The sequence below is a fragment of the Pseudomonas sp. GM74 genome, from assembly GCF_000282455.1.
GTDB lineage: Bacteria > Pseudomonadota > Gammaproteobacteria > Pseudomonadales > Pseudomonadaceae > Aquipseudomonas.
Window position 1 is genome coordinate 57,320 of the sequence record NZ_AKJG01000004.1, and the last position, 55,328, is coordinate 112,647.

Here is a 55,328-nt window from a genome sequence, read left to right on the forward strand (position 1 = left end):
GGCCTGCCCCGCCTCATCAAGAATCAACGGCCGCCGCTGGCTTGCCGCCGGCTGGGTGATCACGGCAGTACTCAGCCACACCTGCTCCTGCACCGGATATGCCTCCCAGATCGCCGCAAAGAACAATGACGAGCCCTCCCCCGGTGTCAGCCAGTACGGGCGCTTGCGCGTCGTGCCGCGCCATTCGTAGAAACCGTTGGCCGGCAACAGGCAGCGGCGCAGGCGCAGGGCTTCGCGGAACATCGGTTGTTCGGCAACGGTTTCGGCGCGGGCGTGGGCCGGAGTGCGGGACAGATCGGTCAGCCAGGGCGGCGTCAGGCCCCAGCGGGCGCGGGCCAGCGTGCGCTGACCGTCAGGCCCGGCCCGCAGCATCAACACCGAATCATTCGGAGAAATGTTCCACTGCGCCTGCTGGTCGGCGGGAAAACCGGGCAGCGCCGCGAAGGCGGGGTTCCAGCGAAACAGGGCATAACGTCCACACATGGGGCAACACGGCTCTTGATCAAACGAACGCCAGCCTAACAGACCAACGTGCCGGGAAAGCTATCCGGTTCATCGCCGGACAGCGGCAGCGCGGCATTGTACGCGGTGATCAGCTCGCGGGCGTATGCAGCCTGGTCGTTCTCGACCGACAGCCCGAGCAGGCCATAGATCGGCAACTCGCCGCTGCCCCCGAGCAAATCACGGCCCACCAGATGCGCCTCGATACCCTCGCTGGCGAGCATGCCTTGCAGCAGTTCGCCTTCCATCAGGTTTTCCGGATCGTAGATGCGCTGCATACACGCTCCTCATTCGTTTTCACTGAACACTTCGAGATGCCATTCCTCTTCATGAACCTGCAACACGAAGGTTATCGGCCGGCAGCACACCTGACAGTCCTCGATATAGGTCTGATCGCCACCGGACAAATCCAGCGTCGTCTCTACCTCCTCACCACAATACGGACATTCATACACTGCGTTTTCCAGCATCGCGGTCTCCCAGGTGACTTGTGCGTATAATCGCCGGTCTATTTGCAGGGCTATTTTTGTCTGGCTACTTTTTCAGACCGTGCCCCGCCGGTTTTCGAACAAAACCTTTACTTACCCTAGCCGTTTCTAACAAGAGAGCATGATGGGCGAATTCGATGCCATCCGACCTTACGACGACAGCGAAGTCCCAGCGGTGCTGGACCGGCTGCTCGGCGACAAGGCGTTTCTAGATATCCTCACCCACTTCCGCTTCCCGCGTTTTGCCGGCGCTTTAGGCTGGGCGCTCAAACCTCTTATAGCCCATCGGCTGCGCCGTGAGTTTGCCGGCGTGACCTGTGTGGCCACGTTACAGGACAAAGTCGAGGTTTACGTCGACCACACCATCGAGCGCGCCACCGACGGTGTCACCTATACCGGTGTGGAGCAATTCAAGTCCGGCAGCGCCTACCTGTTCATCGCCAACCACCGCGACATCGTGATGGACCCGGCCTTCGTCAACTACGCCGTGTACCACGCCGGCCTGCCGACCCCGCGCATCGCCATTGGCGACAACCTGCTGCAAAAGCCCTTCGTCAGCGACCTGATGCGCCTGAACAAGAGTTTCATCGTGCACCGCTCGATCAGCGGACGCCGGGAGAAAATGGCGGCCTATCAATTGCTTTCGGCGTACATCAACCATTCGATCCGCAACGATTGCGCCTCGATCTGGATCGCCCAGGCCGAAGGCCGCGCCAAGGACGGTGACGACCGTACCGAATCGGCGATCCTCAAGATGTTCCACATGAGTCGCAAGGACGAGCCGTTCGGCGAAGTCATTCAGTCGCTGAACCTGACCCCGGTGTCGATCAGCTACGAATACGACCCGTGTGACCAGGCCAAGGCCCGCGAGCTTTACATCCGTGCCACCACCGGCACCTACACCAAAGTGCCAGGCGAGGATGACGTGAGCATCGCCAAGGGCATCACCGGCTACAAGGGCCGGGTGCATGTGAACTTTGCCGCGCCGATCACCGAACTGTTCGAAGACACCAAGCAATTGGCGGTCGAGATGGACAGGCAAATCCTCAGCGGATACCGCTTGTTCCCGGTGCACTACCTGGCTTACGCGCAGTGGAAGGACGCCGATCCGCAGTTGCAGGTGCCCAAAGCCGCCGAAATGTTCCCGGCCGAAGAACTGGCCAAGGCTCATGAAGAATGGCAACGCCGCCTGGACGCCTGCCCTGAGGAGCATCGTCCATTCCTGGTGCTGCAATATGCGACGCCGGTGCGCAATCAGTACCGGGTGAAGGCAGGGTTAGCGCTGTAAGCGGTTTCTGCCAGATGTGAAAACGGCGCCCCTGGGGCGCCGCTTTTGTATCTGTTCGCCACAGGTTTTGCGGTTACTCAGACCTGAGTGCTGATCCACGACACCAGCAGCGCCATCCCCATGCAGGCAAAGCCGAAGATGTAGAAAAACCGGTTCATGCGCAAGGTCGCCCAGTCCAGCGTGGGTTCTACGTTGGGGCTGCTCTGGCGCTGCGCCTGCAAACTGGCCATCGCGCGCAGTTCGCGACGACGGGTGGCGTGCAGCAACCAGCCGCCCGGGAAGGCAAAGAGCAAGGCCAGCAGATTGATCAATTTGGCGGGATGGGCGGTAAACAGCGTCATCAAGTGCAGCGACATCACAGACCTCAAGCAAATCAGGTGGCAGGTGCCGGACCGGCGACCGCGGCGCGGATTCTACCGAAAGCCTGCGTACCTGCCTTCTGTTTCCGACAAATAACGAAGCATTTGATCAATGGCTGTCCTGCGTCACGGCTTCGTCATCTGTATCGGCGAACATGCGCGCCTCGAAACCGACAAGGACCACGTCATGCTTCACGCCGAAAACCAGGATCGCCTTTACCTCATCACCCCCAGCGAAGAACAACAAGCCCTCGTCGGCAGCCTCGCCTTCAACGTTCAGGATCGCCACTGGCTGGTGTATTGCGCCTTGGGCGGGTATCACCATGCGGATTTGCCTGAAACGGATTTACTGACCGGTGTGAGTGTGCTGGATTTCTACTCAGAAGCGGCCTGACACAACCATTCCCACACTTGATCAGTGTGAATCTGACTCAACCCAACGCTCATGAAAAAGCCCGGGACCATCGCTGGCACCGGGCTTTTTCACATCCAGCGAAGGTTACTCGCCGAGCACCTGACCCACGGTCGGGTCCTTGAACAGACGGGTTAACGCATCGCTCAGCACATCACTGACCAGCTTGGTGTTGGTTTCCTGGTTCGGCGCCATACCGAAGCGCTGGTCCAGGGACGAACCATAACGGCCGCTGTAGCGACGGTTGGCGTTCTGTACATCGGAGCGGAAGGTCGCGCCGATGGTGGCTTCGGTCACGTACATGCCTTCCTTGGGCGACTGGTACTTCAACTCCGTCAGGGTCACGGTCAGTTGCGGTGCGTTCATGGCGTTGTTCGTCGGGGTAAAGCCCAACAGCCGTACGGCGGCTTCAGCCTGGGCCTGCAACTTCGGCAGGATCTGCGCGCTCTGCACGGTGATTGCGCTGGTTTCCGGATACAGGCCACCACGGGTGCCCAGTGTCGGTGACGGACGACCGTCCACTACACGCACCACGACGGGCTGACCATGGCCGACCGGGGCCAGTTGGGTGGTCAGCTTCGGTTCCGGGCTCAGTTGTTGCGGGCTGTGGGCGCAGCCAACCAGGGTCAAACTGGTCACAGTGATCAAACCGAACAACAGGCGTTGCAACATGCTCTTCTCTCCAGAATCAGGCACAAACAGGCCGGCAGTATAGCGGTGCGCCACTGCGGGTAACCAGCACCTCACAGTGTTTGATGAAATCTCTGACAAGCCCTTGGCAACGCGGTTCCTGTCATACAGATGTCACCCCCCATACACTTGCACGTAATGGCCTGCAGGCAATCTTCTCGGCAGACACCCAAACGGTACCCGCCATGCGCCATCTGATCTCTCTGTTCGCGCCACGTCCACTGCATCGCTGCTTCGCCCTGCTCGACCGCAACGGCCGCTGCCAGGCCTTCAGGCAGTGCAGCCTCCAGCCCATGGGCGATGGCTGGGTTGAAATCGAAGAGATCCGCCTGAACTGGCTGAATCAGCCCCTGCCTGCCGGTGCCCGTGTCGTTTCGCAGCAACACCGGCCACGCTCGCGCGCACAACATCTGATGACGACCTGACCAAACACCTAATAAAAGTCATTAAACACGACCATTTCCCTGCGTTTCTTAGATACAATCTCCCCCCGATTATAAGGACGTCTCCTGATCGGGCCTCGCAGCATCGTCAATGCGCTTGTATTGACACCCCGCACCGCCCACAGAGAGCCGCCCACACAGATCGAGTGAAGCTGGCGCGCTTGCTGTTTTGTTGAGCAAAACCTCCACTTTTCGCGAATCTGCAGAGCTGTCATTACGCTCGGTCACTGAGCTGTTTGCCCGTTTTGCCTGCCCTGTATCCCATGGCGGCAATCCATCCGGGCACGGTGCCAGGCTGGGACAGCCCTTTTTGAGGTTCACGTCTTCAAAAGAGCGTGAAAAAAACGGGTTTTCACAACTTCACAAGAGTGTGGCGAGCAAATGAATAGTTTTGCGTCTGAACATGCACCATTAGCGTCTACAACAGCCCAACGACACAGGACCGAGTATTCCTCGAACACCGGAGCCTGAAGCCTGTCCGCTACGGATTTGGTTGCACAAACGGATGTATCGACCATAAGTCGAATTGCCTCCCGCGCGCCGAAATGAGTTCATATGGCTCATAGGCCCGGCAGGTAGCGTCCGTCGAAGTTGCGATAAATTGCGAAGATTCGGACATGGCGATACTGCCATGAATACCCTGGGGCCACACTGACACGCCCCGGAACGCCTGGCAGCCATGCCGACAATTTGGTGCTGCAGATTTTGGAGACGCGTTAAATGGCGCATAACGAAGCAGTCGACGTAGTACTGGTTGGGGCCGGCATCATGAGTGCCACCCTTGCAGTGCTGCTCAAAGAGCTCGACCCCGCGATCAAGCTGGAAGTCGTCGAGCTGATGGATTCCGGTGCCGCGGAGAGTTCCAACCCGTGGAACAACGCCGGTACCGGTCACGCCGGGCTATGTGAGCTCAACTACACGCCGCAGGCAGCCGATGGCGCCGTCGACATCAAGAAAGCCGTGCACATCAACACCCAGTTCGAGGTGTCGAAGCAGTTCTGGTCGTATTTGACCAAGAAGGGCACGTTCGGCTCGTGCAAATCGTTTATCAGCCCGGTGCCACACCTGAGCTTCGTGCAGGGCGACAGCGGCGTGTCCTTCCTCAAGGAACGCTTCAAGGTGCTGAGCAAGCACCACGCCTTCGCGGACATGGAATACACCGAAGACAAGGCCAGGATGGCCGAGTGGATGCCGCTGATGATGCCTGGCCGCGATCCTGGCGAAACCCTCGCCGCGACCCGCGTGATCAATGGCACCGACGTCAACTTCGGCGCCCTGACCAACCAGTTGCTCAAGCACCTGACCAGCGCACCCGATGCACAGGTCAAGTACTGCAAGCGCGTGACCGGCCTCAAGCGCAGCAACGGTGGCTGGACTGTCAGCATCAAGGACGTCAACAGCGGCAACACCCGTGAAGTCGACGCCAAATTCGTCTTCCTCGGCGCGGGCGGTGCGGCTTTGCCGTTACTGCAGGCTTCGGGCATCGAAGAGAGCAAAGGCTTTGGCGGCTTCCCGATCAGCGGCCAATGGCTGCGTTGCGACAACCCGGAAGTGGTCAAGCACCACCAGGCCAAGGTCTACAGCCAGGCTGCCGTAGGTTCGCCGCCAATGTCCGTGCCGCACCTGGACACCCGCGTAGTCGAAGGCAAGAAGTCCCTGCTGTTCGGACCTTATGCCGGCTTCACCACCAAGTTCCTCAAGCACGGTTCCTTCATGGACCTGCCGATGTCGGTTCGTGCCGGCAACATCGGCCCGATGCTGTCCGTGGCAAAAAACAACATGGACCTGACCAAGTACCTGGTCAGCGAAGTGATGCAGTCGATGGAGCAGCGCCTGGAGTCCCTGCGTCGCTTCTACCCTGAGGCGAAAGCCGAAGACTGGCGCCTGGAAGTGGCCGGCCAACGGGTACAGATCATCAAGAAAGACCCGAAAAAAGGCGGCATCCTGCAATTCGGTACCGAACTGGTCGCGGCCAAGGACGGTTCCCTGGCGGCACTGCTCGGCGCTTCGCCTGGTGCCTCGGTGACCGTTTCGATCATGCTGGAACTGATCGAGAAATGCTTCCCGGGCAAAGCCAAAGGCGAATGGGCTAGCAAACTGGCCGAAATCTTCCCGGCCCGGGAAAAGGTCCTGGAAACCGACGCTGCGCTGTATCGCAAGATCAACACGCAGAACAACGTTGCCCTGGAACTGGTTGAAGCCAGCAGCGAGACCGAAAGCTACGCTTGATTCGGCCTCATGAAAAACGCCCCTCTCTCGTCGAGAACGGGGCGTTTTTTTATGCATTTGAAAGATCGCAGCCTCGCTTCGCTCGACAGCGCCTACAGGAACACGCGGTCCAATGTAGGAGCTGTCGAGCGAAGCGAGGCTGCGATCTCTTGATCTTAACCGCGAACCTTCTCAATCAACTCGATGTAGTCCGACGCATTGCGCTGATCCTTGATCAGGGCAACGAAGTCATTGCCGTGCTCATCCTTGCCATTCACGTCGTATCCCGCTTCGACGAAGAACGTCAGGAAACGCTCGAAATCGTCGATGCGCAGGCCACGGTAGGCCTTGACCAGTTTGTGCAGGGACGGAGAAGTCGCGTCGACCGGTTCGAAATCGAGGAACAACTTGATCTGCTCATCGCCGATCTCGTCACCAATCACTTGTTTTTTATCTTTACGCATTGCCGACTCCAGCTCGCAGACATTTCACGGGGCGGGCAGTTTACCCCTGCGCGGGCACAGGGCTCAACGCGGACGAGTGCTGCCGGTGTGCAGATCGGCCCAGACATGGCCATTGGCGTAGCTGAGAAACTGGCAATACACCGTGTCGTTGCGCAACAAGTCGATCACCATCCGGTATTGCGCCAGCGGGTAATAAAGGGTCAGGGTCTTGCTCGCCTCGTCGTAAACCGGCTTCTTCAGGCTTTTGCTTTCACCATCGAAGTTGACCAGCACCTGACTGATGGTGGCGCCCTTGTTCAGGGATTTGCCCTTGAGCCGAATCATCAGCGGTGAAGTGACCGGAATCGGCTGTTGATTGGATTGACGCTGAGCGCCGACCACCACCGAGTAATCGGTGACCTGCATCAGTTGCTGCTGTTCGGGATCGGCATCGCGCAGAGTGAGGTCGTCCGGTGGCAGGAATTGACTGTGCATGGGGGCCGCGGCCAGGGGCAGGCTGAGGGTCAGCAACAGGGCGGCGCAGCTGCGGATAAAAGGGTTCATGGCAGGCTCCGGAGTCGGGCCGGGCACTCTAGCATGGGCAAGCGGATGCAGGGCTGTGAACACGACACCCTGTGGGAGCGGGCTTGCTCGCGAAGAGGGCGTGTCAGTCGCCTTGACGTTGACTGACACGCCCTCTTCGCGAGCAAGCCCGCTCCCACAGGAAGAAAATCAATCGAATTGCGCGCGCATCCAGGCCTGATACTCGGCAACACCAGGCTCGCCCTCACGCGGCGCCCAATGCGCCAGCTCACCCTCACCGACCGGGCGGTAAGGACCGGCCTTGCATTCGAACATCAGGCTGTCGGCCTCCAGCACCACCAACCCGTGGAACACACCGGTTGGCAGGTCCACGCCAACACAATCGCCACCGGCCTGCAGCACGGTCTTGCTCAGCACCGCACCGGTCTCATCAAAGATCAACACGCCCAGCCGCCCCTTGAGGACCAACAGGGTTTCGGCCTTGTTGTCGCCCAGATGCCGGTGAGGCGGGACATAGGTGGACGGCTGCAACCCCACCGCCATGCGATGGCAAGCGTCTTCCATCTGATGAAAGTTGTGATGCTGGCGTCCACGAGGATTGGCCGCGGCTTTCCCGGCCAGCTCGGCGAACAGGGTCTGATCCAGAAAGCTCGGCACGCTCATGTTCTTACATTCCTTTAACCGCAAAGATCCCGTTAGCATTACGCCAGTAGCCTTTGTAGTCCATGCCGTAACCGAAGATGTAGCGGTCGATGCACGGCAGACCGACGAAATCGGCCTTGAGGTCCGGGCGGGCCTTGCGGTCGTGGTCTTTGTCGATCAGCACGGCGGTGTGCACTTTGCGGGCACCGGCGTGTTTGCAGAAGTCGATGATCGCGCCCAGGGTGTGACCTTCGTCGAGGATGTCGTCGATGATCAGCACGTCACGGTCGATGAAGGAAACTTCAGGCTTGGCCTTCCAGAACAGGTCGCCGCCGCTGGTTTCGTTGCGATAGCGGGTGGCGTGCAGGTAGGACGCTTCCAACGGGAAGTGCAGGTAGGTCAGCAGCTTGCCGGAGAAAATCAGCCCGCCGTTCATCACACAGAACACCACCGGGTTGCTGTCCGCCAGTTGATCGTTGATTTGTGCACCGACGCGGGCGATGGCCGCCTCGACTTCAGCTTCGGTGTACAGGCAGTCAGCCTCTCGCATGATTTGACGGATATGCTCGAGATCAGCGGACATGGCGCTCTCCAAGGGGGGACGGATTCGGAAAAGCGGGCAAAGGTACGCATCCCGAACGGCCAGATCAAGCGTTTGTGGACTAACGTACTCTATGTCTATAGGACAACACCCTCGGATAGATTAATCTAGGCCGGTTTTTTTGCCCGCCGCCGGAGCCTTTCCCATGCCCATCCTCGAGATCCGCCACCCGCTGATCCGTCATAAACTTGGCCTGATGCGCCGCGCAGACATCAGCACCAAGAATTTCCGTGAGCTCGCTCAGGAAGTCGGCGCCCTGCTGACCTATGAAGCCACCAAAGACCTGCCGCTGGAATCCTACGATATCGAAGGTTGGTGCGGCACCGTATCGGTCGAGAAAATCGCCGGCAAGAAAATCACCGTGGTGCCGATCCTGCGTGCCGGCATAGGCATGCTCGAAGGTGTGCTCAGCCTGATCCCGGGCGCCAAAGTCAGCGCCGTGGGCGTGGCCCGCAACGAGGAAACCCTCGAAGCCCACACCTACCTGGAAAAACTGGTCCCGGAGATCGACGAACGCCTGGCCATGATCATCGACCCGATGCTCGCCACCGGCGGCTCGATGGTCGCCACTATCGACCTGCTGAAAAAGGCCGGTTGCAAGGACATCCGCGCCATGGTGCTGGTTGCCGCGCCGGAAGGCATTGCCGTGGTCGAGAAAGCTCACCCGGACGTGACCATCTACACCGCGTCCATTGATCAAAAACTGAACGAACACGGTTACATCATCCCGGGCCTGGGCGATGCTGGCGACAAGATCTTCGGCACCAAGCAGAAGGACGCGTGAGCATGCAGCAAGAGTTCAACGATCCGCTCTGGCGCACGGTGCTGTCCGGCGCACAGATGCTGTTCGTGGCTTTCGGCGCCCTGGTGTTGATGCCGCTGATTACCGGCCTCGACCCGAACGTGGCGCTGTTTACCGCAGGCCTGGGGACGATCCTGTTCCAGATCGTCACCGGGCGTCAGGTGCCGGTGTTCCTGGCATCGAGCTTTGCCTTCATCACCCCGATCATTCTCGCCAAGGGCCAGTTCGGCCTGGCAGCGACCATGGGCGGCGTAATGGCGGCCGGTTTCGTCTACACCTTCCTCGGCCTCGCGGTGAAGATCAAAGGCACTGGCTTCATCGACCGCCTGCTCCCGCCGGTGGTAATCGGCCCGGTGATCATTTCGATCGGCCTGGCCATGGCGCCGATTGCCGCCAACATGGCCATGGGCAAGGCTGGCGACGGTAGCGAGCTGATTCAATACCAGACGGCGATGATGATTTCGATGCCAGCGCTGCTGACCACACTGATCGTCGCGGTATTCGGCAAGGGCATCTTCCGCCTGGTGCCGATCATCTCCGGCGTGCTGGTGGGCTTTGGTATGGCGTTCTACTTCGGCGTCGTCGATACCGCAAAGATTGCGGCCGCACCGTGGTTTGCCATCCCGCACTTCACCGCACCGGAATTCAACTGGCAGGCGATTCTGTTCATCGTTCCGGTGGCCCTGGCCCCGGCCATCGAGCACATCGGCGGCGTGATTGCCGTGGGTAGCGTGACCGGTCGCGATTACCTGAAGAAGCCCGGTCTGCACCGCACCCTGCTCGGCGATGGCATTGCCACCACGGCGGCCGGCCTGTTCGGCGGCCCGCCCAACACCACCTACGCCGAAGTAACCGGCGCGGTGATGCTGACCAAGAACTACAATCCGAAAATCATGACCTGGGCGGCGATCTTCGCCATCAGCCTGGCGTTCATCGGCAAGTTCGGCGCGCTGCTGCAAAGCATTCCGGTGCCGGTGATGGGCGGGATTCTGTGCCTGTTGTTCGGTTCGATTGCGGCGGTGGGGATGAACACGCTGATCCGCCACAAGATCGATCTGGGCGAGGCGCGCAATCTGGTGATTGTGTCGGTGACCCTGGTGTTCGGGATCGGCGGCGTGTTGATCGGCACCGGCACCGGACCGGATGACTTCGGCCTCAAGGGCATCGCGCTGTGCGCGGTGGTGGCGATTGGCTTGAACCTGATCCTGCCGGGCAATGACAGCTGGAAGCACAAGAAGGCGAAGGAGCCGCTGATCTAAGCAGGTTCGGACTCTTCACTGACTGAAAGACCCTCTTCGCGAGCAAGCCCGCTCCCACATTTGGAATGCATTCCAGCTGTGGGAGCGGGCTTGCTCCGGGCGGCGTTCCGACGAAGCTTTTTAAAGCACCAACGGCGCTCGCTCGCACAACGCACTCAACGCCCGCGCCCAATGCGGGTCATCGTTGAGGCACGGCACCAGCACCAGGTCCTCTCCCCCCGCTGCGCGGAATTGCTCCTTGCCGCGATCACCGATCTCTTCCAGGGTCTCGATGCAATCGGCAACGAACGCCGGGCACATCACCAGAACCTTTTTCACGCCGCTTTTGGCCAACTCATCGAGGCGCGCTTCGGTGTAGGGCTCGATCCATTTGGCGCGCCCCAGGCGCGACTGGAACGACACCGACCACTTGCCCTCCGGCAATCCCATGCGCTTGGCAAACTCTGCCGCCGTACGCAGGCACTGGCCGCGATAACAGGTGGCAACCACCTCAGGTGGTGCCCCGGCGCAACAATCACCGCCACCCTCGAAGCTGTGACCGGGGTTGAGCTTCTTCAGATGCCGCTCCGGCAATCCATGAAAACTCATCAGCAAGTGATCGAAGTCCTGCTGCAAATGCGGCCGGGTCGTGGCCACCAGCGCATCGAGGTATTCCGGTTGGTCGTAGAACGGCTGGAGCACCGACAACTGCACGTCGAGGTTTTTCTCGCGCACCACGCGTCCGGCCTCTTCGATGACCGTAGTCGTGGTGCTGTCGGCGAACTGTGGATACAGCGGCGCCAGGGTGATCCGTTTGTGCCCCGCCGCGACCAGGCGCACCAGTGTCGATTCAATCGATGGCTCGCCATAACGCATTGCCAGTTCGACCGGGCCGTGCTGCCATTGACGGGTCATCGCTTGTTGCAGGCGACGGCTTAGCACCACCAGCGGCGAGCCCTCGTCCCACCAGATCGAGGCATAGGCATGGGCCGACTGCTCGGGGCGCTTGATCAGGATCAGCGATACCAACAGCCGTCGAACCGGCCATGGCAGGTCGATCACGTACGGGTCCATCAGAAATTGATTGAGGTAACTGCGCACATCCGCCACCGAAGTGGAGGCAGGTGAGCCCAGGTTGACCAGAAGCAACGCGTGATCGGTCATGCAACGTCCTATTTCAAAGGCGACCGGACAGATCGTCCAGAGCCGCGCGCAAATCCGTGAACTTAAAAGTGAAACCCGCCCGTAACAAACGCACCGGAGTGGCGCGCTGGCCGCCCAGCAACAGCAACGACAACTCGCCCAGCCCCACCTTCAACGCGAAGGCCGGCATCGGCATGAACACCGGGCGATGCAGCACGCCGCCCAATGCCTCGGCAAACTCACGGTTGCGCACCGGCTTGGGCGCGCACGCATTATAGGGACCGCTGGCCTCGTTGCGATGCACAAGAAAATCAATCAGGGCGATTTGATCGTCGATATGAATCCATGGCATCCACTGCCGGCCGTTGCCGATCGGGCCTCCCAGGCCCAGCTTGAACGGCAGTAACAGCCGCGACAAAAAGCCGCCCTCGGCCGATAGAACCAGCCCGGTACGGACAAGGATGACGCGAATGCCCAGCGCTTCAGCCCGCTGGGCGGTCTCTTCCCAGGCGATGCATAACTGACTGGCGAAATCATCGATGACCGGTGGCGACTCTTCGGTCAACTCACGTTCGCCACCATCGCCATACCAACCGACAGCAGAACCGGAGATCAGCACCTGGGGTTTCTGATCGCGGCTTTCCAGCCAGGCCAGCAGGGTTTCAGTCAGCGAGATGCGACTGCTCCACAACAGGGCTTTGCGTTTGTGCGTCCAGGGCCGGGCGGCAATCGGCGCACCGGCAAGATTGATAATTGCATCGACAGGTTCTTGCCCGAGATCCTCCAGACGGGCGATTCCACGCACTTGGGCACCACATATTTTCGCGACATTTCCAGGTTGGCGACTCCAGACTGTCAGGCGATGACCTTGGCCCAACCAGTGCCGGCAGAGCTGACGTCCTATCAAACCAGTACCGCCGGTCAGCAATATGTGCATGACTTCTTCCTCGCGTGGCGTTTTACCTTGTCCATTAGTCTATTTTTATAAGCAGGGATCTTTGGTATCGAGCAGGCTCTATGTTTAACAATAGGCCAAGCTGTCAGAACGAGAACGCTAAAAGTTATACCAAAAAACAACATTGTACAGGTTTGAACCCCGGCGTAGTCTGTACAGAAAGGTAAACGAGGCCCCTATGACTGTACCTATCGCAATCATCGGCACCGGCATTGCCGGACTCTCCGCCGCCCAGGCCCTGACGGACCTCGGGCACGTGGTTCAGCTGTTCGATAAAAGCCGCGGCAGCGGCGGGCGCATGTCGAGCAAGCGCAGCGATGCGGGGGCTCTGGACATGGGCGCGCAATACTTCACCGCCCGCGACCGCCGCTTTGTCACGGAAGTCCAGCGCTGGCAGGCCAAAGGCTGGGTCGCCGAGTGGACGCCGCAGCTGTACACCTTCCATGGCGGCCAACTCAACCTGTCACCGGACGAGCAGACCCGCTGGGTCGGCACGCCCCGCATGAGCGCCATCACCCGTGCCCTGATCGGCGACCTCGAAGTGCATTTCGCCTGCCGGATCACCGAGGTCTATCGCGGCGAAGAACACTGGCATCTGCAGGACGCCGAAGGCTTCACCCACGGTCCGTTCAGCCACGTGGTCATCGCCACGCCAGCCCCACAGGCCACGGCGCTTCTGGCATCAGCACCGAAACTCGCTGGCGCCGCGGCCGGTGTGAAAATGGACCCCACCTGGGCCGTCGCGCTGGCGTTCGAAACGCCGCTGGAAACGCCCATGGAAGGCTGCTTCGTACAGGACAGCCCGCTGGACTGGCTGGCCCGCAACCGCAGCAAACCTGGACGCGACAACACCCTCGACACTTGGGTGCTGCATGCCACCAGCGCCTGGAGTCGCCAGCACATCGACCTGTCCAAGGAGGCGGTGATCGAGCAGTTGCACGGCGCGTTTGCCGAACTGCTGCACGATTCCATGCCCGCGCCGAGCTTCAGCCTCGCCCACCGCTGGCTCTACGCCCGCCCCGCCAGCAGTCACGAATGGGGCACCCTGGCCGATGCCGACCTGGGGCTCTACGCCTGTGGCGACTGGTGCCTGTCCGGACGCGTCGAGGGAGCCTGGCTCAGCGGTCAGGAAGCCGCCCGCCGCTTGCATGAGCACCTGCAGTAAAGAGCATCAATCCGAGCAAATCGCTGCTGTCGCCCCTGACAGCAGCCCGTCAAAAAACCTATACAAAAAAATTGACTTGTATAACTTCGAATCTATGATGAAGTTATCTTGTACAGACCCGAATGTTTGTACAGGTTCAGATTCGAGGTACTCCGATGTTCCACGCCCCCGCCAAACCGAAAATCGCCATCAGCGCCTGCCTGATGGGGCTCGACGTGCGCTATAACGGCGGGCACAAGGCATCGCGACTGTGCAGCCGCACCCTCACCGATTACTTCGACTTCATCCCGGTCTGCCCTGAAGTGGCCATCGGCCTGGGCGTCCCCCGCCAACCGATTCGGCTGGTGGGCAGTGCGGATCAACCCGAAGCCGTGGGCACCCTTGATCCCAACCTTAACGTGACACAACCGCTGACCACCTACGGCCGGGACATGGCAGCGCAGTTGGGGGATATCTGCGGCTACATCTTCATGCAAAATTCCCCGTCCTGTGGCCTGGAGCGAGTCAAGGTCTACCACACCAACGGCGCACGGCCGGACAGTGTCGGACGCGGGATCTACGCCCGGACCTTCTGCCTGCGGCACCCGGACTTGCCGGTGGAGGAGGACGGCCGGCTTAACGATCCGGTACTGCGGGAAAACTTCCTCACCCGGGTGTTCGCCTACAGCGCCTGGCAGCAACTACGCCAGGAGGGCATGACCCGGCGCAGCCTCACGGACTTTCACTCGCGCTACAAATACCTGCTGATGGCCCATAACCCGGTGCAATACAAAACCCTGGGCCAACTGCTGGGCAACATGGGCAAAACCGACCCGCAGGAACTGGGCCCCCGCTATTTCAGCGAACTGATGGCGGCGCTGAAAAAATGCGCCACCCGCCGCACTCACACCAACGTTCTGCAACACCTCTGTGGCTACCTGAAACAGGCCATCAGCGGCGAAGACAAGCAGGAAGTGCAGCACGTGATCAGCCAGTACCGCCTGGGCATCGTGCCGTTGGTGGTGCCGCTGACGCTGCTCAAACATCACTTTCGCCAACACCCCGATCCGTACATCGCACAGCAGGTTTACCTGCAACCGCATCCGGAAAACCTCAGCCTGCGAAACGCCATCTGATGAAAAAAGCACTCGACGCCAGCGCCCACGAAGACCTCGGCGATGACTTTAAAAAGGCGCTGGAGGAAGGCTGGCTGCCGATCCGTGAAGTGGCGCGGCAAACCGGGGTCAATGCCGTGACCTTGCGCGCCTGGGAGCGGCGCTACGGCCTGATCGTGCCGCTGCGCACACCCAAGGGCCATCGGTTGTTCTCGGCCGACCACGTGCAACGCATCCAGGCCATCCTCACCTGGCTCAACCGTGGCGTTGCCGTCAGCCAGGTCAAGCCATTGCTGGACACGCCGCAAGCCTTCAGCGAGTCCGTCGACAACGATTGGCACGCCTTGCTGCAAACGTTACTGCAGGCGGTCAGCCGATTGCAGGAACGCGCCCTGGATGACAGCGTCAATCAGGCGATGGCGCTGTACCCGCCGCGAACCCTGTGCGAGCAATTGCTGATGCCTTTGCTGGCCGCTCTGGAGCAACGCTGGCAAGGCCAGTTCGGGGCGCAGATGGAGCGAGGATTTTTTTGTGCCTGGCTGCGCAGCAAGTTCGGTGCGCGCATCTACCATAACAATCGTCAGTTGCGCACCGCGCCGCTGCTGCTGGTCAACCACTCGGACCTGCCCATGGAGCCGCACCTGTGGCTCACGGCTTGGCTGATCAGCAGTGCGGATTGCCCGGTGGAGGTCTTCGACTGGCCGCTGCCTGTCGGTGAATTGGCATTGGCCGTTGAACTTCTGCAACCCCGCGGGGTTCTGCTGTACTCAAGCAAAGCCCTGAATCCGGCGCAGTTGCCGAAACTTTTCAAAGGTGTCAGTTGCCCAAAAATGATTGCCGGACCAACGGTATGCATCCACCAAACCGAGTTGTCCGTCAGTGCTGCCGAGATCGCTGACTTGTACCTGGCCGAAGATCCGTTGTCGGCACATCAGGCACTCGTTCAGCACGGGCTGATTTAAATGAATCCCGCGGATAGCAGAATGCAATTGATCTGGCTGCGCAGCGACCTGCGCCTACATGACAACACCGCCCTCTCGGCCGCCGCGGCTAACGGCCCCTGCATGGCGGTGTATCTGCTGAGTCCGCAACAATGGCTGGAACACGACGATGCGCCCTGCAAAGTGGACTTCTGGCTGCGTAACCTGCGCCAGCTGAGCCATGAACTGGGGCAACTGAACATTCCTCTGCTGATCCGCCGGGCGCCGCGCTGGGATGATGCACCCAAGATATTGCTGACCCTGTGTCGACAGTGGCAGGTCGACGCGTTACACCTCAACGATGAATACGGCATCCACGAGTCCCGTCGCGATGCAGCAGTCGCCCGGACCCTACAGGCCGAAGGCATCGAAGTTCGCCGCTACCTCGATCAATTGCTGTTCAAGCCCGGGAGCGTGCTGACCCGGACCGGCACTTACTTTCAGGTCTTCAGTCAGTTCCGCAAAATCTGCTACGAACGATTGCACCACTCGCTGCCCAACCTGGTCCGCGCACCGCACAAACAAGCGCCGCTGAACATTGCCAGCGATGCGCTCCCCTTGAGTGTCGACGGTTTTGCAACACCCGATGAGTACCTGCGCAACCTGTGGCCGGCGGGCGAAGCCGAAGCCAGGCATCGCCTCGACAGCTTTAGCGATGCGCAGATCGAGCACTATCAAAGCGAACGGGACTTCCCGGCGAAGTCCGGCACCAGTCAGCTTTCAGCCTATCTGGCCGCCGGGGTGATTTCTGTGCGCCAATGCCTGCACGCGGCCTTGAACAGCAATCAGGGTGAATTCGAAAGCGGCAAGACCGGCGCCGTCACCTGGATCAACGAACTGCTGTGGCGCGAGTTCTACAAACACATACTGGTGGGCTACCCACGGGTTTCCCGGCACCGCGCGTTTCGTCCGGAAACCGAAGCGCTGGCCTGGCGCAATGCCCCCGAAGAACTGGCCGCCTGGCAACAGGCGCGTACCGGCTTGCCAATCATCGACGCCGCCATGCGCCAACTGTTGGCAACCGGCTGGATGCATAACCGCCTGCGCATGGTGGTGGCGATGTTCCTGACCAAAAACCTGCTGATCGACTGGCGCGAAGGCGAACGCTTTTTCATGCGTCACCTGATCGATGGCGACCTGGCGGCAAACAATGGTGGCTGGCAGTGGAGTTCCTCCACCGGCACCGACCCGGCGCCTTACTTCCGGATTTTCAACCCGTTGAGCCAGTCGGAAAAATTCGACCCCGAAGGCGTATTCATCAAGCAATGGCTGCCGGAACTGGCCGGCTTGAATAAAAAAGACGTGCACAACCCCGCCAATCTCGGCGGCCTTTTCGGTGTTGTGGATTACCCCTCAGCGATCGTCGACCTGAGTACTTCTCGTACGCGTGCGTTGACGGCATTCAAAAACCTGCCCTCGCGGCAATACGCCGCCGTTGGGTCATGAATTACCGCCACCGGGATGACTTCGATGCCGGGGCTTTGCATTATGGACAATTACCCGTATTGGGCCGGGCAATTACCCGGGTGAAAAGGAGATTGGGATGAGTCGGACACTCGCACGACGATACTGGCTGACGGGTGCAAGCAGCGGCATCGGTGCCGCCCTTGCCGAAGAAATCCTCAAGACCGGTGCACACCTGGCCGTCAGTTCGCGCACCGTGGCACCACTCAAAGGCTTGTCGCTACGTTACCCGGGGCAGGTACTGGTGGTCGCCGGGGACCTGACCAACAGCCAGACCGTACGTGAGATCGGCGAGCAGATTGCCGAGGACTGGGGCTCGCTGGACACCGTGATACTCAACGCCGGCACCTGCGAGTACGTGGATGCCAAGCAGTTCGATGCGTCGATTGTCGAGCACGTGGTGCGTACCAATCTGTTGGCCAGTAATTATTGCATTGACGCTGCCGTGCCTTTGCTGCGGGCCGGCACCGCACCGCATATGGTAGCCATGGCCAGTACGGTGACCTACCTGCCGCTGCCCAAGGCAGAAGCCTGCGGCACCTCGAAGGCCGGGCTGCGTTACCTGTTCGAATCCCTGCGCGTTGACCTGGCCCCGGAAGGCATAGAACTCACAGTGATCAGCCCCGGGGTTGTCGAGGCGCCTCTGACGGCGAAAAACGACTCCCCCATGGCCTTGAGCTGGTCGGTGGAGAAAGCCGCGCGGCACATCTTCGACAAACTCAAGGACCGCCCGTTGGAGATCGCTTTCCCGGCAGCGTTCATGGCCGCCCTCTGGCCGCTCTCCAGACGGCCGGACCAAGTGAAACTGGAGATCGGCAAACCCATGGTGCGCAGCCAGCCGCCGATCAAGGATCAACCGTAAAAAGCGCCATCTTCGGCAACGGCATCCCGGACGTTCGATCCTTGAGCGTCCGTCAGACCTTCCACACAGCACCCGGCGACTGCCTTACACTGCGCGCCATGAAAACCATCCCCCATACGCAAATCGCGGAACCCGCGGTCACCTGCTCGACCTGCGCAGCCTGCTGCTGCCAGCTCGAAGTCATGCTGATCACCGATACGGGTGTGCCTGAACGGTTCATCGATACCGATGACTGGGGCGGGGAAGTGATGCTGCGCCTGGATGACGGTTGGTGTGCCGCGCTGGATCGCAACACGATGATGTGCACCATCTACGAAAAACGCCCGCTGATCTGCCGGGAGTTCGAAATGGGTGCACCGGAGTGCATCGACGAACGCCAGGGGATTTCGACGGCGTATCGCTAGTCTGAAGTTGTCCCAATACCAATGTGGGAGCGGGCTTGCTCGCGAAAGCGTCAGGTCAGTCGATTACAGTGTCGGCTGATCCACTGCTTTCGCGAGCAAGCCCGCTCCCACATTTAGTGCAGCATCGGTGCTTACAACGGCAACGTGTAATGCAGCGAGTAGCTTTCTACACCATCGTTGGAACTGGCGAGCCCGGCGTTGGAATAGTGCGTCGCGCGGACCCCGACTTCGTGGCCGCCATTGAAGCGCAGGCCAAAACCGAACCGATCTTCAAACTGGAAAGAACTGCCCAGGTTGTTGTCTTCGATTCGCGTATTGGAGAACGCCGCCACGCCAATGCCTGCTTCAACGTAGGGCTTGACGTTCTGGCCGGCAAACTCGTAAACGAACACCGGGGAGAACGACAGGCTGTTATTGCTCGACGTCTTGTCGCCTTCCCAATAGGTGTAGGCGCCGCTCCAGTAACCGGTCACGCGACCAATATCACTCTGGCACCAGCTCTGATCCCAATCGAATTGCATGCCCAGCCGATACGTCATGGTCGAATCGCTGGTCTGACCAACCGCGAACTCCACACCTGCCGCCTGCGCGGTAAAAGTGTGCCCCATCAGTGCGGCCGCAATCGCGGCCAAGCAGAATAGTCGCTTCACTTGAAACTTCCTTTTGTGAACGATTTCGTATGGTTTTTTTGTTGCCAAACCCTGAAAAACTATAGAAGTCAGCGATTTATCAGAAGTTCACCCGACTCTTCGTATTCCCCCCGGACAGCCTTCTACCTGTTGAAGCTTCGCACAACACCAGAGGTATTCCACAGTATCGGCAAGATATTTCTGAAATGTAGCGGATCAGCGCTGGTCCAGAACTGCGCCTCACGGACCGGACCCTCGGCGAGCAGCTCGCTTTCGGCCAGCAGACGTTGAAGTTGCCGTGCGACGGCGGCGCCGGTGTCGATCAGGCTGATGTCATCGGGGATCATCTGCCGCAGCAACGGCTTGAGAAAGGGGTAATGGGTACAGCCGAGAATCAGGGTGTCCGCTCCGGCGGCCAGCAGTGGCCGAACATACCCGGCCAACAGCTGGCGCAACTCGGGGCTGCGCAGGTCGCCGCTTTCAATCAGCTCTACAAGCCCGGGACAGGGCTGGGTGATCACCTTCACGTCCGTGGCGAAACGGTCGAGCAATGCGGCGAACTTGGCGCTCTGCAAGGTACCGGTAGTGGCCAGCACCCCCACCACACCGGAGCGGGTTGCGGCGGCGGCCGGCTTGACCGCCGGCTCCATGCCGACGATGGGCCATTGCGGATAGTCGCGACGCAAGTCGGCGACACCGGCAACCGTCGCCGTGTTGCACGCCAGCACCAGGGCCTTGGCGCCCTGTTGCCGAAAGAAGTCGGCCATCACGCTGCAACGTTGCTGGATAAATTCCGGGGTTTTCTCGCCGTAGGGAATATTCCCGCAGTCGGCGACATACAACAGAGACTCATTGGGCAGCAATCGCTGGATCTCGGCCAGTACCGAGAGCCCCCCGACACCGGAGTCGAACACGCCAATCGGCGCTTCACGCATGTTTCGACCCACAGACGCTGCAACCCGGATCACGCTTGACCCGCAACTCACGGAAGCGCGTGCCCAAGGCATCGATCAACAACAGGCGCCCCACCAGCGGCTCGCCGAATCCGGCCAGCAACTTCAGTGCTTCGAGCGCTTGCAGACTGCCGACCAGCCCCACCAGCGGACCGACCACGCCGGCCTCGCTACAGGTCAATTCAGCTTCGCTGCCGTGCCCGTATAAACAGTGGTAGCACGGACTCTCCGGCCGACGCGGATCAAATACCGACAGTTGCCCTTCGAGGCGAATCGCCGCGCCGCTAACCAGCGGTTTGCCGGCGGCTACGCAAGCGGCATTGACCGCTTCACGGGTGGAAAAATTGTCGGAACAATCGAGGACCAGATCCACCCCGGCCACCACGGCGGCCAGGGAATCTTCGTCCAGCGCCGCACGATGGGCGATCAGCTGGATCTCGGGGTTGATCGCGCTCAGGCGCTTGATTGCCGAATCGACCTTGGTCATGCCGACGCTGTCGGTGTCGTGAATGATCTGGCGTTGCAGATTGGTCAGGTCGACCGTGTCAAAGTCCGCCAGGTGCAACTCGCCAACGCCGGCGGCCGCCAGATACAGCGCCACTGGCGCGCCAAGGCCGCCAAGACCGACGATCAATACGCGGCTTTCCTTGAGCCGCAACTGGCCGTCGATATCGATGTGTTGCAGCAGAATCTGCCGGCTGTAACGCAGCAACTCCTGATCATTCAGCACGGCAGGCGCCCCAGACTGATGCGTTGATGACCGCCCAGATCGGTACGGCTGTGGACTTCTTCAAAACCCCGGGTCAGCAGCAAATCGCGGACCGCCTCGGCCTGATCATAGCCGTGCTCGAGCATCAGCCAGCCACCGGCCTCCAGATGGTCCGGTGCCTGGGCGACGATCAGGCGCAGATCGTCGAGCCCGTCGACACCGGCCACCAGGGCGCTGGACGGTTCGAAGCGCACATCGCCCTCGACCAGATGCGGATCGGCCGCTGAGATGTAGGGCGGATTACTGATGATCAGTTGAAAACGCTGGCCTTCCAAGGCGCTGAACCAATGGCTGCTCAGCACGGTGGCGTTGTTCAGGTGCAGACGCTGGCGATTGCGCTCGGCCAGGGCCACGGCTTCCAGCACGCGATCCACGGCAGTGACGTTCCAGGCCGGACGTTCGCTGGCCAGGGCCAGGGCAATCGCGCCGCTGCCGGTGCCGAGGTCGAGTACCTTGGCGGGAGTGGCCGGCAGCAGTTCCAGCGCGGCTTCCACCAGCAACTCGGTGTCGGGGCGCGGAATCAGCGTGTGCGGCGCCACTTCCAGGTCCAGCTTCCAGAAACCCTGCTGGCCGAGGATATAGGCCACCGGCTCACCGCTGCGTCGGCGCTGCAAATATTCGGCGAACGTCAGTGCCGCTTCACTCGGCACGATACGCTCCGGCCAGGTGTGCAGGAAACTGCGGGACTTGCCCAAGGCCGCCGCCAGCAGCAGTTCGGCATCCAGACGCGCCGTCGGGGAGTCAGGTAAATCGGCGGCGCGCAACAAACTGGCAATGATCGTCATTTACTCACCTATCGCTGCCAGTTGATCGGCCTGGTACTCGGCCAGCAACGGCTCGATCACCGCCTCGACACCGCCGGCGAGGATCTCGTCGAGGGAATACAAGGTCAGGTTGACCCGGTGGTCGGTGACCCGGCCCTGGGCAAAATTATAGGTGCGGATGCGCTCGGATCGGTCGCCGGAGCCGACCAGCAACTTGCGCTCGCTGGCGATGGCGTTGGCCGCGGCGGAGGTCTGCTGATCGTTCAGCTTGGCCGACAACCAGGACATCGCCCGTGCGCGGTTCTTGTGCTGCGAACGCTCTTCCTGGCACTCGACCACGATGCCGGACGGCAAGTGCGTGATACGGATCGCCGAGTCGGTCTTGTTGACGTGCTGGCCACCGGCGCCGGAGGAGCGATAGGTGTCGATGCGCAGGTCCGCCGGGTTGATCTCGATGGCCTCCTGTTCGTCCGGCTCGGGCAGTACCGCCACGGTGCAGGCCGAGGTGTGGATGCGGCCCTGGGACTCGGTCGCCGGAACCCGCTGCACACGGTGTGCGCCGGATTCGAACTTCAGCTTGCCATAGACGTTGTCGCCCTCGACCCGGGCAATCACCTCTTTATAGCCGCCGTGCTCACCCTCGTTTTCCGAGAGGATCTCCACCCGCCAGCCACGACGCTCGGCATAACGCGAATACATGCGGAACAGGTCGCCGGAGAAAATCGCCGCTTCGTCACCGCCGGTACCGGCACGGATCTCGAGGAACACGTTGCGCCCGTCGTTCGGGTCCTTGGGCAGCAGCATGCGCTGCAGGTCGGCTTCGAGCGTGACCAGGCGCTCCTTGGCTTCGCGGACTTCTTCCACGGCCATTTCACGCATGTCCGGGTCGCTGTCCTTGAGCAGTGCCTGGGCGCCTTCAAGGTCGTCCTGCACTTTCAGCAGTTCTTTATAGGCGCCCACGATCGGTTCAACTTCCGCGTACTCCTTGGAATAGGTGCGGAATTTGTTCTGATCGGAAATGACCTCGCCGTCGCCCAGCAGGGCAGTCAATTCCTCGAAACGGTCCTGGAGGATATCCAGCTTATTGAGCAGTGACGCTTTCATTGCGGTTTTTTATCCGAAAAGCTATCCGATGAGCCCTCACCGAGGGCAAAGAGTTCCTGGGCCATCGCCAGCGCATCCAGGCGACCTTCGGCAGAGAGCTTTTTCAACTGCACGCTCGGTGCGTGCAACAGTTTGTTGGTCAGCCCGCGGGCCAGTTGCACCAGCACCTCTTCGGCACTGCTGCCGTTGGCCAGCATGCGCTGGGCCTTTTGCAATTCTTCGTCGCGCAGGCGTTCGCTCTGTTGACGATAGGCCTTGAGCACGTCCACCGCCGCCAATTCACGCAGGCGGATCATGAAGTCTTCGGCGCCGACCGAGACCATCTCTTCGGCGGCCTGGGCTGCGCCCTGACGGCTCTTGAGGTTCTCGGCGACCACTTCGTGGAGATCGTCGACGCTATAGAGGTAAACGTCGTCCAGTTCGCCGACTTCTGGCTCGATGTCTCGCGGAACAGCGATATCCACCATGAAGATCGGTTTGTGCTTGCGCAGTTTCAAGGCGCTTTCCACCGCCCCCTTGCCCAGGATCGGCAACTGGCTGGCGGTGGAACTGATGACGATATCGCTGCGCACCAGCTCTGCCGGAATATCCGACAACAACACCGCATGGGCGCCAAACTGCTCGGCCAGGATGCTCGCGCGCTCCAGGGTACGGTTGGCGACCACTATGCGTTTTACACCCAGGTCATGCAGATGGCGGGCGACCAGAGTGATGGTCTCGCCGGCGCCGATCAACAAGGCCTGGCTGCGTTGCAGGTCGCTGAAAATCTGCTTGGCCAGGCTCACCGCGGCAAACGCCACCGACACCGGGTTCTCGCCGATGGCCGTGTCGGTGCGCACCTGCTTGGCCGCATTGAACGTGGCCTGGAACAAGCGCCCGAGCAATGGCCCGATAGTCCCGGCCTCGCGGGCCACGGCATAGGCCGATTTCATCTGGCCGAGAATCTGCGGTTCGCCCAACACCAGCGAGTCGAGCCCGGAAGCGACCCGCATCATGTGACGAACTGCCGCATCATCTTCATGCACATAGGCGCTTTCGCGCAGCTCGTCGTAGCTCAAATGATGATATTCGGCCAGCCAGCGCAGCACGATCTCCGCCGACAGGTGATCCTGTTCTATATAGAGTTCACTGCGATTGCAGGTGGAGAGGATCGCAGCTTCGCGGCTGTCGGTGAGTCGGCAGAGCTGCTGCAAGGCCTCAACCAGCTGCTCAGGGGTAAAAGCCACGCGCTCGCGGACGTCTACTGAAGCAGTCTTGTGGTTAATACCGAGTGCAAGGAAGGCCATTCAAAGTCGCTGATGGTGACGTGAAGCCGACAATTGTCCTACTTCGACGGAGTCAGAACAACTACTCGATATCTATCGCGCCATCAGGCGCTGCTGCGGGTTGCGAGCAGTTCTCGTTTACACAGGCATCAGGGTGATCCGGATCGGGTTGGCAGGTAAATTGCCGGGCCGGTTATGTTTGGCCGAAAGCTTGTGTCATGATGATCCGACCGCAGGTTAGTCGTCCTCTTCCTATATGAATAGATCCTCCGCGTTGCTCCTCGCTCTTGTCTTCCTCAGCGGCTGCCAGGCCTTGGCACCCGTTTCGTCGGACGGTGCGCCGCCGGTTGAAGACAGCACCCCGGCCCCTGAAAAGCCCAAGGTCTACAGCTCATTCAGCGAGGAAACCATCTACAGCCTGTTGAGCGCCGAACTGGCTGGCCAACGCAATCGTTTCGACATTGCCTTGGACAACTATGTGACCCAGGCCATCAATACCCAGGATCCGGGCATCTCCGAGCGGGCATTTCGTATCGCCGAATATCTGGGCGCCGATCAGGCAGCCCTGGATACCGCGCTGATCTGGGCCAGGAACGCCCCCGACGACCTCGAAGCGCAGCGCGCCGCCGCCGTGCAATTGGCACGCGCCGGGCGCTATGACGACTCCATGGTCTATATGGAGAAAGTCCTGCAAGGCAAGGGCGACACCCATTTCGATTTCCTTGCGCTGTCCGCGGCCGACACCGACCAGGACACCCGCAACGGGTTGATGACAAGTTTCGACCGTTTGTTGCAGCGTCATCCGGACAACAGTCAGCTGATTTTCGGCAAGGCCTTGCTGATGCAACAGGACGGCGACGCCAAAGGCGCGTTGAAACTGCTGGAAGACAATCCGCCGGACGACGGCGAAATCGCACCGATCCTGTTGCGCGCACGCCTGCTGCAAACCCTCGATCGCGGTGACGAGGCCTTGCCGTTGCTGCAAAAAAGCATCAAGAAATACCCGGACGACAAGCGCCTGCGCCTGACTTACGCGCGGATGCTGGTTGAACAGGACCGCATGGACGACGCCAAGGCCGAGTTCTCGAGCCTGGTCCAGCAATACCCGGAAGACGACGAACTGCGTTACTCCCTGGCACTGGTCTGCCTGGAAGCCAAGGCCTGGAACGAGGCCAAGGGCTATCTTGAAGACCTGATCGCCCGGGAAAGCCACGTCGACTCGGCGCACCTGAACCTCGGCCGCATCGCCGAAGAACAGAACGACCCGCAAGGCGCGCTGATCGAATACGCCAAGGTTGGCCCGGGCAGCGACTACCTGCCGGCGCAATTGCGTCAGGCCGACATCCTGATCGACAACGGCAGGACCGCCGAAGCCCAACGCAAACTGGCGGCAGAGCGCGACGAGCAGCCGGATTACGCGATCCAGTTGTACCTGATCGAAGTCGAAACCCTGTCCGCCAACAATCAGGGCGACAAGGCCTGGAACGTTCTGCAACAAGCCTTGCAGCAATATCCGGACGATTTGAACCTGCTCTACACCCGCGCCATGCAGGCGGAAAAACGCAATGACCTGGCGCAGATGGAAAAAGACCTGCGCGCGATCATCAAGCGCGACCCGGACAATGCCATGGCGTTGAACGCCCTCGGCTACACCCTGTCTGACCGCACCACGCGCTACGCCGAAGCCAAGGCCCTGATCGAACAGGCACACCGGATCAGTCCGGAAGACCCGGCGGTACTCGACAGCCTTGGCTGGGTGAATTACCGCATGGGCAATCTCGACGAAGCCGAGCGCCTGCTGCGCCAGGCCCTGGAACGCTTCCCCGACCAGGAAGTCGCCGCTCACCTGGGCGAAGTGCTGTGGGCCAATGGCAAGCAGCGTGAAGCCAGACAAGTCTGGGGCAAGTTCCTCAAGGAACAGCCTGACAGCCCGACCCTGCGCGGCACCATCAAACGCCTGACCGGATCAGAGACTCTTTAAGATTATGTTTTTGCGCCATTTCATCGTTTTCAGTTTTATCGCCCTGCTCGCCGGTTGTGCGGGCCTGGGTCCACGCGAATCGGTCGAGGGTCACGGCAACGCCGCCCAATGGCGCGAGCACAAACAGCAACTGACCGGCCTCGATGGCTGGCAGATCGATGGCAAGATCGGCATCCGCGCCCCGAAAGACTCGGGCAGCGGCACGCTGTTCTGGTTGCAGCGCCAGGATTACTACGACATTCGCCTGTCCGGACCACTGGGCCGCGGCGCCGCTCGCCTGACCGGACGTCCGGGCAAGGTATCGCTGGAAGTCGCCAACCAGGGACGCTACGACGCGCCGAACCCGGAAGTGCTGCTCGAAGAACAGCTGGGCTGGAAATTGCCGGTGTCCAACCTGGCCTGGTGGGTGCGCGGGCTCCCGGCTCCGGACAGCAAAAGTCGCCTGACACTGGATACCGACAGTCGCCTGGCCAACCTCGAGCAGGATGGCTGGCAGGTCGAATACACCGACTACACGCAGCAAAATGGCTACTGGCTGCCCGAGCGCATCAAGCTGCATGGCACCGACCTTGACGTCACACTGGTGATCAAGGCTTGGCAACCACGCAAACTGGGGTCATGACATGCCGGCCAATCGCCTGACTTTGCCGTCTCCGGCCAAACTCAATTTGATGCTGCACATCCTCGGTCGCCGCGAAGACGGCTACCACGAACTGCAGACGATGTTTCAGTTTCTCGATTACGGCGACGAAATCACCTATGCCCTGCGCGATGACGGTGTCATTCAATTGCACACCGAGTTCCCGGGCGTTCCCCACGACAGCAACCTGATCGTCAAGGCCGCCAGAAAACTTCAGGAGCAATCCGCTTGTTCGCTGGGCGTCGATATCTGGATCGACAAGATCCTGCCCATGGGCGGCGGCATCGGTGGCGGCAGCTCGAATGCCGCAACGACTTTGCTTGGCTTGAATCATCTGTGGCAATTGGGCTGGGATGAAGATCGCCTGGCCGGGCTGGGGTTGACGCTGGGCGCCGACGTCCCGGTTTTCGTGCGTGGCCACGCGGCTTTCGCCGAGGGCGTGGGGGAGAAACTGACCCCTGTCGACCCGGAAGAACCGTGGTATCTGGTGCTGGTGCCGCAAGTCTCTGTAAGTACGGCAGAAATTTTTTCAGATCCGTTGTTGACACGTAACACTCCTCCCATTAAAGTGCGCCCCGTTCCCAAGGGAAACAGTCGAAATGACTGCTTGCCGGTGGTAACAAGGCGTTATCCAGAGGTACGTAACGCTTTGAATTTGTTAGGTAAATTTACCGAAGCAAAACTCACCGGAACTGGAAGTTGTGTGTTTGGGGGCTTCCCAAGCAAAGCTGAAGCTGATAAAGTCTCGGCCCTTCTTACAGAGACCCTTACAGGGTTTGTAGCAAAAGGAAGCAACGTTTCGATGTTGCATCGCAAGCTGCAAAGTCTGCTCTAAAGGAACCGATTACTGGGTAATCGTTGCAACAGATACAGGGGCGTCGCCAAGCGGTAAGGCAGCAGGTTTTGATCCTGCCATGCGTTGGTTCGAATCCAGCCGCCCCTGCCATTTTCCTATACTCATCCAGGTTACCCTCAGCCTTCAGGTACTGCGCGTGTCCAAGATGATGGTCTTTACGGGGAACGCTAACCCCGATCTGGCTCGGCGTGTCGTACGTCAGCTGCATATCCCTCTCGGTGACATCTCTGTCGGTAAATTCTCCGACGGCGAAATTACAGCCGAGATCAATGAAAACGTCCGCGGTAAAGACGTCTTCATTATTCAGCCGACTTGCGCTCCGACCAACGATAACCTGATGGAACTGGTAGTGATGGCTGATGCCTTCCGCCGCTCCTCGGCTACTCGTATCACTGCTGTTATTCCTTACTTTGGTTATGCCCGTCAGGATCGCCGTCCGCGTTCCGCACGTGTGGCTATCAGCGCGAAAGTCGTGGCTGACATGCTTACCGTAGTCGGCATCGACCGTGTTCTCACGGTTGATCTGCATGCTGACCAAATCCAGGGTTTCTTCGATATTCCGGTAGATAACATCTACGGCTCCCCGGTTCTGGTGGATGACATCGAAGATCAGCGCTTCGAAAACCTGATGATCGTGTCCCCGGACATTGGCGGCGTCGTGCGTGCACGTGCCGTTGCCAAATCCCTGGGCGTGGATCTCGGGATCATCGACAAACGCCGTGAGAAAGCCAATCACTCTGAAGTGATGCATATCATCGGTGATGTCGAAGGGCGTACCTGTATTCTGGTCGATGACATGGTCGATACCGCCGGCACCCTGTGCCACGCGGCCAAGGCCCTGAAAGAGCATGGCGCTGCCAAGGTTTTCGCCTACTGCACGCACCCTGTGCTGTCGGGTCGGGCGATCGAAAACATTGAAAATTCCGTGCTGGACGAGCTGGTGGTGACCAACACCATCCCGCTGTCCGCTGCAGCACAAGCCTGTGCGCGTATCCGCCAACTGGATATCGCACCGGTAGTTGCCGAGGCGGTCCGCCGCATCAGCAATGAAGAATCGATCAGCGCGATGTTCCGCTAAGGGCCCTGCCCTTCTCGAAATGTCTCGTTGACGAAAAGCGCCCCGCCCCGGCATTCCTGTCGGGGCGGGGCTTTTTTGCCCATATCGCCTTTAGCGCTGGTCGCAAACGCTGGGGCGAGTGTGGTTATTTTGGAGATACAACATGAACGATTTTACTCTGAATGCTGAAGTGCGTTCCGACCTGGGGAAAGGTGCGAGCCGCCGCCTGCGTCGTCTCGCAAGCCTGGTTCCAGCTGTAGTTTACGGTGGCGAGAAAGCCCCTGAATCCATCAGCATGCTGGCCAAAGAAGTTGCCAAACTGCTCGAAAACGAAGCGGCTTACAGCCACATCATCGAGCTGAACGTTGGTGGCACCAAGCAGAACGTCGTGATCAAAGCCCTGCAGCGTCACCCGGCCAAAGGCCACGTGATGCACGCTGACTTCGTACGCGTAGTCGCTGGCCAGAAACTGACCGCTATCGTTCCAGTGCACTTCATCAACGAAGAAGCACCGACCAAGAAAGGCGGCGAAATCTCGCACGTTGTTGCAGAGATCGAAGTTTCCTGCCTGCCGAAAGATCTGCCTGAGTTCATCGAAGTCGACCTAGCTAACGCTGAAATCGGTTCGATCATTCACCTGTCGGACCTCAAGGCTCCTAAAGGCGTTGAGTTCGTTGCCCTGGCACACGGCGATGACAAGGCTGTTGCCAACGTCCACGCTCCACGTGTTGCTCCAGAAGCTGCAGAAGGCGCTGCAGAGTAATTTTACTCTGTACGCCGGAGTGACCGGAAACATCGCGGACTAGAGCATAGCGAGAAAGCGGGCGAGAACGCGGAGTTTACATCATGGTAAATGAGCAATTTTCGTCCACTTTCGCCGCTCTCCCTGATTGCGGCGATGTTATCCACCACTCCAAGGAAGGGCCCCTATCGTGACTGCCATTAAACTGATCGTTGGCCTGGGAAATCCAGGCGCTGAATACGAACAGACCCGGCATAACGCAGGGGCCCTTTTTGTTGAGCGCATCGCGAACGCACAAGGCGTGAACCTTGTGGCGGACCGCAAATATTTCGGCCTGACCGGGCGCTATTCGCATCAGGGTCAGGATGTTCGTCTGCTGATTCCCACCACGTACATGAACCGCAGCGGCCAGGCCGTAGCGGCACTCGCCGGTTTCTTCCGCATCAAGCCTGAAGAAATCCTCGTGGTGCACGACGAACTCGACCTGCCACCCGGCGTTGCCAAGCTCAAGCAGGGCGGCGGCCATGGCGGTCATAACGGGTTGCGCGACATCATTGCGCAACTGGGCAATCAGAATACCTTTCATCGCTTGCGGCTTGGCATTGGCCACCCGGGCGTTGCCAGTATGGTTTCAAATTTCGTCCTGGGTCGTGCGCCACGCGCCGAACAGGAAAAACTCGATGCCAGCATCGACTTTGCCCTCGGCGTGCTGCCGGATATCCTCGCCGGGGAATGGAACCGAGCGATGAAAAACCTGCACAGCCAGAAGGCCTGACTCACTCCTCGGGGAAAACACCATGGGATTCAATTGCGGCATCGTCGGTCTGCCTAACGTCGGCAAGTCCACCCTGTTCAACGCCCTGACCAAATCCGGGATCGCGGCCGAGAACTTCCCCTTCTGCACCATCGAACCGAACAGCGGTATCGTGCCGATGCCGGATCCGCGTCTGGAAGCCCTGGCAGCCATCGTCAATCCGAAGCGCATCCTGCCGACCACCATGGAGTTCGTCGACATCGCGGGCCTGGTTGCCGGTGCGTCGAAAGGTGAAGGCCTGGGCAACAAGTTCCTGGCCAACATCCGTGAGACCGATGCCATCGCCCATGTGGTCCGCTGCTTCGAAGACGAGAACGTGATTCACGTCTCCAACAGCGTCGACCCGAAACGCGACATCGAAATCATCGACCTGGAGCTGATCTTCGCCGACCTCGACAGCTGCGAGAAGCAACTGCAGAAAGTCGCGCGTAACGCCAAGGGCGGTGACAAGGATGCAGTGGTCCAGAAAGGCCTGCTGGAGCAACTGATCGCCCACTTCACCGAAGGCAAGCCTGCACGTAGCCTGATGAAGAACATGGGGGCCGACGAAAAAGCGGTGATCAAGGGCTTCCACCTGCTGACCACCAAGCCGGTCATGTACATCGCCAACGTCGCTGAAGACGGTTTCGAGAACAACCCGCACCTGGACGTGGTCCGCGCCATCGCCGAAGAAGAAGGCGCCGTGGTGGTACCGGTGTGCAACAAGATCGAAGCGGAAATCGCCGAGCTCGATGACGGCGAAGAAAAAGACATGTTCCTCGAAGCCCTGGGCCTCGAAGAGCCTGGCCTGAACCGCGTGATCCGCGCCGGCTACGAAATGCTGCACCTGCAGACCTACTTCACCGCCGGTGTCGAAGAAGTCCGCGCCTGGACCGTGCGCGTCGGTGCCACCGCACCTCAAGCGGCTGGCGTGATCCACACCGACTTCGAGAAAGGCTTCATCCGCGCCGAAGTGATTGCCTACAACGACTTCATCCAGTACAAGGGCGAAGCCGGTACCAAGGAAGCCGGTAAATGGCGCCTGGAAGGCAAGGATTACATCGTCAAAGACGGCGACGTGATGCACTTCCGCTTCAACGTGTAACGGTGACCGTGGATTTACACGGAACCCGGTAGACTGAAAATCCCCGTAATCACTCGCTGATACGGGGATTTTTTGCGTCTTGGGATCACCATCTTCTCCATTTTGATCTGGGTTGTTGATGGGTACGCTACAGGGCAAGACGCCTGAAGCCGGTTTTAAAAACCGGGTACGACGGAAATTCGCAGATCAAGGCATGCTGACCGATACCGCCGTGATACACCTGCTGTCAGGTCGCTTTGGGTAAAGGGTGCGCTTTCTCAGGGGGTTTGATTGAGCCGATGTAAACCGCAAAGATAGTCAGCAGCGCACCGCAAATCTGCAGCGTGGAGCTGGCCTTGCCGAGAAAGGTGACATCAATGAAATACGTGATCACCGGCTCCAGTAACAGGATCAGTCCGGCCAACCCCAGGCTGATGGCTCCGATCGAACGGTTGACCAGCAACCAGCCGACAAACTGCACCAGTACCCCGTATATGATCAGCATCAGCAAGGTTTGCCCATCCACGATGGCCAAGCTTTCCCCAGATGCCAGCGCGTATGTCAGCAGAACCAGTGCCGCCCAAAGACTCAAATTGAGCATCTGTGCGATCTTGTCACCCCCGCCGTCAGGCAACTGGGTGTTGATCTTCAGGAAGTACACACAGATGGCATACGCCAGCCCCGAGAGCACGCCATACACCACGCCCTTGATCCCTACCGCACTGGTCATCTCGGGTAGCAACAACAGATAGAGCCCGACAAATGCCAAGGTAATGGACACCAGGAAGTAGATCGAAGGTTTTTCCTTCAACAGGTACAACCCCAGCAGGGTCATGAAGAACACCTGACAGTTGGTCAGGATCGACCCGATGCCCGGGCCGACGATATAGATGCTCTGGTGCCAGAGCACCAGATCAATAGCCAAAAACACCCCAGCCAACGCGGTGTACAGCTGCGCCTTGGCGCTTTTGAGCAGCACCGGTGTTTTGCGCACCTTGAGCAGCAGGAAGAACAGGATCGAGGCGAACACCATCCGATAGAACCCAGCGCCACCCGCGCCGATATGGGCGAAAGCGACGGCTAGAGCAGACAGACTGAGCATCAGTCCACCGATGGTCAATTCAATGATTGCCCGATTGTTATTAATCGACATGAGAAACCTCATTGATAAAGACCGGTATTAACTTTATGAACACTCACAACTCCCCCGGGCAGCATCAGACTCGACAATGCAGAAAAGCCCAAAAGGTCTTTTCTGCCACGAGCCAAAAAAACAACCAACCTTTAATTGGCTTTAATAGTTAGCAGCAACACAACTCTTCAAACTTCTTGCGCGGCCAACTTCAACCATTGTTGTACCGGTGCATAACCCAGGATATTTTCAACATAGCCCTGCAGTTGCGCAGGGATGGCAATGCCATAACGACGGAAGCGGAACACTACCGGAACAAACATCGCATCAACAATGCCGAAGTCACCGCAGAGGAATTGTGTTGAACCACTCACCTCACGGAGCTGGTTCCAGATAGCGAATACCCGCACTATTTCCTCTCGGGTCTCGGCGGTTAGACTTTCCGGGATGTCACCGGTGTTCAGGCCAAACGACATCTGCGTGCGCAGGTGGGTGAAACCGGAGTGCATCTCTGCCGCAGCAGCTCGTGCCAGGGCCTTGACCCGTGAATCTTGGGGCCAAAGGTTGGCGGCAGGATAGGTATCGGCAATATATTCGCTGATGGCCAGGCTGTCGTTGATGACGACATCATCAAGCAGCAGCGCCGGTACTTTGCCGGAGGGCGAGTGCTCCAGAATGCGTTGGCGGGTGTCGCTTTGTTCCAGTTTGATCTGAAGGGTTTCAAATGCAACATCCGCTGCCACAAGAACCAGCCACGCACGAAATGACCATGAAGACTTATTAAAATCCCCAACTACCAATTTTGTAGACATCGCATCCCCTAGCTTGTGTTATGAAATAGGTGCTAAATTTAGCGACCTTTTTTCCATACGTATTGCACAAAACTGGACAATTCATGGATGAGAACTGCCGCAATAAAGCCCCTCAAAAAGCCAAGGACTTTGTTCAATTCTGGCGTATACCCGAAGGCGACTGTGAGTTGCTATCTGCGCGTTACAGTACTCAATCTTTTGGCCGGCATTCACATGACCGGTACGCTATCGGCGTTATAAGTGGCGGTGTTGAAAAACTTTTTTATCGCGGCAGTTACTACATGGGGGTCGCTGGCAGTGTGGTCACCATTACCCCCGGGGAGATCCACGACGGCTTGCCAGGCCATGATGAGGGCTGGATGTATCGAATGCTCTATATCGACCCCGAATGGGTCAATCGGATGGTGTTTCAGGGGCGCTTTTCAGACGATCATATTCATCTTTTTCAAACAGCTCTGAGCCAGGCGCCCGACTTCGCCCGGACCTTTTTGCATCAACATCAAATCATTGAAAAATCCCCCTCCAGCCTTGAACGGGAAACTATCCTGCTGGATTTGGTGACGCAGCTCTTCGAGCGTAGCGGAGCGCCCATCGAACCAGTCAGTGCGGCTGAGCAACATGCAGTGCAAAAGATCAAGAGGAAGCTCGAAGATGAGTTCGACAAACATCTGTCTCTGGAAGAACTGGCACAACTGGTGAACCTTGACCCTCTTTACCTGATCCGGGTATTCAAGAAAAGCGTTGGCGTCTCCCCCCACAGCTATCAAATCCAGAAAAGAATCGCCCAGGTCCAAAAACTGCTGCGCACCGGGTCCGGTCTCGCAGAAGCGTCATTCACTTGCGGCTTCTTCGATCAAAGCCACATGACCCGAGCCTTCAAAAAAGTAGTCGGCATCACACCTGGCAGTTTCCGCAACAGCAGTGCCTGAACCTTTACCCAGTGACTTCTGGTTTAACGTGTAAACACACCGCCCAAGAAAAGCCGCGTTTGATACGCGGCTTTTTGTGCCTGAAATAATCATCCGCCACACCTGCGCCCCATTGTGGGAGCGGGCTTGCTCGCGAAGAGAGAGTGTCAGTCGAAGTACATGTGGCTGACGAACCGCATTCGCGAGCAAGCCCGCTCCCACAGGGGGATTTGTGTCGAGTCAGGCCTTTTTGGTTCGCGGCAGGAAGATCGCCAACACCCCGAACAACGGCAGGAACGAACACAGGTAGTACACGTACTCGATGCCGTGCATGTCCGCCAGATGCCCGAGCAACGCCGCGCCAATCCCGCCGAAGCCGAACATCAAGCCGAAGAACACCCCGGCGATCATCCCGACATTACCTGGCACCAGTTCCTGGGCATACACGACGATCGCCGAGAACGCCGAGGCGAGGATGAAGCCGATGACTACGCTCAGGATGCTGGTCCAGAACAGGTCGACATGGGGTAGCAGCAATGTGAAGGGTGCAACGCCGAGGATCGAGAACCAGATCACCGCCTTGCGCCCGATCTTGTCGCCGATCGGCCCGCCAAAGAACGTCCCCGCTGCGACCGCGCCGAGAAACAGGAACAGGTGCAACTGCGAACTGGCCACCGACAGGTCGAACTTCTCGATCAGGTAGAAGGTGAAGTAGCTGGTGAGGCTCGACATGTAGAAATACTTGGAGAACACCAGCAACCCGAGTACCACCAGCGCACTGGTGACTCGGCCCTTGGACAGGCCGTGAGTCGCCGCCTGGCCTTGCTTGAGCTTGAACAGGTTCAAGTGGTTGGCGTACCAGCGGCTGATCCGGTAGAGCACGAACAGCGCAAACACCGCGAACAGGCCGAACCAGGCCACGTGCCCCTGGCCGTAGGGAATGATGATCGCCGCCGCCAGCAACGGACCGAACGCCGAGCCTGCGTTACCGCCGACCTGGAAGGTCGATTGCGCCAGCCCGAAGCGCCCGCCCGAAGCCAGGCGCGCCACGCGGGACGCCTCCGGGTGGAAGGTCGACGAACCGATGCCGATCAGCCCCGCCGCCAGCAGAATCAAAGGAAAGCTGCCGACCATCGACATCATCAGAATGCCGACCAGGGTGCAGACTGTCCCCGCTGGCAACAACCACGGCTTGGGATGGCAGTCGGTGTAGTAACCGACCCACGGCTGCAGCAGCGAGGCCGTCAACTGGAACGTCAGGGTGATCAGGCCGACCTGAGTAAAGGTCAGGCCATAGTTGGCCTTGAGCATCGGATAGATCGACGGCAGCACCGACTGGATCAGGTCGTTGATCAAGTGTGCCAGCGCCACCGCGCCGATGATGCGCATCACCAGGGGACTGCTTTGGGGCGTAGCGGACGCCGGCACTGAGCCGGTCTGGGCGTTGCTGATAGCCATGGGAGTTTCCAAACCACAGGAGGTACAAACGTGCAGGTACGTCAATGTGCCATTTTTCAGTGCGACAACGCCATCCCCTTAGCCTGCTAACGACTTCGATTTTCAACGCCACAACCTTGATGGCGCAAAGCCATGGTCTGAATCTTGCCTTCCTTGTCGGCTTGAACGCGGCTTCCTTACAAAGGAGACCGACAATGGGAAGTTTCGCTACAGAGTCGGCCTACAGAGCGGACAAGGGTGAACTTTCGAGGCCTTTTTAGAGGGCACGAGTCGGGGAGCGACAACCTCCGACGCACGCCAATAGTGCGTGGTGTCCAGAGGAGTCTTGGGGCATGCAGGCTTTTTTATCACCGGGGATCGGGCTGCTGGGGCGTTTTGGCTTCGCACGCAAATTCCAGCTGTTGTTTCTGCTGTTTATCCTGCCGCTGGCCGGCAGCCTGTGGATGATCGGCCAGGACTATCGCGACAAACTCAGCCTGATCTCCGGCGAACGCGCCGGGGTGCGGCAACTGCTTGCGCTCGATGCGCTGGATGACCTGCTCGCCGCCCAGCGTGATCGCGCTGCCCGATGGCGCGCCACGGAAACCAATCGCCAGCCAACGCCGGCCACCCTCGCCGCGATGGCCGCCTTCGATGCGGTTCAGCCCGCCGTCAGCCAGGCCACTACCGAGTTGGGCCAGGCCCTGCAAAAAGAAAGTGCAGAAGCTGAGACGCTGACCCGTTACCAGGCCCTGCAAACCGCCCTCGACGGCCTCGACTCAAAAAGCCTGAGCAGCGTTGGCTGGTGGCCGGATGGCTACGATCGCTTCACCAACGCCCTGAGCGCCCTGCAGGCCTTGCGCGAGCAGATCGCCATGGACAACCGCCTCACGCTGGCGCCGTGGCTGGAAACCTATTTGCTGACGCAGATTTCCACCCAGCATGCGCCGGACCTGATCGAGCGGGTCGGTCGCCTGGCGGCGGTGGGGCAAGCCTCGGTAGTGTCCGGGCAGTTCACCCTGCAAAGCCGCTTGCAACTACGCGACCTGCGCAGCCGCATCGGTGATGCGCGAGAGCAGCTTGTGAAAACGGCTGGCCTGCTCGAAGCACGCCTGCCCAGCGCCCTGCAAACCTGGGCCGGGCAATACCATGACAGCCTCAAGCGCCTCGATGCAGGCCTGAAGGTGCTGGATGACGGCGTGTTCGGCGGCAGCATCAACCTCAAGCCGGAGGACTTCGAACGCAGTCTCGATGCCCTGCTCTCCGACCTCGCCTCGTTGCGCCAGCAGTCGCTGGTGTCGCTGGATCAACGCCTGGATTACTACCACGGCTCGGCGATCCGCCAGTTCATTGTGGTGGCCGCCGTGTTCGGCTGCCTGCTGTTGGCCGCGCTGTATCTGTTCATCTGTTTGCAGGCCTCGATCCGCCGCAGCGCCAGCGGCATCACGGTGCTGGCCGAGGCCCTGCGCGATGGCAATCTGAGCCTGCAAGTGCAGGTTCAAGGCCGGGACGAACTGGCGGTCATCAGCACCGCGCTGAACGTCGCCGTGGTGCAACTGCGCACCAGCCTGCAAGGGGTGGATCACGAAACCCTGCAACTGAGCAACGCGGTGCAAACCCTCAACCATCATTCCAGCGATGCCCTGGGCGAAGTCGAAGCCCAGCAGTTGCAGATCAGCCAGATTGCCGCGGCGGCAACGCAACTGGCAGCCACCTCACAAGGGGTGGCCCACAGTTGCGAACAGGCGTCCGGCAGCGCCCAGCACACCCGGCGCATTGCCGCCGACAGCAGCCGCGACAGCCAGCGCACCACCGCGAGCATCCAGCAACTCAATCAACGCCTGAACGAGACCGCTGCGGCGCTGGGCCGGGTCAGCGAGCAAGGACAGCAGATTCAACTGGTGGTCGACACCATTCGCGGCGTCGCCGAGCAGACCAACCTGCTGGCACTCAACGCCGCCATCGAGGCGGCACGGGCGGGCGAACAAGGGCGTGGCTTTGCAGTAGTGGCCGATGAAGTACGCAGCCTGTCGCAGCGCACTCAATCGTCGACCGCGCAGATTGCCGGCACGGTCGATAGCCTGCGTCACACCGTGAATGAGGCCGTCAACCTGATGGAAGCTGCGTGCACTCAGGCAGAGAGTGATGCACAAGCGGTCACCGGCCTTGGTGAACGACTCGGGGAAATCGCCAGTGCGGTGCAGAGCGTCACCGATACCCTGGCGCACATCGCCACGGCGGTGGAAGAACAGGCCAGTACCGCCGACGAGGTCAGCGGTAATATCCAGCAGGTCGATCAGGCAGCACTACGTTTGCTCGAAGGTGCCCGCGCGGTGAACCAGGCAGCAGACACCCTGAGCCACGGCAGCAAGGCCCTCAGCGACAACACCGGGCGCTTCCGCTTGAGTTGAGTCCGCCAGGACTTCTCAGGCGCGGATCACCGCTTCCGGGAAGTCCTGCTCCAGCTCGCTCTTGAGCCAGTCGATAAACCACGCCACGTCCGCCGAGAGCTCGGCGGACGGCGTCAGCACCCGATAACTCTCCAGCTTCACTTGCGCGTCCACCACCCGCACCAGCTTGCCGCTTTGGAGTTCTTCGCGCACCAGCACTTCGTTGGCCAGCGCGATGCCCTGCCCGCTCTCGGCCACCGACAATGCGTGGTCGTTGTTGACGTAGAGCATGTCCGAATTGAGGTGGATGTCGAGGTCGTTGGCGGCGAACCACAGGTTCCACCACTCGCCGTCATCGACGTGGATCAGGTTGTGCTTCACCAGGTCCGCGGGGCTGCCGATGGGCTCGACGCTGGCCAGATATTCGGGGGAGCAGATCGGAAACACCCGAGGACAAATCAGGCTGGTGCGGGAATGGGCATATTGGCCATCCAAGCCGTAGACGATGCCCAGGTCAGCGCTTTTGCCATCCACGTCGGTAAAGGTCGAATTGGGCTCGATGGCGAACTTCAAGCCCGGGCGTAGATGACGCATGGCCTCGATGCGCGGCATCAGCCAGCGCTTGGCGAACCCCGGCACCACCATGATGCGCAGCCAGCGCTCGGCGTGTTTGGGCTGCGCCTCTTTGCCGGCCTCGATGATCAGCTGCAAGGCGGCGGTGATCTTGCGGTGGTACTTCTGCCCCGCCGCCGTCAGGTTGACCCCGCGAGAGGTGCGCTCGAACAGTTGGATGCCCAGCCAGTCTTCCAGCAACTTCACGTGACGGCCGATGGCCGGCTGGGTCACGTGCAGGGCCTTGGAGGCTTCGACATAGCTGCCCAACCGGGCCGCGGCATCAAAGGCACGCACCGCGTTGAGCGGCGGCAAACGGTGGTCAGGCATGGTTTCCGGGCGCCTTCTGCTGTTAAATTTTTTAACAGCCCCTATGTTAAAATTGAAGTTTCGCCCCCGCAACCCCTCGCTGATAATCGATCCACAGCAGAACAAAAAACAGCTGGTTACAACACCCGAACGCAATCTCGATCCTGCCCAGAAAAATAATATCCATGGCCCGACGACACAGCTGGTTTCAGCAGGTGCGCAGGCGATGGGGGAATCGGAGGTAACGCATGAATGCCCTGCATTCGCTGCAAACGCTGGCGGTGTCCATCCGCTCAGTGCGTAAAGTCTACGGTGATCCAAAGACTGGCCCGGTGGCGCTCAAAAGCATCGACCTGGACATTCGCGACAACGAGTTCTTCACCCTTCTCGGCCCATCGGGCTGCGGCAAAACCACGCTCCTGCGGATGATCGCCGGGTTCGAATTCCCTACCGAAGGCGAGATTCTGCTCTACGGCGAAAACATCGCCGATCGCCCGCCGTTCCAGCGTTCGGTCAACACGGTGTTCCAGCATTACGCGCTGTTCCCGCACATGACCATCGCCGAGAACCTGGCCTTTGGTCTTGAGTCCCACCCGATGGGCAAAGTCCTGAACAAAACGCAAATGGCCGAACGGGTGCGCGAGATGCTCGCCCTGGTGCAGATGGAGCGCTTCGCCAACCGCAAGCCGGCGCAACTGTCCGGCGGTCAGCAACAGCGCGTCGCCCTGGCTCGCGCATTGGCACCGCATCCCAAAGTCTTGCTGCTCGACGAACCGCTCTCGGCGCTGGACCTCAAGCTGCGCCAGGCCATGCGCGAAGAGCTGAAAACCATTCAGGCCCGCACCGGCATCACCTTCATCTTCGTCACCCATGACCAGGAAGAAGCCCTGACCATGTCCGACCGCATCGCCGTGTTGTCCGAAGGCGAAGTGCAGCAAGTCGGCCGTCCGGAAGACATCTACGAACGCCCGCGCAATCGCTTTGTCGCGGACTTCATCGGTGAAACCAACTTCATCGAAGGCACGGTCACACGAGTCGAAGACGGCCTGGCCTGGTTCGCCGGCCCGGCCGGTCATCCGCTGCCTGCACAGCCGTGCAGCGATGTGCGAGTCGGCGCCAACGTCGCATTGTCCGTACGCCCCGAGCGTTTGCATCTGGTGCCGGGCAATACCGAATGTGCCTTGCCGTGCCGGATCGAAGCGCAGATCTACCTTGGCACCGACCTGCAATACCAGGTCAGCCTTAGCGACGGTTCGCGCCTCACCGTGCGCACGCCTAACTGCGTCGACCAGAGCAAACGCTTCGCCGTCGGCAGCCAGGCCGGTCTGTTGTTCGACCGGGGTAGCGCCAGCGTCCTGCACGATTGAGCACGAGGAATTGCCATGCACGCTTTACCGATTGCCAACACACTGGAACGTCGGCGGGCCTTCCAGAGTTTTCTCGGTGTCAGCCCGGCGCTGATTGCCATCGGCCTGTTTCTGATCGTGCCGATCCTGATCGTCATCGGTTACTCCTTGATGGAGGCCAACCCCTACGGCGGGGTGAACAAAGTGTTCAGCAGCGACGCCTACACCTCGCTGTTGTTCGAGCGGCAACTGGACGACAGCCTGGCCTTCGCCGACTCCTATCTGATCATCGCCTTGCGCTCCATCGGCATCGCCGGGCTGACCACGCTCATCACCCTGTTGATCGGTTTTCCGGTGGCTGTGTGGCTGGCCATGCAACCGGCCCATCGCCGTGGCTTGCTGATCTTCCTGATCACCGTGCCGTTCTGGGCCAACCTGCTGATTCGCACCTACGCCTGGATTCTGCTGCTGCGTAACACCGGGGTGATCAATAACAGCCTGATGGGCCTCGGGGTCATCGACCAGCCGTTGCAACTGCTCTACACCGACGGCGCGGTGCTGCTGGGGCTGGTTTACACCTACGCGCCCTTTGTCGTGCTGCCGATCTACGCCACCCTGGAAAAAATGGACATCCGCCTGCTGGAAGCCGCTCAGGACCTCTACGCCGGCCGTGTGCGCACCCTGCGCAAAGTGGTGTTGCCGATCGCCAAACCGGGAATTCTCGCCGGCGCCATCCTCACGTTCGTGCCTTGCCTGGGCGCGATGATCGCCCCGGAACTGCTCGGTGGCGGCACGCGAATGATGCTCGGCAACCTGATCTTCCGGCAGTTCAGCGATGCGCGTAACTGGCCATTCGGCGCAGCGCTGTCGCTGGTGTTGATGGCGGCAGTGATGTTGGTACTGACGGTCTATGCCCTGCGTGCCGAACGCCAGCGCATCGCCAAAGGAGGTGCGTGATGATCGGCCTGTTCAAACGCAATACGCTGGGTGTGCAGGACTTCCCCGGCTTCGGCGGCTTCAGCTTCCTGTTCTACCTGTACCTCTACGCACCGATCGTGGTGCTGGTGGTGTTTTCGTTCAACGCCAATCAGTCGGCCACGGTGTGGACCGGCTTCAGCCTCGACTGGTACCGCGCGGCCTTCGCCAACCAGGCTCTGCGCCAGGCGGCCGGCAACAGCCTGTTGATCGCGGTCTGCGCCAGCATGGTCGCCACGGCCATCGCCACCCTCGCCGCCCTTGGCACTTCGCGGGGTGCGAAATTCAAGGGCCTGCAATTGTCCATGGGCGCGATCATGTTGCCCCTGGTGCTGCCGGAAATCGTGGTCGGCGTCGCCACCCTCGCGCTGTTCTCCACCATCGGTCTGTCCCTGGGCTACGGCAACCTGATCATCGCGCACACGGTGTTCTGTATCCCGTTCGCCTTTCTGCCGATACGGGCACGCCTGAACGACATGGACCTGTCCCTGGAACAAGCCTCGGCGGACCTCTATGCCGGCCCGTGGCGGACCTTGCGCAAGGTCACCCTGCCGCTGCTGATGCCGGGAATTTTCTCCGGGCTGATGCTGGCCTTCATCGTGTCGCTGGATAACTTCGTGATCTCGATGATGGTCTCCCAGGCCGGCACCACCACCTTGCCGATCTTCATTTTCGGCCTGTTGCGCATGGGCGTGACACCGGACGTCAACGCCGTCTCGACCCTGATCCTGGGCGTCTCGGTGCTGTTCGTCACACTCTCTTATCTGCTGGGCAAAAAGAAATCCTGAACCTTCTACGTACTGTAGGGAAATAGCATGAGCAAGTTGATTGCAAGCATTGGCACTTCGTTGTTCCTGACTTTACCGCTGACCATGGTCGGCAGCGTTCAGGCCGCGGAAAAACTCAACGTGGTGAGCTGGAGCGGTTACTTTTCGCCGGAAATTCTCGCCAAATTCCAGAAGCAGACCGGCATCGAAGTCACCGTCGACTCCTACGATTCCAACGAAACCCTGCTGGCCAAATTGAAACAAGGCGGTGCCGGCTACGACGTGGCGATCCCCTCGCACCAGTTCATTCCGATCCTGATCAAGGAAAAACTGCTGGAGCGCTTTGACCCGGTCAACGAGCCCTACTACGCCGGCGTCGTCGACAATCTGAAAAAACCCACCTGGGATCCGGAAGGCGCGTACTCCGTGCCGTTCATCTGGGGCACCACCAGCGTGGTGCTAGACACCGGGCGCTACAAAGGCCCTGCCGACAGCTACAAGGTGCTTTACGAGCCACCGGCCGAGCTGCAAGGGCGGATCAACATGTTCGACTCGGTCAGCGACGTTGTGGACATGGCCAGCCTGTACCTGAACATTCCGCTGTGCAGCGAAGACCCGAAGCAGATGCAACAGGTCCTGACCCTGCTCAAGGCGCAGAAACCCTTCGTCAAGACTTACAGCTCCAAGGCCGGTTCGATCCGCGAAAACCTCGCCTCGGGTGAAATCGACATGTCGACCTTCTGGGGCGGTTCGTCGATGCGCGCCCGGGAGATGAAACCGGACCTGAAGTACCTGTACCCGAAAGAAGGCGTACTGGCCTGGGTCGACAACATGGTCATCCCGACCGGCAGCAAGAACCCGGCGAACGCCAAGGCGTTCATCGCGTTCCTCAGTGAGCCTGAAAACGCGGCGATGACCCAGAACTTCCTCAAGCACCAGAGCCCGATCAAGGGTGTGGAGCCGTTCCTCGACGCGGGCCTGAAAGACGCACCGGAACTGCACATTCCCGAAGGCACCCAGGTGGTGTTCAGCAAGACCTGCGGCGAAGGCGCGATCCGCCTGGCCGACCGTCTCTGGACCAACCTGATGCGTTGACCTCTACCGCCCCGACGCAATGGCGGGGCGTTTTTCCAGCCGTCTGAAAGGCCGCTTGCAATGAACTCTAATAACATCAGCGAACTGGTCCTGTTGCAGGCCCACGAGCTCGCCGAACGCATCCGCCTGCGCCAGGTTTCCTGTCGGGAAGTGATGCAGACTTATCTTGCCCACATCGAACGCTTCAACCCGCAGGTCAATGCGCTGGTGAGCCTGCAAGCGCCAGAAGACCTGCTGGCCCAGGCGGATATCCGCGATGCCGAACTGGCTCGTGGCGACTACAAGGGCTGGATGCACGGCCTGCCCCACGCCATCAAGGATCTGTCCCTGACCCGTGGCATCCGCACTACGTTGGGTTCGCCGCTGTACAAGGACTTCATTCCCGAGCGCGACGGCATCATGGTCGAGCGCATCAAGGCCGCGGGCGCGATCATCATCGGCAAGAGCAACACCCCGGAGTTCGGCCTCGGTTCGCAAAGCTACAACCCGCTGTTCGGCGCCACCGGTTGCGCCTACGACCCGAGCAAGACCGCTGGCGGCAGCAGCGGCGGCGCGGCGGCGGCGCTGGCCATGCACCTGGTGCCGGTGGCCGACGGCAGCGACATGATGGGCTCGCTGCGCAACCCGGCTGCCTTCAACAACATCTTCGGGTTCCGTCCGTCCCAGGGCCGCGTGCCCTTCGATGACAGTGCCGATCTGTTTATCGACCAACTCGGCTACGAAGGCCCCATGGCCCGCAGCGTGCGCGATGCCGCATTGCTGCTGTCGGTGCAGGCCGGGGCCGATGCGCGGGCGCCGCTGTCCATTGCCGAGCCCGGCAGCGCCTTTGCGGTACCGCTGGATCGAGACTTCAAAGGCACGCGTCTGGGCTGGCTCGGCGACTTCAACGGCTACCTGCCGATGGAGCAAGGCATCCTCTCGCTGTGCGAAAAGGCCTTTACCGACTTCGAAAGCCTGGGTTGCAACATTGAACCGGTTCAGTCCGAATTCGCGCCAGAGAAGCTGTGGAGCAGTTGGCGGACGTTGCGCCACTGGATGGTCGCCGGCTCGTTGGGCGCGACTTATGCCGACCCGCAAAAACGTGCGCTGTTGAAACCGGAAGCCTGCTGGGAAGTGGAGAACGGCCTGAAACTCTCGGCCACCGACGTGTTTGCCGCCTCGGTGACGCGCAGCGACTGGTATCGAGCGATCTCCAGACTGTTCGAAAAGTACGACTACCTGCTGCTGCCCAGCGCCCAGGTGTTCCCGTTCGATAAAACCCGACCATGGCCCGCCGCCATCGAAGGCGTGACCATGGACACCTATCACCGCTGGATGGAGGTGGTGATTCCCGGCACGTTGTCCGGCTGCCCGGTGGCCAACGTACAGGTCGGCTTCAACGCCAGCGGCCTGCCCATGGGCCTGCAAATCATCGGTAGACACCAGGCCGACTTCGCTGTGCTGCAACTGGCGCACGCGTACGAACAGGCCAGCCGCTGGTTCCAGCGCTGCCCTTCACCCCTGCTCAGAGGATAGATTTTGATAAACGGTTGAAAGCGCAGAGAAATATTTTAGATTTGTGCTTGACGCATCCCCGTTACCGGTGAATAATGCGCGCCACTTGGCTACATAGCTCAGTTGGTTAGAGCATAGCATTCATAATGCTGGGGTCCGGGGTTCAAGTCCCTGTGTAGCCACCAAGTACTAAAAACGGCTTACCGCAAGGTAAGCCGTTTTTTTATGCCTCGAGAAAAGTACGCTGCGGTGACAGGAGTTCCTGTACCGCAGTATTGAAGTTATCGAATCGAATTTCGAATGGCTGCCAAGGCAGACAGGGGCAGGCCCCCTACCCTCCATGGCAGCCGAATCCTCATTGCCCGCGAAGGCGTTCGATGAAGCCTGCAATTCGACCGCAGGCATCGCTGAGCGCTGCGTCGGAGACCGTGAACGAGATACGTACGAAGCCAGCGGTGCTGACGCCAAAAGCGCTGGCATCGAGTACGGCAACACCGGTTTCACGGAACAGTTGCCAGGCAAAGACAGTGCTCGACAATCCTGTCTCACGCACATCCACCAGCATGAACATGCCCGCCTCAGGCACCTTGCACTTGAGCAGCGGCACGTGGCGCAACCCTTCGACCACCAGGTCTCGGCGCCGGCGGTAAAGGGCCTGCCCTTCCCCGACCACGTACTCATCCAGTTCCAGTGCCTTGAGCGCGGCGGCCTGAATGAATCCCGGCAAGCCGTAGAGCATGCACAGCAACAGGTTATCGAGGTGACCGATCAGCGCTTGCGGCCCCACCACCCAGCCTACCCGCCAACCGGTCATGGCATGGGATTTGGACAGGCTGTTAAGCACCACGGTGCGCTCGGCCATGCCCTCAAGGGTGGCCACGCTCTGGTGCGGACGGTCATAGGTCAGCTGACCATAAACCTCGTCGCTGATTACCCACAGGTTATGGCGTTGAGCGATCAGCGCAACGGCCTCCAGCTCCTCGCGGGTGTAGACGTTGCCGGTGGGATTGTTCGGCGTGGCCAGGGCGATACCACGGGTCTTGTCGGTCACCACTGCTTCCAGCGCGGCCAAGGTCAGGCGGAAGTCTTCTTCGGCCGGCTGGGCAATCGGCACCAGGCATGCACCTGAAGCCTGGATGCTCGCCGCGTACGTCAGGTACATGGGTTCCGGCACCAGCACTTCATCGCCTTGTTCGAACAGGCACATGGCCGTGGCATACAAACCGTTCTGTGCGCCGGCCACCAGTGCCACGTTGTCGGCGGACACCGGCTGGCCGAGTAACGCCGACTGCTTGGCGGCAATCGCTTCGCGCAGGGCCGGGCGACCGATCACGTGGGTGTAATGGGTGTCGCCCTCATTGATTGCCTGAACCGCCGCCGCGCATATCTCATCGGCAGTGGCGAAATCCGGATCGCCGATGCTCAACACGATCGCATCTTCACCACGATCCTGTGCATCACAGGCCGCGTAGTGAATGTCCCAGGCGGTGACGGTTTCACCACTGATGCGATTGACCATGGACGAATATTTCATATGAAACTCCTTATGAGCCCTTGGGCCGATGTGTCCATCGACCTTGAAGTCAGGCCTGACGTTGCGGCGTTTTGCCTATCCGGGCAAAGCCTTGCTCAATGACAATCGCCAGGATGATGTAGATCCCCGCCACCACCAGCAGCGGCTCATAGACGCGTAATGTTTGCGAACGCACCAGGTTTGCCGTCCCCGGCAGGTCGGTGACCGCCACGGTCGACGCCAGCGCCGTAGCCTTGAGCAGCATCACGCTTTCCCGGCCAATGTCGGACGCAGCATCTGCAAGGCGCGCGGCATCCACACCCGGCGCAACACCAGCCAAGGGCGCATGCCATAAGTCTTCTCGCAAGTACGGCCAGAACATACTGCCGCGAATCAACGGGAAGGTCGCAAAAACACTGCCCACACCGTAGTACAACACGTAGATCTGCACCAGCAACGGCGTACCTCGCAGCACGCTGGTGTAAAATCGCAGACCGTTGGACAGGAAGCGGTTCTTCGACAAGCGTCCCAGCGCCACAAGCACCGCCATGAAAAAGCCAATAACCCCTGAGATCAGCAGCAGCTGCAGGGTCAGTCCGGCGCCCTTGACCAGCTCCTGGTAAAAATTGCCCAACCAATGAAAGTCCATGCTCGCCCTCCCCTTATGCGTGCCGAGGCATCCAGCGTTCGAAGCGCACTTCGACCCACCGGAAGACCGAGCTGGAAACCAGCGTGATCAGGTATTAGAACGTAGCCACGGCGAGGTAAAACAGCAAATAGTGCCTGGTAGATGCCGCTGCCTGGCGGCCGGCTGTCAGCAATTCGCTGTAACCCACGACGCTGATCAAGGCGCTTTCCTTGACCAGCACCAGCCACAGGTTGGATAACCCGGCGATCGCGAAGGGGAGCATGCACGGCAGGATCACCCTCCTCACCAGCAAGCCGCGGGCGCATGGCCAGAGCGCGGGCAATCGCTACGCGCTGTTGCTGACCACCGGACAGAAACGAGGGATACACCATGCTCAAGCGCGTGCGCAGACGTTCGACCTGACGCGGATCGGCGATCTGCGCGAGACCACCTCGCCCTCTTTGGCGCGCATCGAAATGCCCTTGAGCACGTGGTGACCGGCATAGCTCTTGTGCAGGTCATCGATAGCGACAACTGCGGTGTCCGTATGTGGCTGGGGGATATTCACGTGGGTGAGTGCTTGCACGTCTGGATCCTCGAATTCTGATTGTTCAGGCAGGCCGGGCAACGCCACGACTATTCGTCGTCGCGCGCCGGGATCCACCACTCTTCGCCACGCACGGTGCGTATGTACTCCGGCCAGCGGAAACGATGGGGGGCTTGAAAGTCGGCCGACAACAGCGGCGCCTGCCAGTGTTCACCGCCGATGCCGCCGCCGGTGCGCTGGTTGAACTCGTCCCTGGCAGCCTTCAGCAAGTCTTCGTTGCAGAACAGGTCGAGCAAGGTGTTGGCAATGGTTTTCGCCGCCACTTCGATCATCGGATCGATGGTCTGCGGTATGCCGCCCAAGGCGTTGGAGACCCAATCCGGGTACACGTGGCCGGCGGGCGCGCTGAGCATCGGGCGGGCCACCAGCAGACGCACGGTCGGGCAATGCCAGGTGTATTCGGGGTAGTCGTCGGATGTCAGGTACTTCTGCCATGCCGGCATTTGCAGACGCATCTGCCGTTCGCATTCCTGCGGGTCGATCAGTTGTTCAGTAGCCGGCAGGAAGGGTTCCGCCATCGGCTCCAGACCGAGATTGCTCTGGATCTGGCGGGCAATGTCACAGGCCTCGGCCCCCCATTGCGGTGCGCCGACGGCGGCCAGGTTGCTGTATGTCGCACGCGCCAGCACATGATTGGGCAGACCGCCACGGGACTTGCAGACCCAGGTCTTTTTCCACTGGCAACCGGTGGCCATCGCCGCAGCGGCGGCGTTGTTATCCATCACCTGGGAAATGGTTTCGGCCTGCTCGATCGAATCGCAACGCAGCAGGTACTGAATCTGTGACAGGTGCGGTGGCAGGTTATCGGCGGTGGCCTGCCCGGCCGTCAGGATGGCCTCGTTGTAACTCCACAAACCGGTGAACGGCAGGGTCGAACGGCGCAGGCTTTCGTTGAGGTTGTAGAAGTGCATCAGCGCATCATTGGCGCCCGGTGCCCGGGCAGCCAGATGATTCTGCGGGATCGGACTATAGCGATCGGCGGCAATCCAGTTTTCCGGGTCTTCGCAGGTGAAGCTGTAGATGTAGGCGTAGGCAATGCCGCAATGGGTATCCCAGGTGGTGGTGTTGTTCAGCGGCAACATGTAGGTGGGGTGAAAACTGATGGCCGCATCCAGGTTGTCGTAGTAACCCTTGGCCGCGTGTACGGGTTTGGACGCACGGAGCTTTTCCGCCGGCTCACCAAAGAAACGAATGGTGCCCTCGATGCCGAACTCAAGCATCGCCGCCTTCGCCGCGAGCACCCCGCCCAGCGCACTGATGCCCAGTGCAGAATGTGGATCGGTGTGGCCCGGGGCGAAACGCGACAAACCTTCGCGGGGCATCTTGCGGGTGGTGGCAGCCTGGCAGTTTCCAGGGACGGCGTCGTATTCGGCGTAGGTCGCCAGCACCGGTCCCTTGCCATTACTGAAGGTTGCGCAAAACGCGGTGGGCATGCCGCCGCTGTTTTCTTCGACGGTGAAACCTTCCTTGCGCAACAGATCCACATACCAGGCACAGGATTTGTACTCGCGAAACGCGGGCTCCGCGTAGTGCCAGATGATCTGGTGCCAATCCGACAACTGCTGACGATGCTGGTCGATCCACTTCAGGGCAAATCTTTTCTGCAATTCCATGCGGTTCACTCCAAACGGTTCAGGCAGACAGGAAAGCGGCGGCGTCCAGCTCCAGCAGAATCGGCTGACGGGTGTGGGCCTTGCTGGCAAGTACCTCGCGCAACTGCTCAAGGCTGCTTATGGCGATGTGGGCGACGTGGCAGGACTTGGCCAGTGCGGCAAAGTCCGGTGGCAAGATGTCCACGCCCAATGGGGGAATATCGCGGTTGGTCATGTAGTCGCGGATTTCGGCATAGCAGTGGTTGTTCCACAGCACCACGATCACCCCCAACTCCGCTTCACGGGCAGCGATCAGTTCGGCACTGGAGAACTGCACGCCACCATCGCCGACCAGCGCCACCACGGGACGATCGGGCGCGGCGAGCTTGGCGCCGATAGCCGCCGGCAAACCGTAACCCAGGGTGCCAAAGCCTGTTCCGGCGTTGAACCAGCTGTTGGCTTGCGGGGCGCGATAACCCAGCGCGCCCTGATACACCGGCTGGGTCGAATCGCCGACCACGATCGGCGCGGGCAGGCTGTCGCGCAGGGTGTCGAGCATCTGCTGCATGACGCTCTGCTTGCTGCTCCAGCCGGACCGTTCGGCAGCGTTGACCTGTGCCACACGCTGATATGCCCAGTCGCTGGCGCAAGCTTCAGGCACTGCCGCCAGGAGCGCTTGCAGCCCTTGCCCGGCATCGCCCAGCAAGCCCACGTCGGCGCGTGCCGCCCCCAGGATCTGCAACGGATCGATGTCCAGGCGAATCAGCGGCGCATTGAGTGACAGCGGGCCCAGACCAAAGAAGTCGTAATCGGTTTCGCCCAATTCGGTACCGACCGCCAATACCACGTCGGCTTCGGCAAACAGAGCGCGGCCATGAGCCGACGACTGCACCCCGTCGAGCAACAGAGGGTGCTCCGGTGCCAGCAGACCCCGGGCATTGGTGGTCAAGGCAACCGGCGCCTGCAACTTTTCCGCCAGGGCCTGTACCAGCGGGCCTGCGCCTCGGGCGCCGCCACCGGCGAGGATCAACGGCTTGCGGGCCGCCGCCAGCAGTTTCACCGCCGCCGTAATATTCGCGGCTGCCGGTGCCGGGGCTTGCGGCAAGGTACGTGGGCGCAGGTCGAGGTTGTCGGCCGGCATTTCCAGCACGTCCAACGGAATCTCGATGTGCACTGGACGCGGGCGGGCACAGCCGAACAGCGCGAAGGCGCGGGCAAGCACTTCCGGCAATTCCTCGGGCCGCTGCAAGGTATGGCTGAAGGCGCAGACCCCGGCGACCACTGCACGCTGGTCGGGCATTTCATGCAGGTAGCCGTGGCCCAGACGTTGATGTTCGCGGCGGCTGGTGGTGGAAATCACCAGCATCGGCACCGAGTCGGCGTAGGCCTGGCCCATGGCTGTGAGGATGTTGGTCATGCCGGGGCCGGTAATGATGAAGCACACGCCGGGCTTGCCACTGACCCGGGCGTAGCCGTCCGCCATGAACCCTGCACCCTGTTCGTGACGCGGGCTGATGTGGCGCAGAGAACTGCCGTGCAGCCCGCGATAAAGCTCGACCGTGTGCACACCGGGAATGCCGAACACCGACTCCACGCCATAGCCTTCAAGTAACCGGACGAGCGCCTGGGCACAACTGGTCATGCGAGCACCTCTTTATTCTTGTTGGGAATGCCAGGCTCACAGAGACCTGAACCGAGGGCCCTAGTATTGGTGACGAAACGATTACATCAATCGAAATAAATTTGCGCCACTGTCAAATTTTATTGAACGGTTATATTCAGTATTTGGGCACGTCACTGCCCGTCAATGGATCACTTTGCTCACCTGTGACGGGCAAATTATTCGATTGTCGGGACCACTCATTTTCATAAAGATGGAACCCTCGGCACTTGCCCCCTCTGTCTCAAGGAACGCTTTATGCGCGTCGATGCCGCCGCCCTCTACGCCTTCCTGCAACACCGGGGCATCCTCGCTGGCACACCGCCGCCGATGCCCGCCCTGCTCCAGCCTGCGACACCCTTCGACGGTTCGCTGACCTTGCGCGCCCCCTGCGCCGGGTTCGTGGTGTTCCTGCACAAACCCGGCGCGTGGATCGAGCGTGATGAACCGGTGGTGCACGTCATTGACCCCATCACTGGCGCTACGCAGGTTGTATGCAGCGCCACCCGTGGCGTGATGTACATGCGCAGTGCGATTCGCTTCGCGGCGACGGGGGTTCAATTGTGCAAAGTGGCCGGGGCTACGGCACTCGAAGGCGGCGTGATGGTTTCGGCGTGATGGCGACGCGGCGCGCGTGCCAAGGTCACACCGCAGCCATCGAGTCACCGAGTCGTGTCAGTTGCGAACCGTCGGTAATGCCGACAACGCCCGCTCCCAGATCTGCCAGGTGCGCAGCCAGACCATCGCCTGCCAATCGCTGTCGGCGGGATAGAACTGCTCGAGCAGATTCAGCTTGATCCCGCGCCCTGTAGCGTCATTCGGGTTGCCGTGCAGATGCAGCCAGTGGTCATCGCGCAGATGACGGTGAACGTCCGGCCCCGGGTAAGTCCCGCACTCGATGACAAACGGCATCAGCCGCACCTGTGGCAGCGCATTGATCAGCGCTTGCGAGGTGTAGCCGGTGGCCGTTGCCGCCACGCCGGTTTCGCTCAGGGTGTCGGCACCGGTTTGCAGACTGTAGAGCCACGGGCCATAAATCGCCTGCGCATCCGCCAGCGCCGGATAGGCGGACTCGGTGATGGTCAACAACATCGGATGACCGTACTCGCCAGCGCCCGTGTGCAGGTCGAAACACATGGCGACCTCGGCATGGGCCACGTGCGTTTGCACGATCCGGTGCAACGTGCGGTTCGACCAGCTCGGCGCCAGCCCGCCGAAAAACAGGCCGTCGGGATGAGCATGCTGACCGCCCTCGACAATCGACATGACTGCCGGCCAGCCGTGCAGGCGAATCTGCTCGTCGAGCAAGGCATCGGCACGATCACGCTCCGGGCCGTGCAACTGCGGGCAGGCATAGATTTCATGCAGGGCGTTGTAAGCCTGGTTGTCTGGCAGCGGTTGCTGGAAATCCAGGTGATTGCGGTTCAGGTCGATATTGTCTTCGTTGACCCGGCGCAACCACGCCATGCCCCAGGGGTTGATGGCATGGATCATGACCACGGCGACATCCGTTGGCAGGGAGCGCTTGCCCAACTCCTGCAGCCATTTGATCTGGCAACCCGAGCCATAGAAGCCTTCGACCCCGTGAGTGCCGCTCAACGCGATCAGCAGTCGCTTGGCGCCCGGATCACCCAGCACCGCCACATCGGTACTCAGGGACTCGCCGAACGGTCCTTTGAGCGGGTGTGGATATTCCGTCAGCGTTGCGCCTGCCGTGGTTGCGGCGGCCAGGAACTGTTCACGCTGGGAGCGATAGCTGGACTGGGTGGGGAACTCGGTTTGCATGTCTGCCTCTTGTTGATTTTCCGGCCTGTCTGTTGGCAACGACCCTACAGAAAATCCCGCCATTGATGAAGGACAAAAACGTCGGTGCCGCAGGACCTGGTTTGCTTCCCTCCCGGTCGGCCGATAAAGTCCACTGATCGTAGATCCAACGGACGGAGTACCCCACGTGTTCTCAACCTTCCCTTTGCGCCGCTATCGCCTGCCAGCCCTGGTTCTGCTCGCCAGCGCCTTGACCCTGGCCGCGTGCAACAACGCATCGGTGCCGACGCTGCCGCTCGCACCGGAAAGCGCTTCCGGCTTCCGCACCGACCTGAAAACTCAACACGCCGAGAAATACATGGCAGCGGCGGCCAACCCGCTGGCGGCCGAAGCCGGGCGGGAGATGCTGCGCCGGGGCGGCTCGGCCATCGACGCGGCGATTGCGATGCAAGCAGTGTTGACGCTGGTCGAGCCACAGTCTTCGGGCATCGGTGGCGGCGCACTGATCGTACTCTGGGATGGCAAGGCCGTGCGCACCTACGACGGACGTGAAACGGCCCCGGCCGACGCCACCGAGAAGCTTTTCCTGCAAGCCAACGGACAACCGATGGGGTTCACCCAGGCGCAGATTGGCGGCCGCTCGGTGGGTACGCCCGGCGTGCTGCGCGCCCTGGAACTGGCCCATCAAAAACACGGACGCCTGCCTTGGGCGCAGCTGTTTGAACCAGCCATCCGGCTCGCCGAACAAGGCTTCGCCATTTCGCCACGCCTGCACCAGTTGATCGCCGCGGATTCGTCCATGCCGCGCTCAGCGGAAATGATGGCTTACTTTCGAAATGCCGATGGCAGCCCGAAAACCGTCGGCACAAACTTGAAGAACCCGGCACTGGCCGCCGTGTTCAATCGCATCGCCCATGAAGGCCCGGATGCCCTGTACAAAGGCCCGGTCGCCGAGGAAATCGCGGCCAAGGTGCAGGGCCACGCCAACCCCGGCAGCCTGTCCCTGACCGACCTCGCCAACTACCAGGCCAAGGAGCGCGCACCACTGTGTACCGATTACAAGCGCTGGCAAGTCTGCGGCATGCCACCGCCGTCTTCGGGCGGGATCGCCGTGGCGCAGATCCTCGGCACGCTGCAAGCCCTGGAAGCTCGCGACAAGCGCCTGGCGCTGGCGCCGCTCAAACCAGTCAAGACCTCGGCCCCGGCCGGCATTGAACCCACCCCGCAAGCCGTGCACCTGATCTCTGAAGCCGAACGCCTGGCCTACGCCGACCGCGCTCAGTACGTCGCCGACACAGACTTCGTAGCCGTGCCGGTCAAGGGCCTGGTCGACCCGGCCTACCTCGCCAGCCGCGCCACCCTGATCGGCGAACGCAGCATGGGCACGGCCAAACCCGGCACTCCGCCAGGCATCCGGGTGGCCTATGCACCGGACCGTTCGCCGCTGCGGATTTCCACCTCACAAGTGGTGGCCGTCGATGACGCAGGTGGCGCCGTGTCGATGACCACCACCATCGAATCGGCGTTCGGCTCACACATCATGGTTCAGGGTTTCATGCTCAACAACGAGATGACCGACTTCTCGTTCATCCCCGAGGAAAACGGGCAAAAAGTCGCCAACCGCGTCGAACCCGGCAAGCGCCCGCGCTCCTCCATGGCCCCGACCCTGATCTTCGACCGCCAGAACGGTGAATTCCTCGCCACCGTCGGCTCCCCCGGTGGCTCGCAAATCATCGAATACGTCGCCAAATCCACCATCGGCCTGCTCGACTGGAACCTCGATGCCCAGGCCGCCATCAACCTGCCCAACTTCGGCAGCCGCAACGGCCCGACCGAACTGGAACAGGGGCAGTTCAGCCCGATGCTGATTCAGGCGCTGAAAGACAAGGGGCACAGCGTGAGCGAGATCGACATGACCAGCGGGACCCAGGCGATCGTTCGGGTCAAGGACGCCCAAGGCAAAGCGTCGTTGACCGGCGGCGCCGATCCTCGGCGTGAAGGGCAAGCGCTGGGGGATTGAGTCGCACGCGAGAGCAAAAAAGGGCTTACCGGTGGGTAGGCCCTTTTTGTTTATGAGCAGGCGAAAATCAGCAGCGCACTTAACGACTGATCTTCAACCCCTGCCGAACCTGGTGCTTTTCCAGCGCCAGCTCGATCAGTCGCGTCACCAGTTCGCTGTAGGTCATGCCGGTGGCCTGCCACAGTTTCGGGTACATACTGATGCGGGTGAAGCCGGGCAACGAGTTGATTTCGTTGATCAGCACTTCGCCGCTGTCGGTCAGGAACACGTCGACGCGGGCCAGGCCGGAGCAGCCCAGTACCTGAAATGCCTCGACGGCCAGGGCGCGAATGCGCTCGCTGGCCTCGACGCTGATATTGGCCGGTACCACCACTTCAGCAGCCGTGTCGTCGATGTATTTGCTGTCGTAGGAATAGAACCCGCTGCGCACCACGATCTCGCCGCAGCCGCTGGCGATGGCGTCTTCATTGCCGAGTACCGCGCATTCAATCTCGCGGCCGCTGACGGCAGATTCGATCAACACCTTGGTATCGAAACTCAAGGCCAGCTCCACCGCTGCGCTGTACTCAGCCTCGTCGGTGACCTTGCTCACGCCCACGGAAGAGCCCTGATTCGCCGGTTTGACGAACAGCGGCAGGCCCAACTTGCCCCGCACCTCGGCAAACCCGGTGCGCGCCGCCGTGGCGCGGGTCAATGTCACGAACGGCGTCACGGCCAGCCCGGCATCGCGCAGCAGGCGCTTGCTGATGTCCTTGTCCATGCACACGGCCGAGCCAAGCACGTCGGAGCCGACAAACGGCAAATCGGCCATGCGCAGCAAGCCTTGCAGGCAACCGTCTTCACCGAGGGTGCCGTGGACAATCGGGAAGATCACATCGACGTGACCGAGCATTTCCTGGCTGGAG

At 60.4% G+C, this 55,328-nt stretch carries 57 protein-coding genes, 2 tRNA genes and 3 pseudogenes (2 of these 62 running past the window's edge); 32 read left to right on the forward strand and 30 right to left on the reverse strand.

Going from position 1 to position 55,328, the window contains the following annotated elements; all coding sequences use genetic code 11:
* The 3 genes in view from PMI34_RS25210 to PMI34_RS25200 are tightly spaced (at most 35 nt apart) and all read right to left on the reverse strand, a layout consistent with a single transcriptional unit that may run on beyond the window.
* On the reverse strand, positions 1-483 hold the 5' portion of the coding sequence (locus PMI34_RS25210) for an SOS response-associated peptidase (RefSeq protein ID WP_007981312.1). It extends 141 nt beyond the left edge of the window; only the first 483 of its 624 coding nucleotides appear in the window; it begins with the start codon at positions 481-483; its stop codon lies off the left edge, out of view.
* Between the two features lie 35 nt (positions 484-518).
* Positions 519-779, reverse strand: coding sequence for a putative signal transducing protein (locus PMI34_RS25205; protein ID WP_008045983.1), 261 nt, complete (start codon positions 777-779; stop codon positions 519-521).
* A gap of 9 nt (positions 780-788) precedes the next feature.
* A complete protein-coding gene (locus PMI34_RS25200; protein WP_008045984.1) occupies positions 789-971 on the reverse strand; it encodes a CPXCG motif-containing cysteine-rich protein in 183 nt (60 codons plus the stop codon).
* A 139-nt stretch (positions 972-1,110) separates the two neighbouring features.
* On the opposite strand from PMI34_RS25200, the gene PMI34_RS25195 reads away from it, so the two are divergent.
* Positions 1,111-2,277: a 1-acyl-sn-glycerol-3-phosphate acyltransferase gene (locus PMI34_RS25195; RefSeq protein ID WP_032829324.1), complete on the forward strand. Its 1,167-nt coding sequence runs from the start codon at positions 1,111-1,113 to the stop codon at positions 2,275-2,277.
* A 77-nt stretch (positions 2,278-2,354) separates the two neighbouring features.
* Here the strand turns inward: PMI34_RS25195 and PMI34_RS25190 are convergent, their stop codons facing one another.
* Entirely contained in the window at positions 2,355-2,633 is a 279-nt protein-coding gene (locus PMI34_RS25190) for a hypothetical protein (protein ID WP_007979321.1), read from the reverse strand.
* Positions 2,634-2,823: 190 nt separating this feature from the next.
* Between PMI34_RS25190 and PMI34_RS0126975 the strand changes: the two genes are divergently transcribed.
* Positions 2,824-3,030 carry a hypothetical protein gene (locus PMI34_RS0126975; RefSeq protein WP_032829333.1) on the forward strand — a complete coding sequence of 69 codons (207 nt, stop codon included), beginning with the start codon at positions 2,824-2,826 and terminating at the stop codon, positions 3,028-3,030.
* A gap of 105 nt (positions 3,031-3,135) precedes the next feature.
* Here PMI34_RS0126975 and PMI34_RS25185 read toward each other — a convergent pair whose 3' ends face one another.
* A complete protein-coding gene (locus tag PMI34_RS25185; RefSeq protein WP_008045988.1) occupies positions 3,136-3,720 on the reverse strand; it encodes a YajG family lipoprotein in 585 nt (194 codons plus the stop codon).
* Between the two features lie 203 nt (positions 3,721-3,923).
* Here PMI34_RS25185 and PMI34_RS25180 point away from each other — a divergent pair, with 203 nt between their 5' ends.
* Entirely contained in the window at positions 3,924-4,163 is a 240-nt protein-coding gene (locus PMI34_RS25180) for a hypothetical protein (RefSeq protein ID WP_008045989.1), read from the forward strand.
* A 738-nt stretch (positions 4,164-4,901) separates the two neighbouring features.
* On the forward strand, positions 4,902-6,410 hold the full coding sequence (gene mqo, locus PMI34_RS25175) for a malate dehydrogenase (quinone) (protein ID WP_008045990.1): 1,509 nt from the start codon (positions 4,902-4,904) through the stop codon (positions 6,408-6,410).
* 155 nt (positions 6,411-6,565) lie between these two features.
* On the opposite strand, the gene PMI34_RS25170 is transcribed toward mqo, so the two are convergent.
* From PMI34_RS25170 to PMI34_RS25155, 4 genes are all read right to left on the reverse strand, one after another.
* Positions 6,566-6,853, reverse strand: coding sequence for a PA4642 family protein (locus PMI34_RS25170; RefSeq protein WP_008045991.1), 288 nt, complete (start codon positions 6,851-6,853; stop codon positions 6,566-6,568).
* Positions 6,854-6,916: 63 nt separating this feature from the next.
* Positions 6,917-7,396, reverse strand: a complete 480-nt coding sequence (locus PMI34_RS25165; RefSeq protein ID WP_008045992.1) for a hypothetical protein — start codon at positions 7,394-7,396, stop codon at positions 6,917-6,919.
* A 168-nt stretch (positions 7,397-7,564) separates the two neighbouring features.
* Positions 7,565-8,038, reverse strand: coding sequence for a WbuC family cupin fold metalloprotein (locus PMI34_RS25160; RefSeq protein WP_008045994.1), 474 nt, complete (start codon positions 8,036-8,038; stop codon positions 7,565-7,567).
* 4 nt (positions 8,039-8,042) lie between these two features.
* Positions 8,043-8,600 (reverse strand): hypoxanthine-guanine phosphoribosyltransferase, encoded by a 558-nt coding sequence (locus PMI34_RS25155; protein WP_008045996.1) that lies wholly within the window; start codon positions 8,598-8,600, stop codon positions 8,043-8,045.
* 163 nt (positions 8,601-8,763) lie between these two features.
* On the opposite strand from PMI34_RS25155, the gene upp reads away from it, so the two are divergent.
* Positions 8,764-9,402 carry a uracil phosphoribosyltransferase gene (gene upp / locus PMI34_RS25150; RefSeq protein WP_008045998.1) on the forward strand — a complete coding sequence of 213 codons (639 nt, stop codon included), beginning with the start codon at positions 8,764-8,766 and terminating at the stop codon, positions 9,400-9,402.
* Between the two features lie 2 nt (positions 9,403-9,404).
* On the forward strand, positions 9,405-10,679 hold the full coding sequence (locus PMI34_RS25145; RefSeq protein WP_008046000.1) for a uracil-xanthine permease family protein: 1,275 nt from the start codon (positions 9,405-9,407) through the stop codon (positions 10,677-10,679).
* A 120-nt stretch (positions 10,680-10,799) separates the two neighbouring features.
* On the opposite strand, the gene hemH is transcribed toward PMI34_RS25145, so the two are convergent.
* Together hemH and PMI34_RS25135 are read right to left on the reverse strand one after the other, a co-directional pair.
* Positions 10,800-11,822, reverse strand: coding sequence for a ferrochelatase (gene hemH, locus PMI34_RS25140; RefSeq protein WP_008046002.1), 1,023 nt, complete (start codon positions 11,820-11,822; stop codon positions 10,800-10,802).
* A gap of 13 nt (positions 11,823-11,835) precedes the next feature.
* Positions 11,836-12,738, reverse strand: coding sequence for a TIGR01777 family oxidoreductase (locus PMI34_RS25135; RefSeq protein WP_008046006.1), 903 nt, complete (start codon positions 12,736-12,738; stop codon positions 11,836-11,838).
* Positions 12,739-12,934: 196 nt separating this feature from the next.
* Here PMI34_RS25135 and PMI34_RS25130 point away from each other — a divergent pair, with 196 nt between their 5' ends.
* From PMI34_RS25130 to PMI34_RS25105, 7 genes and pseudogenes are all read left to right on the forward strand, one after another.
* Positions 12,935-13,921, forward strand: a complete 987-nt coding sequence (locus PMI34_RS25130) for an NAD(P)/FAD-dependent oxidoreductase (protein WP_008046007.1) — start codon at positions 12,935-12,937, stop codon at positions 13,919-13,921.
* A gap of 155 nt (positions 13,922-14,076) precedes the next feature.
* Positions 14,077-15,036, forward strand: a complete 960-nt coding sequence (locus PMI34_RS25125) for a YbgA family protein (protein ID WP_008046008.1) — start codon at positions 14,077-14,079, stop codon at positions 15,034-15,036.
* The gene (locus PMI34_RS25120; protein ID WP_008046009.1) at positions 15,036-15,977 is read left to right on the forward strand and encodes a MerR family transcriptional regulator; all 942 of its coding nucleotides are present in this window, start codon (positions 15,036-15,038) and stop codon (positions 15,975-15,977) included. Before PMI34_RS25125 ends, PMI34_RS25120 begins: the two co-directional genes overlap by 1 nt.
* Positions 15,978-15,998: 21 nt before the next feature.
* Complete coding sequence (gene phrB, locus PMI34_RS25115) at positions 15,999-17,441, forward strand: deoxyribodipyrimidine photo-lyase (RefSeq protein ID WP_008046011.1); 1,443 nt, start codon at positions 15,999-16,001, stop codon at positions 17,439-17,441.
* Between the two features lie 2 nt (positions 17,442-17,443).
* A pseudogene (locus tag PMI34_RS29100) lies at positions 17,444-17,542 on the forward strand (nuclear transport factor 2 family protein); the annotation flags it as partial.
* Complete coding sequence (locus PMI34_RS25110) at positions 17,539-18,321, forward strand: SDR family NAD(P)-dependent oxidoreductase (RefSeq protein ID WP_008046013.1); 783 nt, start codon at positions 17,539-17,541, stop codon at positions 18,319-18,321. The pseudogene PMI34_RS29100 and the gene PMI34_RS25110, both read left to right, overlap by 4 nt.
* A gap of 98 nt (positions 18,322-18,419) precedes the next feature.
* Positions 18,420-18,725: a YkgJ family cysteine cluster protein gene (locus PMI34_RS25105; RefSeq protein ID WP_007981864.1), complete on the forward strand. Its 306-nt coding sequence runs from the start codon at positions 18,420-18,422 to the stop codon at positions 18,723-18,725.
* A 131-nt stretch (positions 18,726-18,856) separates the two neighbouring features.
* Here the strand turns inward: PMI34_RS25105 and PMI34_RS25100 are convergent, their stop codons facing one another.
* The 6 genes from PMI34_RS25100 to hemA all read right to left on the reverse strand — a co-directional run bounded on the left by PMI34_RS25100 (position 18,857) and on the right by hemA (position 24,230).
* Positions 18,857-19,375, reverse strand: coding sequence for an acyloxyacyl hydrolase (locus PMI34_RS25100; RefSeq protein ID WP_008046030.1), 519 nt, complete (start codon positions 19,373-19,375; stop codon positions 18,857-18,859).
* Positions 19,376-19,497: 122 nt separating this feature from the next.
* Positions 19,498-20,289 carry a glutamate racemase gene (gene murI, locus PMI34_RS25095; protein WP_008046031.1) on the reverse strand — a complete coding sequence of 264 codons (792 nt, stop codon included), beginning with the start codon at positions 20,287-20,289 and terminating at the stop codon, positions 19,498-19,500.
* A complete protein-coding gene (locus tag PMI34_RS25090; RefSeq protein WP_008046032.1) occupies positions 20,282-21,037 on the reverse strand; it encodes a molybdopterin-synthase adenylyltransferase MoeB in 756 nt (251 codons plus the stop codon). The genes murI and PMI34_RS25090 overlap by 8 nt, the downstream gene beginning before the upstream one ends.
* A complete protein-coding gene (gene prmC, locus PMI34_RS25085) occupies positions 21,031-21,861 on the reverse strand; it encodes a peptide chain release factor N(5)-glutamine methyltransferase (protein WP_008046033.1) in 831 nt (276 codons plus the stop codon). Before prmC ends, PMI34_RS25090 begins: the two co-directional genes overlap by 7 nt.
* A complete protein-coding gene (prfA, locus tag PMI34_RS25080) occupies positions 21,862-22,944 on the reverse strand; it encodes a peptide chain release factor 1 (RefSeq protein ID WP_007981853.1) in 1,083 nt (360 codons plus the stop codon). It abuts the gene before it with no gap.
* Positions 22,941-24,230, reverse strand: coding sequence for a glutamyl-tRNA reductase (gene hemA, locus PMI34_RS25075; RefSeq protein ID WP_008046034.1), 1,290 nt, complete (start codon positions 24,228-24,230; stop codon positions 22,941-22,943). The genes prfA and hemA overlap by 4 nt, the downstream gene beginning before the upstream one ends.
* A 235-nt stretch (positions 24,231-24,465) precedes the next feature.
* On the opposite strand from hemA, the gene PMI34_RS25070 reads away from it, so the two are divergent.
* The 8 genes from PMI34_RS25070 (at position 24,466) to ychF (ending at position 31,383) form a co-directional block, all read left to right on the forward strand.
* Positions 24,466-26,190: a tetratricopeptide repeat protein gene (locus PMI34_RS25070; RefSeq protein WP_008046035.1), complete on the forward strand. Its 1,725-nt coding sequence runs from the start codon at positions 24,466-24,468 to the stop codon at positions 26,188-26,190.
* Positions 26,191-26,194: 4 nt separating this feature from the next.
* The gene (gene lolB, locus PMI34_RS25065; protein ID WP_008046036.1) at positions 26,195-26,812 is read left to right on the forward strand and encodes a lipoprotein insertase outer membrane protein LolB; all 618 of its coding nucleotides are present in this window, start codon (positions 26,195-26,197) and stop codon (positions 26,810-26,812) included.
* Between the two features lies 1 nt (position 26,813).
* On the forward strand, positions 26,814-27,665 hold the full coding sequence (gene ispE, locus PMI34_RS25060) for a 4-(cytidine 5'-diphospho)-2-C-methyl-D-erythritol kinase (protein ID WP_008046038.1): 852 nt from the start codon (positions 26,814-26,816) through the stop codon (positions 27,663-27,665).
* A gap of 36 nt (positions 27,666-27,701) precedes the next feature.
* Positions 27,702-27,776, forward strand: a tRNA-Gln gene (locus PMI34_RS25055).
* Positions 27,777-27,822: 46 nt separating this feature from the next.
* Positions 27,823-28,764 (forward strand): ribose-phosphate pyrophosphokinase, encoded by a 942-nt coding sequence (locus tag PMI34_RS0126980; RefSeq protein WP_003171603.1) that lies wholly within the window; start codon positions 27,823-27,825, stop codon positions 28,762-28,764.
* A gap of 142 nt (positions 28,765-28,906) precedes the next feature.
* A complete protein-coding gene (locus PMI34_RS25050; RefSeq protein ID WP_008046051.1) occupies positions 28,907-29,506 on the forward strand; it encodes a 50S ribosomal protein L25/general stress protein Ctc in 600 nt (199 codons plus the stop codon).
* A gap of 169 nt (positions 29,507-29,675) precedes the next feature.
* A complete protein-coding gene (gene pth, locus PMI34_RS25045; RefSeq protein ID WP_008046052.1) occupies positions 29,676-30,260 on the forward strand; it encodes an aminoacyl-tRNA hydrolase in 585 nt (194 codons plus the stop codon).
* A gap of 22 nt (positions 30,261-30,282) precedes the next feature.
* Complete coding sequence (gene ychF, locus PMI34_RS25040) at positions 30,283-31,383, forward strand: redox-regulated ATPase YchF (protein WP_008046053.1); 1,101 nt, start codon at positions 30,283-30,285, stop codon at positions 31,381-31,383.
* Between the two features lie 226 nt (positions 31,384-31,609).
* Here ychF and PMI34_RS25035 read toward each other — a convergent pair whose 3' ends face one another.
* Entirely contained in the window at positions 31,610-32,515 is a 906-nt protein-coding gene (locus PMI34_RS25035; protein ID WP_008046054.1) for a DMT family transporter, read from the reverse strand.
* A 167-nt stretch (positions 32,516-32,682) separates the two neighbouring features.
* A complete protein-coding gene (locus PMI34_RS25030) occupies positions 32,683-33,306 on the reverse strand; it encodes a glutathione S-transferase family protein (protein ID WP_008046055.1) in 624 nt (207 codons plus the stop codon).
* Positions 33,307-33,389: 83 nt separating this feature from the next.
* Between PMI34_RS25030 and PMI34_RS25025 the strand changes: the two genes are divergently transcribed.
* Positions 33,390-34,235, forward strand: coding sequence for a helix-turn-helix domain-containing protein (locus PMI34_RS25025; protein WP_008046056.1), 846 nt, complete (start codon positions 33,390-33,392; stop codon positions 34,233-34,235).
* A 219-nt stretch (positions 34,236-34,454) separates the two neighbouring features.
* On the opposite strand, the gene PMI34_RS25020 is transcribed toward PMI34_RS25025, so the two are convergent.
* Positions 34,455-35,672, reverse strand: coding sequence for an MFS transporter (locus tag PMI34_RS25020; RefSeq protein WP_008046057.1), 1,218 nt, complete (start codon positions 35,670-35,672; stop codon positions 34,455-34,457).
* A gap of 854 nt (positions 35,673-36,526) precedes the next feature.
* Between PMI34_RS25020 and PMI34_RS25015 the strand changes: the two genes are divergently transcribed.
* Complete coding sequence (locus tag PMI34_RS25015) at positions 36,527-38,062, forward strand: methyl-accepting chemotaxis protein (protein ID WP_443216113.1); 1,536 nt, start codon at positions 36,527-36,529, stop codon at positions 38,060-38,062.
* A 15-nt stretch (positions 38,063-38,077) separates the two neighbouring features.
* Here PMI34_RS25015 and PMI34_RS25010 read toward each other — a convergent pair whose 3' ends face one another.
* Entirely contained in the window at positions 38,078-38,983 is a 906-nt protein-coding gene (locus PMI34_RS25010) for a LysR substrate-binding domain-containing protein (RefSeq protein ID WP_008046068.1), read from the reverse strand.
* On the opposite strand from PMI34_RS25010, the gene PMI34_RS28660 reads away from it, so the two are divergent.
* The 7 genes from PMI34_RS28660 (at position 38,982) to PMI34_RS24980 (ending at position 44,824) form a co-directional block, all read left to right on the forward strand.
* Complete coding sequence (locus PMI34_RS28660; protein ID WP_157222700.1) at positions 38,982-39,266, forward strand: hypothetical protein; 285 nt, start codon at positions 38,982-38,984, stop codon at positions 39,264-39,266. The two genes, PMI34_RS25010 and PMI34_RS28660, sit on opposite strands and share 2 nt — an antisense overlap.
* Positions 39,211-40,329, forward strand: a complete 1,119-nt coding sequence (locus PMI34_RS25005; RefSeq protein WP_008046069.1) for an ABC transporter ATP-binding protein — start codon at positions 39,211-39,213, stop codon at positions 40,327-40,329. The genes PMI34_RS28660 and PMI34_RS25005 overlap by 56 nt, the downstream gene beginning before the upstream one ends.
* 15 nt (positions 40,330-40,344) lie before the next feature.
* Positions 40,345-41,265, forward strand: a complete 921-nt coding sequence (locus PMI34_RS25000; RefSeq protein WP_007981819.1) for an ABC transporter permease — start codon at positions 40,345-40,347, stop codon at positions 41,263-41,265.
* Entirely contained in the window at positions 41,265-42,071 is an 807-nt protein-coding gene (locus PMI34_RS24995) for an ABC transporter permease (protein ID WP_008046071.1), read from the forward strand. Before PMI34_RS25000 ends, PMI34_RS24995 begins: the two co-directional genes overlap by 1 nt.
* 27 nt (positions 42,072-42,098) lie before the next feature.
* Positions 42,099-43,145 (forward strand): ABC transporter substrate-binding protein, encoded by a 1,047-nt coding sequence (locus tag PMI34_RS24990; protein WP_008046073.1) that lies wholly within the window; start codon positions 42,099-42,101, stop codon positions 43,143-43,145.
* 60 nt (positions 43,146-43,205) lie between these two features.
* Entirely contained in the window at positions 43,206-44,660 is a 1,455-nt protein-coding gene (locus PMI34_RS24985; protein ID WP_008046075.1) for an amidase, read from the forward strand.
* A gap of 87 nt (positions 44,661-44,747) precedes the next feature.
* A tRNA-Met gene (locus tag PMI34_RS24980) sits at positions 44,748-44,824 on the forward strand.
* 170 nt (positions 44,825-44,994) lie between these two features.
* Here the strand turns inward: PMI34_RS24980 and PMI34_RS24975 are convergent.
* From PMI34_RS24975 to PMI34_RS24955, 7 genes and pseudogenes are all read right to left on the reverse strand, one after another.
* On the reverse strand, positions 44,995-46,173 hold the full coding sequence (locus PMI34_RS24975; protein ID WP_008046078.1) for a pyridoxal phosphate-dependent aminotransferase: 1,179 nt from the start codon (positions 46,171-46,173) through the stop codon (positions 44,995-44,997).
* A 49-nt stretch (positions 46,174-46,222) separates the two neighbouring features.
* Positions 46,223-46,801 (reverse strand): annotated as a pseudogene (locus tag PMI34_RS24970) (ABC transporter permease subunit).
* 94 nt (positions 46,802-46,895) lie between these two features.
* Entirely contained in the window at positions 46,896-47,063 is a 168-nt protein-coding gene (locus tag PMI34_RS29105) for a hypothetical protein (protein WP_238538746.1), read from the reverse strand.
* Between the two features lie 28 nt (positions 47,064-47,091).
* A pseudogene (locus tag PMI34_RS29110) lies at positions 47,092-47,166 on the reverse strand (ATP-binding cassette domain-containing protein); the annotation flags it as partial.
* A gap of 8 nt (positions 47,167-47,174) precedes the next feature.
* Positions 47,175-47,366, reverse strand: coding sequence for a hypothetical protein (locus tag PMI34_RS29115; RefSeq protein ID WP_157222701.1), 192 nt, complete (start codon positions 47,364-47,366; stop codon positions 47,175-47,177).
* 50 nt (positions 47,367-47,416) lie between these two features.
* Entirely contained in the window at positions 47,417-49,000 is a 1,584-nt protein-coding gene (locus PMI34_RS24960; protein ID WP_008046085.1) for a hypothetical protein, read from the reverse strand.
* 19 nt (positions 49,001-49,019) lie between these two features.
* Positions 49,020-50,621: a 5-guanidino-2-oxopentanoate decarboxylase gene (locus tag PMI34_RS24955; RefSeq protein ID WP_008046086.1), complete on the reverse strand. Its 1,602-nt coding sequence runs from the start codon at positions 50,619-50,621 to the stop codon at positions 49,020-49,022.
* A gap of 276 nt (positions 50,622-50,897) precedes the next feature.
* Between PMI34_RS24955 and PMI34_RS24950 the strand changes: the two genes are divergently transcribed.
* Positions 50,898-51,257, forward strand: coding sequence for a succinylglutamate desuccinylase/aspartoacylase family protein (locus PMI34_RS24950; protein WP_008046089.1), 360 nt, complete (start codon positions 50,898-50,900; stop codon positions 51,255-51,257).
* A 57-nt stretch (positions 51,258-51,314) separates the two neighbouring features.
* On the opposite strand, the gene PMI34_RS24945 is transcribed toward PMI34_RS24950, so the two are convergent.
* Positions 51,315-52,424 carry a DUF2817 domain-containing protein gene (locus PMI34_RS24945; RefSeq protein WP_008046091.1) on the reverse strand — a complete coding sequence of 370 codons (1,110 nt, stop codon included), beginning with the start codon at positions 52,422-52,424 and terminating at the stop codon, positions 51,315-51,317.
* A 166-nt stretch (positions 52,425-52,590) separates the two neighbouring features.
* Between PMI34_RS24945 and ggt the strand changes: the two genes are divergently transcribed.
* Positions 52,591-54,423, forward strand: coding sequence for a gamma-glutamyltransferase (gene ggt, locus PMI34_RS24940; RefSeq protein WP_008046093.1), 1,833 nt, complete (start codon positions 52,591-52,593; stop codon positions 54,421-54,423).
* 79 nt (positions 54,424-54,502) lie between these two features.
* On the opposite strand, the gene ddlA is transcribed toward ggt, so the two are convergent.
* Positions 54,503-55,328: the 3' portion of a D-alanine--D-alanine ligase gene (gene ddlA / locus PMI34_RS24935; protein WP_008046094.1), read on the reverse strand. The gene runs 269 nt beyond the window's last position; the window shows 826 of its 1,095 coding nt (coding positions 270-1,095); its start codon lies off the right edge, out of view; it ends in the stop codon at positions 54,503-54,505.

Bases quoted from the DNA above. Each gene is read 5' to 3' on its own strand.
- PMI34_RS25015 (WP_443216113.1), top strand. From the start codon at position 36,527: ATGGACAACCGCCTCACGCTGGCGCCGTGGCTGGAAACCTATTTGCTG.
- PMI34_RS25030 (WP_008046055.1), bottom strand. From the start codon at position 33,306: ATGTCTACAAAATTGGTAGTTGGGGATTTTAATAAGTCTTCATGGTCA.
- PMI34_RS25105 (WP_007981864.1), top strand. From the start codon at position 18,420: ATGAAAACCATCCCCCATACGCAAATCGCGGAACCCGCGGTCACCTGC.
- upp (WP_008045998.1), top strand. From the start codon at position 8,764: ATGCCCATCCTCGAGATCCGCCACCCGCTGATCCGTCATAAACTTGGC.
- PMI34_RS25120 (WP_008046009.1), top strand. From the start codon at position 15,036: ATGAAAAAAGCACTCGACGCCAGCGCCCACGAAGACCTCGGCGATGAC.
- PMI34_RS29105 (WP_238538746.1), bottom strand. From the start codon at position 47,063: ATGCTCCCCTTCGCGATCGCCGGGTTATCCAACCTGTGGCTGGTGCTG.
- PMI34_RS25035 (WP_008046054.1), bottom strand. From the start codon at position 32,515: ATGTCGATTAATAACAATCGGGCAATCATTGAATTGACCATCGGTGGA.
- prmC (WP_008046033.1), bottom strand. From the start codon at position 21,861: ATGACGATCATTGCCAGTTTGTTGCGCGCCGCCGATTTACCTGACTCC.
- PMI34_RS25010 (WP_008046068.1), bottom strand. From the start codon at position 38,983: ATGCCTGACCACCGTTTGCCGCCGCTCAACGCGGTGCGTGCCTTTGAT.
- PMI34_RS25005 (WP_008046069.1), top strand. From the start codon at position 39,211: ATGAATGCCCTGCATTCGCTGCAAACGCTGGCGGTGTCCATCCGCTCA.
- PMI34_RS25000 (WP_007981819.1), top strand. From the start codon at position 40,345: ATGCACGCTTTACCGATTGCCAACACACTGGAACGTCGGCGGGCCTTC.
- PMI34_RS25130 (WP_008046007.1), top strand. From the start codon at position 12,935: ATGACTGTACCTATCGCAATCATCGGCACCGGCATTGCCGGACTCTCC.
- PMI34_RS25165 (WP_008045992.1), bottom strand. From the start codon at position 7,396: ATGAACCCTTTTATCCGCAGCTGCGCCGCCCTGTTGCTGACCCTCAGC.
- PMI34_RS24985 (WP_008046075.1), top strand. From the start codon at position 43,206: ATGAACTCTAATAACATCAGCGAACTGGTCCTGTTGCAGGCCCACGAG.
- PMI34_RS24945 (WP_008046091.1), bottom strand. From the start codon at position 52,424: ATGCAAACCGAGTTCCCCACCCAGTCCAGCTATCGCTCCCAGCGTGAA.
- PMI34_RS25155 (WP_008045996.1), bottom strand. From the start codon at position 8,600: ATGTCCGCTGATCTCGAGCATATCCGTCAAATCATGCGAGAGGCTGAC.
- PMI34_RS25070 (WP_008046035.1), top strand. From the start codon at position 24,466: ATGAATAGATCCTCCGCGTTGCTCCTCGCTCTTGTCTTCCTCAGCGGC.
- PMI34_RS25200 (WP_008045984.1), bottom strand. From the start codon at position 971: ATGCTGGAAAACGCAGTGTATGAATGTCCGTATTGTGGTGAGGAGGTA.
- PMI34_RS25180 (WP_008045989.1), top strand. From the start codon at position 3,924: ATGCGCCATCTGATCTCTCTGTTCGCGCCACGTCCACTGCATCGCTGC.
- PMI34_RS25135 (WP_008046006.1), bottom strand. From the start codon at position 12,738: ATGCACATATTGCTGACCGGCGGTACTGGTTTGATAGGACGTCAGCTC.
- PMI34_RS24995 (WP_008046071.1), top strand. From the start codon at position 41,265: ATGATCGGCCTGTTCAAACGCAATACGCTGGGTGTGCAGGACTTCCCC.
- PMI34_RS25050 (WP_008046051.1), top strand. From the start codon at position 28,907: ATGAACGATTTTACTCTGAATGCTGAAGTGCGTTCCGACCTGGGGAAA.
- prfA (WP_007981853.1), bottom strand. From the start codon at position 22,944: ATGAAAGCGTCACTGCTCAATAAGCTGGATATCCTCCAGGACCGTTTC.
- PMI34_RS25185 (WP_008045988.1), bottom strand. From the start codon at position 3,720: ATGTTGCAACGCCTGTTGTTCGGTTTGATCACTGTGACCAGTTTGACC.
- PMI34_RS24975 (WP_008046078.1), bottom strand. From the start codon at position 46,173: ATGAAATATTCGTCCATGGTCAATCGCATCAGTGGTGAAACCGTCACC.
- PMI34_RS25205 (WP_008045983.1), bottom strand. From the start codon at position 779: ATGCAGCGCATCTACGATCCGGAAAACCTGATGGAAGGCGAACTGCTG.
- ychF (WP_008046053.1), top strand. From the start codon at position 30,283: ATGGGATTCAATTGCGGCATCGTCGGTCTGCCTAACGTCGGCAAGTCC.
- PMI34_RS25025 (WP_008046056.1), top strand. From the start codon at position 33,390: ATGGATGAGAACTGCCGCAATAAAGCCCCTCAAAAAGCCAAGGACTTT.
- PMI34_RS25020 (WP_008046057.1), bottom strand. From the start codon at position 35,672: ATGGCTATCAGCAACGCCCAGACCGGCTCAGTGCCGGCGTCCGCTACG.
- PMI34_RS28660 (WP_157222700.1), top strand. From the start codon at position 38,982: ATGGTTTCCGGGCGCCTTCTGCTGTTAAATTTTTTAACAGCCCCTATG.
- PMI34_RS25190 (WP_007979321.1), bottom strand. From the start codon at position 2,633: ATGTCGCTGCACTTGATGACGCTGTTTACCGCCCATCCCGCCAAATTG.
- PMI34_RS25145 (WP_008046000.1), top strand. From the start codon at position 9,405: ATGCAGCAAGAGTTCAACGATCCGCTCTGGCGCACGGTGCTGTCCGGC.
- lolB (WP_008046036.1), top strand. From the start codon at position 26,195: ATGTTTTTGCGCCATTTCATCGTTTTCAGTTTTATCGCCCTGCTCGCC.
- phrB (WP_008046011.1), top strand. From the start codon at position 15,999: ATGCAATTGATCTGGCTGCGCAGCGACCTGCGCCTACATGACAACACC.
- hemA (WP_008046034.1), bottom strand. From the start codon at position 24,230: ATGGCCTTCCTTGCACTCGGTATTAACCACAAGACTGCTTCAGTAGAC.
- murI (WP_008046031.1), bottom strand. From the start codon at position 20,289: ATGCGTGAAGCGCCGATTGGCGTGTTCGACTCCGGTGTCGGGGGGCTC.
- PMI34_RS25170 (WP_008045991.1), bottom strand. From the start codon at position 6,853: ATGCGTAAAGATAAAAAACAAGTGATTGGTGACGAGATCGGCGATGAG.
- PMI34_RS25125 (WP_008046008.1), top strand. From the start codon at position 14,077: ATGTTCCACGCCCCCGCCAAACCGAAAATCGCCATCAGCGCCTGCCTG.
- PMI34_RS24950 (WP_008046089.1), top strand. From the start codon at position 50,898: ATGCGCGTCGATGCCGCCGCCCTCTACGCCTTCCTGCAACACCGGGGC.
- PMI34_RS24990 (WP_008046073.1), top strand. From the start codon at position 42,099: ATGAGCAAGTTGATTGCAAGCATTGGCACTTCGTTGTTCCTGACTTTA.
- PMI34_RS25195 (WP_032829324.1), top strand. From the start codon at position 1,111: ATGATGGGCGAATTCGATGCCATCCGACCTTACGACGACAGCGAAGTC.
- mqo (WP_008045990.1), top strand. From the start codon at position 4,902: ATGGCGCATAACGAAGCAGTCGACGTAGTACTGGTTGGGGCCGGCATC.
- ispE (WP_008046038.1), top strand. From the start codon at position 26,814: ATGCCGGCCAATCGCCTGACTTTGCCGTCTCCGGCCAAACTCAATTTG.
- PMI34_RS0126975 (WP_032829333.1), top strand. From the start codon at position 2,824: ATGCTTCACGCCGAAAACCAGGATCGCCTTTACCTCATCACCCCCAGC.
- PMI34_RS24960 (WP_008046085.1), bottom strand. From the start codon at position 49,000: ATGGAATTGCAGAAAAGATTTGCCCTGAAGTGGATCGACCAGCATCGT.
- PMI34_RS25160 (WP_008045994.1), bottom strand. From the start codon at position 8,038: ATGAGCGTGCCGAGCTTTCTGGATCAGACCCTGTTCGCCGAGCTGGCC.
- hemH (WP_008046002.1), bottom strand. From the start codon at position 11,822: ATGACCGATCACGCGTTGCTTCTGGTCAACCTGGGCTCACCTGCCTCC.
- PMI34_RS24955 (WP_008046086.1), bottom strand. From the start codon at position 50,621: ATGACCAGTTGTGCCCAGGCGCTCGTCCGGTTACTTGAAGGCTATGGC.
- PMI34_RS25110 (WP_008046013.1), top strand. From the start codon at position 17,539: ATGAGTCGGACACTCGCACGACGATACTGGCTGACGGGTGCAAGCAGC.